General features: G+C 47.0%; 44 protein-coding genes and 1 tRNA gene (1 of these 45 cut by a window edge). 15 read left to right on the top strand and 30 right to left on the bottom strand.

Translation table 11 applies throughout. The features are described from left to right. Positions 1–65: 65 nt before the first annotated feature. A protein-coding gene (locus tag OEU88_RS09695) for an IS3 family transposase (protein WP_262694959.1) occupies positions 66–1,219 on the top strand; the annotation gives its coding sequence in 2 pieces (ribosomal slippage) (positions 66–306 and positions 306–1,219; 1,155 coding nt in all). Positions 1,220–1,239: 20 nt separating this feature from the next. Further along, on the top strand, positions 1,240–1,395 hold the full coding sequence (locus tag OEU88_RS17685; protein ID WP_394805237.1) for a hypothetical protein: 156 nt from the start codon (positions 1,240–1,242) through the stop codon (positions 1,393–1,395). Here the strand turns inward: OEU88_RS17685 and OEU88_RS09690 are convergent. Continuing rightward, positions 1,392–1,775, bottom strand: coding sequence for a holo-ACP synthase (locus OEU88_RS09690; RefSeq protein ID WP_262694958.1), 384 nt, complete (start codon positions 1,773–1,775; stop codon positions 1,392–1,394). The genes OEU88_RS17685 and OEU88_RS09690 overlap by 4 nt on opposite strands. 293 nt (positions 1,776–2,068) lie before the next feature. Between OEU88_RS09690 and OEU88_RS09685 the strand changes: the two genes are divergently transcribed. Continuing rightward, positions 2,069–2,218 (top strand): hypothetical protein, encoded by a 150-nt coding sequence (locus tag OEU88_RS09685; protein ID WP_262694957.1) that lies wholly within the window; start codon positions 2,069–2,071, stop codon positions 2,216–2,218. Positions 2,219–3,321: 1,103 nt separating this feature from the next. Here OEU88_RS09685 and OEU88_RS09680 read toward each other — a convergent pair. From OEU88_RS09680 to OEU88_RS09660, 5 genes are all read right to left on the bottom strand, one after another. Next, complete coding sequence (locus OEU88_RS09680) at positions 3,322–4,650, bottom strand: DUF6538 domain-containing protein (RefSeq protein WP_262694956.1); 1,329 nt, start codon at positions 4,648–4,650, stop codon at positions 3,322–3,324. Between the two features lie 194 nt (positions 4,651–4,844). Continuing rightward, a tRNA-Gln gene (locus tag OEU88_RS09675) sits at positions 4,845–4,919 on the bottom strand. A gap of 173 nt (positions 4,920–5,092) precedes the next feature. After that, positions 5,093–6,016, bottom strand: a complete 924-nt coding sequence (locus tag OEU88_RS09670; protein ID WP_262694955.1) for a 4-(cytidine 5'-diphospho)-2-C-methyl-D-erythritol kinase — start codon at positions 6,014–6,016, stop codon at positions 5,093–5,095. A 2-nt stretch (positions 6,017–6,018) separates the two neighbouring features. Continuing rightward, entirely contained in the window at positions 6,019–7,746 is a 1,728-nt protein-coding gene (locus tag OEU88_RS09665) for a tetratricopeptide repeat protein (protein WP_262694954.1), read from the bottom strand. Between the two features lie 45 nt (positions 7,747–7,791). Further along, positions 7,792–9,450 (bottom strand): electron transfer flavoprotein-ubiquinone oxidoreductase, encoded by a 1,659-nt coding sequence (locus OEU88_RS09660; protein WP_262694953.1) that lies wholly within the window; start codon positions 9,448–9,450, stop codon positions 7,792–7,794. Between the two features lie 243 nt (positions 9,451–9,693). On the opposite strand from OEU88_RS09660, the gene OEU88_RS09655 reads away from it, so the two are divergent. The 5 genes from OEU88_RS09655 (at position 9,694) to OEU88_RS09635 (ending at position 14,989) form a co-directional block, all read left to right on the top strand. Next, entirely contained in the window at positions 9,694–10,551 is an 858-nt protein-coding gene (locus OEU88_RS09655) for a uracil-DNA glycosylase (protein WP_262694952.1), read from the top strand. Beyond that, positions 10,548–12,335 (top strand): lytic transglycosylase domain-containing protein, encoded by a 1,788-nt coding sequence (locus OEU88_RS09650; RefSeq protein WP_262694951.1) that lies wholly within the window; start codon positions 10,548–10,550, stop codon positions 12,333–12,335. Before OEU88_RS09655 ends, OEU88_RS09650 begins: the two co-directional genes overlap by 4 nt. Continuing rightward, on the top strand, positions 12,328–12,852 hold the full coding sequence (moaB, locus tag OEU88_RS09645; RefSeq protein ID WP_262694950.1) for a molybdenum cofactor biosynthesis protein B: 525 nt from the start codon (positions 12,328–12,330) through the stop codon (positions 12,850–12,852). The genes OEU88_RS09650 and moaB overlap by 8 nt, the downstream gene beginning before the upstream one ends. A gap of 149 nt (positions 12,853–13,001) precedes the next feature. Further along, on the top strand, positions 13,002–14,501 hold the full coding sequence (locus OEU88_RS09640) for an alanine/glycine:cation symporter family protein (RefSeq protein ID WP_394805252.1): 1,500 nt from the start codon (positions 13,002–13,004) through the stop codon (positions 14,499–14,501). 17 nt (positions 14,502–14,518) lie between these two features. Then, entirely contained in the window at positions 14,519–14,989 is a 471-nt protein-coding gene (locus OEU88_RS09635) for a nuclear transport factor 2 family protein (protein WP_262694948.1), read from the top strand. Here OEU88_RS09635 and OEU88_RS09630 read toward each other — a convergent pair whose 3' ends face one another. Further along, positions 14,990–15,793 (bottom strand): SDR family oxidoreductase, encoded by an 804-nt coding sequence (locus tag OEU88_RS09630; protein ID WP_262694947.1) that lies wholly within the window; start codon positions 15,791–15,793, stop codon positions 14,990–14,992. A gap of 132 nt (positions 15,794–15,925) precedes the next feature. Between OEU88_RS09630 and OEU88_RS09625 the strand changes: the two genes are divergently transcribed. Continuing rightward, positions 15,926–16,723 (top strand): hypothetical protein, encoded by a 798-nt coding sequence (locus OEU88_RS09625; RefSeq protein ID WP_262694946.1) that lies wholly within the window; start codon positions 15,926–15,928, stop codon positions 16,721–16,723. Here the strand turns inward: OEU88_RS09625 and OEU88_RS09620 are convergent. Together OEU88_RS09620 and OEU88_RS09615 are read right to left on the bottom strand one after the other, a co-directional pair. Next, on the bottom strand, positions 16,720–17,535 hold the full coding sequence (locus tag OEU88_RS09620; RefSeq protein WP_262694945.1) for an enoyl-CoA hydratase/isomerase family protein: 816 nt from the start codon (positions 17,533–17,535) through the stop codon (positions 16,720–16,722). The two genes, OEU88_RS09625 and OEU88_RS09620, sit on opposite strands and share 4 nt — an antisense overlap. A gap of 15 nt (positions 17,536–17,550) precedes the next feature. Further along, positions 17,551–18,243 carry an SOS response-associated peptidase gene (locus tag OEU88_RS09615; RefSeq protein ID WP_262694944.1) on the bottom strand — a complete coding sequence of 231 codons (693 nt, stop codon included), beginning with the start codon at positions 18,241–18,243 and terminating at the stop codon, positions 17,551–17,553. A gap of 120 nt (positions 18,244–18,363) precedes the next feature. Here OEU88_RS09615 and OEU88_RS09610 point away from each other — a divergent pair, with 120 nt between their 5' ends. Both OEU88_RS09610 and OEU88_RS09605 read left to right on the top strand, forming a co-directional pair. Beyond that, positions 18,364–18,804 (top strand): NUDIX hydrolase, encoded by a 441-nt coding sequence (locus tag OEU88_RS09610; protein WP_262694943.1) that lies wholly within the window; start codon positions 18,364–18,366, stop codon positions 18,802–18,804. 9 nt (positions 18,805–18,813) lie between these two features. Further along, entirely contained in the window at positions 18,814–19,032 is a 219-nt protein-coding gene (locus OEU88_RS09605; RefSeq protein WP_262694942.1) for a DUF2842 domain-containing protein, read from the top strand. Between the two features lie 58 nt (positions 19,033–19,090). Here the strand turns inward: OEU88_RS09605 and OEU88_RS09600 are convergent, their stop codons facing one another. Both OEU88_RS09600 and OEU88_RS09595 read right to left on the bottom strand, forming a co-directional pair. Further along, complete coding sequence (locus tag OEU88_RS09600; RefSeq protein ID WP_262694941.1) at positions 19,091–20,719, bottom strand: long-chain-fatty-acid--CoA ligase; 1,629 nt, start codon at positions 20,717–20,719, stop codon at positions 19,091–19,093. 117 nt (positions 20,720–20,836) lie between these two features. Further along, positions 20,837–21,226: a hypothetical protein gene (locus OEU88_RS09595; protein WP_262694940.1), complete on the bottom strand. Its 390-nt coding sequence runs from the start codon at positions 21,224–21,226 to the stop codon at positions 20,837–20,839. 9 nt (positions 21,227–21,235) lie between these two features. Here OEU88_RS09595 and OEU88_RS09590 point away from each other — a divergent pair, with 9 nt between their 5' ends. Continuing rightward, positions 21,236–22,240, top strand: coding sequence for an RluA family pseudouridine synthase (locus tag OEU88_RS09590; RefSeq protein WP_262694939.1), 1,005 nt, complete (start codon positions 21,236–21,238; stop codon positions 22,238–22,240). Positions 22,241–22,283: 43 nt separating this feature from the next. Further along, complete coding sequence (rpoH, locus tag OEU88_RS09585) at positions 22,284–23,162, top strand: RNA polymerase sigma factor RpoH (RefSeq protein WP_262694938.1); 879 nt, start codon at positions 22,284–22,286, stop codon at positions 23,160–23,162. 17 nt (positions 23,163–23,179) lie between these two features. Here the strand turns inward: rpoH and OEU88_RS09580 are convergent, their stop codons facing one another. The 6 genes from OEU88_RS09580 to OEU88_RS09555 all read right to left on the bottom strand — a co-directional run bounded on the left by OEU88_RS09580 (position 23,180) and on the right by OEU88_RS09555 (position 31,283). Next, a complete protein-coding gene (locus tag OEU88_RS09580) occupies positions 23,180–23,695 on the bottom strand; it encodes a hypothetical protein (RefSeq protein WP_262694937.1) in 516 nt (171 codons plus the stop codon). A gap of 9 nt (positions 23,696–23,704) precedes the next feature. Then, positions 23,705–25,729: a serine/threonine-protein kinase gene (locus OEU88_RS09575; protein ID WP_262694936.1), complete on the bottom strand. Its 2,025-nt coding sequence runs from the start codon at positions 25,727–25,729 to the stop codon at positions 23,705–23,707. A gap of 185 nt (positions 25,730–25,914) precedes the next feature. Then, positions 25,915–27,207, bottom strand: a complete 1,293-nt coding sequence (locus OEU88_RS09570; protein WP_262694935.1) for an adenylosuccinate synthase — start codon at positions 27,205–27,207, stop codon at positions 25,915–25,917. A 37-nt stretch (positions 27,208–27,244) separates the two neighbouring features. Beyond that, positions 27,245–28,420, bottom strand: a complete 1,176-nt coding sequence (locus OEU88_RS09565) for an ATP phosphoribosyltransferase regulatory subunit (protein ID WP_262694934.1) — start codon at positions 28,418–28,420, stop codon at positions 27,245–27,247. 35 nt (positions 28,421–28,455) lie between these two features. After that, positions 28,456–30,033: a phosphoglycerate dehydrogenase gene (gene serA / locus OEU88_RS09560; RefSeq protein WP_262694933.1), complete on the bottom strand. Its 1,578-nt coding sequence runs from the start codon at positions 30,031–30,033 to the stop codon at positions 28,456–28,458. Positions 30,034–30,122: 89 nt separating this feature from the next. Further along, on the bottom strand, positions 30,123–31,283 hold the full coding sequence (locus OEU88_RS09555; RefSeq protein WP_262694932.1) for a phosphoserine transaminase: 1,161 nt from the start codon (positions 31,281–31,283) through the stop codon (positions 30,123–30,125). A 235-nt stretch (positions 31,284–31,518) separates the two neighbouring features. Here OEU88_RS09555 and OEU88_RS09550 point away from each other — a divergent pair, with 235 nt between their 5' ends. Next, positions 31,519–32,031: an EF-hand domain-containing protein gene (locus OEU88_RS09550; protein WP_262694931.1), complete on the top strand. Its 513-nt coding sequence runs from the start codon at positions 31,519–31,521 to the stop codon at positions 32,029–32,031. 69 nt (positions 32,032–32,100) lie between these two features. Here OEU88_RS09550 and OEU88_RS09545 read toward each other — a convergent pair whose 3' ends face one another. From OEU88_RS09545 to pyrC, 10 genes are all read right to left on the bottom strand, one after another. Further along, on the bottom strand, positions 32,101–33,249 hold the full coding sequence (locus tag OEU88_RS09545) for a serine hydrolase domain-containing protein (RefSeq protein ID WP_262694930.1): 1,149 nt from the start codon (positions 33,247–33,249) through the stop codon (positions 32,101–32,103). An 8-nt stretch (positions 33,250–33,257) separates the two neighbouring features. After that, a complete protein-coding gene (locus OEU88_RS09540; RefSeq protein ID WP_262694966.1) occupies positions 33,258–34,016 on the bottom strand; it encodes an alpha/beta fold hydrolase in 759 nt (252 codons plus the stop codon). Next, on the bottom strand, positions 34,016–34,855 hold the full coding sequence (gene thiD / locus OEU88_RS09535) for a bifunctional hydroxymethylpyrimidine kinase/phosphomethylpyrimidine kinase (protein WP_262694928.1): 840 nt from the start codon (positions 34,853–34,855) through the stop codon (positions 34,016–34,018). Before thiD ends, OEU88_RS09540 begins: the two co-directional genes overlap by 1 nt. Next, the gene (gene glmM, locus OEU88_RS09530) at positions 34,855–36,198 is read right to left on the bottom strand and encodes a phosphoglucosamine mutase (protein WP_262694927.1); all 1,344 of its coding nucleotides are present in this window, start codon (positions 36,196–36,198) and stop codon (positions 34,855–34,857) included. Before glmM ends, thiD begins: the two co-directional genes overlap by 1 nt. Positions 36,199–36,259: 61 nt before the next feature. Continuing rightward, the gene (folP, locus tag OEU88_RS09525) at positions 36,260–37,396 is read right to left on the bottom strand and encodes a dihydropteroate synthase (RefSeq protein ID WP_262694926.1); all 1,137 of its coding nucleotides are present in this window, start codon (positions 37,394–37,396) and stop codon (positions 36,260–36,262) included. A 2-nt stretch (positions 37,397–37,398) separates the two neighbouring features. Further along, positions 37,399–39,309: an ATP-dependent zinc metalloprotease FtsH gene (ftsH, locus tag OEU88_RS09520; protein WP_317279131.1), complete on the bottom strand. Its 1,911-nt coding sequence runs from the start codon at positions 39,307–39,309 to the stop codon at positions 37,399–37,401. 155 nt (positions 39,310–39,464) lie between these two features. Next, positions 39,465–40,772, bottom strand: a complete 1,308-nt coding sequence (gene tilS / locus OEU88_RS09515; protein WP_262694925.1) for a tRNA lysidine(34) synthetase TilS — start codon at positions 40,770–40,772, stop codon at positions 39,465–39,467. 15 nt (positions 40,773–40,787) lie between these two features. Next, positions 40,788–41,675, bottom strand: a complete 888-nt coding sequence (locus OEU88_RS09510; RefSeq protein ID WP_262694924.1) for a tetratricopeptide repeat protein — start codon at positions 41,673–41,675, stop codon at positions 40,788–40,790. Positions 41,676–41,803: 128 nt separating this feature from the next. Then, on the bottom strand, positions 41,804–42,376 hold the full coding sequence (pal, locus tag OEU88_RS09505) for a peptidoglycan-associated lipoprotein Pal (protein ID WP_262694923.1): 573 nt from the start codon (positions 42,374–42,376) through the stop codon (positions 41,804–41,806). Positions 42,377–42,591: 215 nt separating this feature from the next. Beyond that, positions 42,592–43,692 carry a dihydroorotase gene (gene pyrC, locus OEU88_RS09500; RefSeq protein ID WP_394805236.1) on the bottom strand — a complete coding sequence of 367 codons (1,101 nt, stop codon included), beginning with the start codon at positions 43,690–43,692 and terminating at the stop codon, positions 42,592–42,594. Positions 43,693–43,861: 169 nt separating this feature from the next. Between pyrC and ygfZ the strand changes: the two genes are divergently transcribed. Further along, entirely contained in the window at positions 43,862–44,656 is a 795-nt protein-coding gene (ygfZ, locus tag OEU88_RS09495) for a CAF17-like 4Fe-4S cluster assembly/insertion protein YgfZ (RefSeq protein ID WP_262694921.1), read from the top strand. 195 nt (positions 44,657–44,851) lie between these two features. Here ygfZ and OEU88_RS09490 read toward each other — a convergent pair whose 3' ends face one another. From OEU88_RS09490 to glyS, 3 genes are all read right to left on the bottom strand, one after another. Continuing rightward, entirely contained in the window at positions 44,852–45,334 is a 483-nt protein-coding gene (locus tag OEU88_RS09490; protein ID WP_262694920.1) for a PAS domain-containing protein, read from the bottom strand. A 112-nt stretch (positions 45,335–45,446) separates the two neighbouring features. Continuing rightward, the gene (gene ppdK / locus OEU88_RS09485) at positions 45,447–48,110 is read right to left on the bottom strand and encodes a pyruvate, phosphate dikinase (protein ID WP_262694919.1); all 2,664 of its coding nucleotides are present in this window, start codon (positions 48,108–48,110) and stop codon (positions 45,447–45,449) included. A 101-nt stretch (positions 48,111–48,211) separates the two neighbouring features. Continuing rightward, positions 48,212–50,282, bottom strand: partial view of a glycine--tRNA ligase subunit beta gene (glyS, locus tag OEU88_RS09480; protein ID WP_262694918.1) — the 3' portion only. The gene runs 152 nt beyond the window's last position; 2,071 of the gene's 2,223 nt are visible here — the last part of the coding sequence; its start codon lies beyond the right edge, outside the window — the gene reads right to left on this strand; the stop codon is at positions 48,212–48,214.

Here is a 50,282-nt window from a genome sequence, read left to right as displayed (position 1 = left end):
TGAGATGCCCCTAGATTTGTAGACACCTTGTTCATTATAAAATGGAAGCAAGGAGTTTATAGATTATGCCGATAGGTGTTCGTTATACAGAAGAATTCAAGCGCGATGCGGTCGCTCAGATCACAGACCGAGGGTACAGCGTCAAAGAGGTGGCTGAACGGCTTGGTGTTTGTACAAAGTCCCTTTATGATTGGAAGAAGCTTTTTTCAAAGCCAAGCAAGGAACGCAAGCAGGAAGCTGCTGACAGCGCTGAGATCAGGCGGTTAAAAGCTGAGTTGCTTCGAGTCACCGAAGAAAGAGATATCCTAAAAAAGGCAACGGCGTACTTCGCAAGGGATGCGTAGTGAAGTACGCCTTCATTCAGGCGCACCAAACTGTGTTTCGTGTGCGGGTGATGTGCCGCGTCCTGAAGGTTCATCACAGTGGTTTCTATGGCTGGGTCAAGAAGCCTCTCAGTAAGCGGGCCAGAGATGACAACCGGCTTATCGGGCTCATCAAACAAGCCTGGCTTGAGAGTGGTTGTGTTTATGGATACCGCAAACTTCATGACGACCTGCGGTCGCTCGGTGAGACCTGCTGCCCGAACCGTGTGGCACGACTGGCAAGCATTGCGGGCGTCAAAGCACAAATAGGCTACCGGCGCAAAGCTGGTTTTTACGGTGGCAAACCTGCGATTGTTGCAGCCAACAGATTACAGCAAGACTTCAAAGTGGCCCTGCCAGATCATGCCTGGGTCACGGACATTACGTATATTCGCACGCATCAGGGGTGGCTATATCTGGCCGTTGTCATTGATCTTTATTCCCGCCGCGTGGTGGGTTGGTCTATGCAACCCCGTATGCAGATGGATTTGGTGTTGAGTGCCTTGCTGATGGCTGTCTGGCGTCGCAAACCAAAGCAAAAGGTGATCATTCATTCTGATCAGGGCAGCCAGTTTACAGGCCATGAGTGGCAGAAGTTCCTCGGCGCTCACAATTTGGAAGCCAGCATGAGCAGGCGCGGCAACTGCCATGATAATGCTGTTGCTGAGAGCTTTTTCCACCTGTTAAAGCGCGAACGCGTCAGGCGCAAAACCTACGCAACCCGCAAGGATGCTCGCCAAGACGTCTTCGATTACATCGAAATGTTTTACAATCCAAAAAGAAAGCATGGTAACAACGGGTTGTTGTCTCCCGTCGATTTTGAACAACAAACTAAAATGAAATCGCAAGGTGTCTAACAAACTAGGGGCATCTCAAAATGACAGGTCATTTGGAAGTATCTTGCCGTTCGCCGGCCGATTGGCAGAAGGCAATTATCGATGGCTGCAATATTTGGAACAGTCTCCAAAAAAACAATGGCGGCATAGTTCGTGTGGACCGGCAGCAAAGGCTTATTGAGCACATCGGAGTCTAACCGCTTACCGCAATAACGCTTGCATGCGCTTTGCCATCACAATAGCTGACACTCGCAAGAAAATTTTCTACACCAAGTGTCTCGGCACGATCTTTGACTTTATCCAGCAATAGAATTCTGATGCCGCCGTTGCGCTGACGTGATATGCTAACTTGATTAAAAGATACACCGTTGCCGAGGCCTAGCTCCAAGCTTTTTAGTACAGCCTCTTTAACGGCGATTTTTCCACTTAAGCTTCTGTAATTATTAGAATTAGTGTCGAATGCCGCGATCTCGTCCGCGGTGTAGTAATTTGTGCGGACAAGTGCCCACATTGTTTCAAATATCTTTGTCATCCTGCATTCATCAACGACATCAACACCGTGACCTATTATATTCACTAAATTTCCTTCAATTTTTATTTCAGTTACCCATACTAGCGCATTAAACAACGCACAAAGTTGATATTTCAATAGAAAATAAAAATGGCTGCGTGGCAACGCGGCCCATTTATTACTGCGCAGCGACCAACCGAAAGCTGATAGATTTGTGACACTGTTAACGGTTGAATTAGGTGGGCTAATAATTTCCACGATATGTTAGAGAAACTTAAACAGAAGTATATTTTTTAGTCGTTTTTTGTTAATATCGAGATTGGTTGCGAATCTAGAATGTTAACGTACAGGAGTGAATGATGGCTGTTAAGCACAAACCAACAAATGAGGTACATCAGGGAACAAAAGGTGGTGTTACAGGATGTGGCTTTGACACAAGGAAAAACGCCGATCATTGGGTGGCCTCGTCTGAAAAAATCACCTGTGAAAAAAATGGCTGTAAGAATTAAGTAAAGTTCGCATTGGTAAACTTGACTTAGGGATTGCAGAGGGGAGTGTGAAGGCGACAATTGTGGCCCGTTTAGTATTGCCCTGATTGCAGTTCTGAGGTTCTTTTATCTCCAAGCTCGCTTACCAGCTAGCTGGTAAGCTGTATTGCATTCTCCTATAAGGCGGAAACGATATCCATTTCATTTTTTGCTAAAACTGCCTCATCGATCCCCAACTGTTTGCATGTACTTTTCTGTTGTTTCAGTTTTTTTCTCCGGGCCACTATCTTTGCGCCGAGCATCTTTGATTCAGAAAATGGGCAGTGATTAAGGTTTTGCTAACGCCGGAGCGGCTTGTTCAAATCCGTAATGTTATTTTCCAAAAAGTACGGGTTCGGTGTCCGCTTGGGTCGTTCTCTGCCTTTCAGTTTCGGTAGTCAGCTTCCGAACGAAAGTCCCCTCTTGGCGACTAGCCGACGATATTTTCTTCCTGTTCAGTGACTGGAAACGCTCTAAATGCGGACATACATGTTCCTCTAGAGAGAAATATCCATTGCCAAAGTATGATACTTTATTGTGGTGTTACACTAATAACCACTGATGCTATTCTTATTGTCCGCAACCATGTGCCTATGGTTTGCGCCGCGATGACCAGACCTCTTTACCGCCTAACAAAATACACCAGCTGGTTTGGAGGATTAAATCCAATTTGAAGATAGGCGAGACCAGACCGTCATAAGCCATTATAGAGGGTATCTTTTTTGGGTTTGAATTGGCTTTTCTGAACAAAGGCAAATTGAAACTCAACCAGCCCTATTGTCAAATTACGTTTTTTATGGCTTAATAAAAAGGCTCGAAAAGAATAGTTGGACCTTCTGCAGAAGGACAACAGTTGAGCGCTCACAACATTAAACGGCCTCCAAACTGGACCCCCCCGGAACGTCTTTCAGGCGAGGACCGGACCTGCGAAGATCTAGATCGTGCTCTTAGGATTGCAGCCGAAATCACTTGTGATTACGGCGACAGGTTTCTCGGGTTTTTCCAACTGATTGAACGACGGCATGCAGCACACATTACAAAATCTATTGAACAACAAAAAGCGCGCAATCTGGCAGCCAGTATAGCTAATCGCCGCCGGGTAAATCCTGCGAAAGCATTAGCTTCTGCATCCAGCGCTGCTTCACCTTCAACGCAGGTCCAGCGCCGTACTTTGGTCGCCCAAGCGCGTGGCCAAACAACTCGACCTGCATTCGTTCAGGCGTCTCGACTTCGTTCAACCGGTCCTGAAATCCGTGACGAAGGCTATAAAGAGTAGCACCAGGAACAAGTATTTTGTTTTCCCGGAAAAATTTACCAATGGCATTCACGCAGCTAACGTGCCTTTCCACGTATCGTGGAAACCCGCCCGGAAATTTCTGAAAAGCCTTCAGAGCCGATCCAACCAGAGGAATATCGCGCCTGCTAACTTTGGTTTTCAGCATGCCGAATTTGTTTTCCCGTATCTTGAAATGCGGCACGTCCGCGTCCAGCACAATATCATTTGGCGCGCGGGTGATGACCTCAACGGGCCGAGCACCGGTTTCAGCACATATATAGACGATATGGCGCGCCTGCTCATTGAGACCTGCAAGAGGGTTATTATTATAAAGGCAATGCAAAATCTCTTTCTTGGTCATCGATACCCGTTCTTCGCTATAGCCTTTCTGTAACCTCAGTCCGCCTGAAAACGGGCTTTTAAGATTGATACCCTGAACATCGAACACTTTTTGGATAATGCCGCTTAACAGCTCCATATCTTTGTTGGCCGTGTCGGCTTTCACTTCATCCGCTTCGACCAGATCCAGCCACCAGTTACGGTATTCAATCGCATCCGGCCGGGTTATTTGATAAATATCCTTATCGCCGATCACCTTGATAAACTTGCGCACACACCGCTTGCGCGCATGGGTCCAAATTCTTGTCTGGGAATCATTTTTCCCCCTGATTTTGTCTCGTGTGTTCTCCCAATAAATTTCGAGCGCTTCCGACAAGGGCAACTCAGGTTTCTCAACGGTGCCAAGCAAGGCTTCGGCTGCTTCGATCTTTTGTGCCGGACTTTTGATTTCATCGACAACATTCAATCGCTCTACCAGTTCACTCACAGGAGCGGCATCCAACTCGGGTAGAGTTTTATAGTCGAACCCATACTGCCGGGCATTGGCAACGGCGGCTTCAAACCGGTTCCGCGCCGCTGGATCGCATCCGGTTTTGCGGAATTTTTCCCATGTTTCCTCTATCGCTTCGTTGATGCTGTCGCGGCGGAGGAGCGCTTGCAGTAAATTACTGGTGTCCAGCGACTGCTGAATGAAAGGACGACCGCCATATAAAGACAATAGGTCCTTGGGAACCCGCCGATAATAATAGGCATGTCCTTTAATCCATTTCAGGTATTTGTCTTTGCAGTTAACACCCACTTTTTAGTCCTTCCATTTGGCGGCAATTGGAAGCGATGTAATAAAAAAAGTAATAAAAATTGTAATAAAAAATGTAATAAAAATCAAGGGTTTACAGTGATTCGAGTCTGCATATTGAGTGCTTGTATTGCAGGTACCCCATTGTATTTGCTTGATTTTTTGGCTGATACTGCCGTCTTCAGTTCCAAGGGAACTGGCTGGGGCGGCAGGATTCGAACCTGCGAATACCGCTACCAAAAAGCGGTGCCTTACCACTTGGCGACGCCCCACCATAGTGTGCCGCGGTTTGTAAAGAAACTGACCCATGCTGTAAAGCTATTTTTCAGCCTTTTGTCGCAATTTTTTTTCAATATTAAAATACTGGATAGCACATGTAGTTCTGCCGGGTTTTTACATACTTGTTATACCGACTTAGTATTAGTCAAGTCGGCGCCTGAAACACTTATGATGCAATCTCGTCAGCCATCACCCACCAATGCGGCGCATGTTCGCGAACCCTGCTTGCAACAGCATTAGCTGCCTCTTTATTATGGTATAGAGCTACAACACTTGCACCGCTGCCAGTCATCCGCACAAAATCCGTTTGGCTATTCTGTTTTATGAAGCGCGTAACCTCCATAATTTCCGGGCAAATCGTACAGGCAGCATCCTGAAGACTGTTAGAGGTTAACAAATTTAATGCGTTTATATCAGTTGTTACCGCTCGCACATCTCGCAATGCAATATCAAAAGGCGGTAAGTTACGTTTTTCTCGATACTCCCTGAAACCTTTAAATATCATTGGTGTGGATACAGCAACGTTAGGGTTTACAATAACGACACCAGCATCCCACGGTAACGTTAGCGGCGTAATTTTTTCACCTATACCACGTGCCATTAACGATTCGCTATATAAGCAAGCCGGAACATCTGCACCAAGTTCTAGCGCTATCGACAACAGATCATCAACTGATATATCTAGATTCCAAAACCTGCTGAGACCCACCAAGGCCGCAGCGGCATCAGCTGAACCGCCGCCAAGGCCAGATGCTATAGGCAGGTTTTTCTCAAGCTCAATATCGGCACGACAATCAACACCTGCAAACGCGGCCAATTTATGTGCTGCCGCAAAAACAAGATTTTTGGAAGGATCAGTATCTTCAAGCACATGCGCAAACGGGCCTGACACACTTAACTCAAGGCAATCTGCGGGCTTTATCCGCAACAAATCACCCCGTTTCGTGTAAACGAATAAACTCTCTAGAGTATGATACCCGTCATCTCTACGTCCTGTTACATGCAAAAACAGATTGATTTTAGCAGGCGCTCGCACATATATGCTGCCATCTGGGCCTAACTCTGGTTTTGGTCTTTTGTCGAAGCCCACGATCAGGATTCCTTAGGCAGCCCTAAATCTAATTTACGCTGTAACTGAGCTAATTCATCAGCTTTTGGATTACTGTCTATTGCATGCTGCCATTGAAAACGGGCTTCGATTTCTCGCCCAACTTGCCAGTACGCATCACCTAAATGATGATTAATGGTTACATCAGTTGGTTCAATCCTTACAGCTTGCTCCAATAACTTAACTGCTTCTTCATAATCACCAGTGAGGTAATTTACCCACCCTAAACTATCAATAATAAAACCATCATTAGGGCGTTCTTCAACAGCCTTCTCAATATAGCCTTTCGCTTTCTCGATATAGAGGCCGCGATCAATCCAGCTGTACCCAAGATAGTTTAAAACACTAGGTTCGTTGGGACTGAGGCTAAGTGCTCGTGTCAGGTCATATTCGGCTTTTTCCCAATCACCAGCCTGCTCATATGATACACCGCGTGCAAAATAAACAAACCATTCTTCTTTGCCTGCAGCTTTCATAATATCAATAGCTGTTGAGTACCTTAGAATTGCCTCATCAAAATCCTCTTTCCCTCTCAGTAAATCACCAAGGGATGTGAGGTAATTAGCATCTTCCGGATTATCCCGCAGGGCATTTCTTAGACTGTCTTCAGCTTGTTGTATTTGCCCAATACGCCTTAATGCGTTGATTTTGCGCTCTTGGGCTGCTCGGTGCAAGATACTTGACGCTGGCACTGTGTCGTATACGGTAGCAGCAGCACGCGGGTTATCAAGCTGATCCATCAAATTACCAAGCATAAAGTATATATCGGCAACTTCAGGTGTGAGGTATGATGCCATGCGCAAATAAACGACTGCGGCTTGCGGCGAACTACCTTGTGAAAACTCAGAAGCTAACCTGAAGAACATTGAGCCCAAAGCACCGTCAGGGTTTGCAGTGCGCTGGCTCGGAGGCCTTCCTGCCGCAATCAACATACCTTCGCGTAGTAAAAAACGGTTATTGTTATACTGCGCAGCAACTTTGCCCATGAAAGAACGAGCCTCATCACGCTTGCCATTTCTTGCCAACATATCTGCATACGCTACAAATGGCTGCAATGAAGCAGGCTGGGTTGCGTCTGCTAGCTGTAAGTATTCGGCTTCTGCGCTTTCAAAATCCTGCAGATGGTCAAACATATAGGCTAAATGCTCATCAGCAATCGGTTTCAAACGTTGGTCTTCCAGCATAGGAAAAAGTGCTAAGCGAGCCCTTTCAATATCACCTTCAGCAACGAAAGACCAAGCTCTGATAATCGGCGAAACTAGCCCACCAAAACCTGCCATCTTGGAACCATCAAGCCGCTGCCTTACAGTTGGCCAATCCCGACGCTTGTACGCTTCAAGCACATATAGAATAGAAACCAAATCATCGTTTTCAACACCGGCTTCACTTTGAGCGAGCGTAACAGCCACCTTCCCGGCTTCTTCCATGCGGCCAGCATACAAAAGCTGAAAAAATGCACGGTCGGCTACGAAACGACTGTCTGGGTCAACCTCAAGTGCCCGCATGTAATATTCAGCCGCGTCTGCAAACGCGCTATCATGTTGCGCGAGCGTTGCAGCAACAAATGGGCCATACATGCTCTGATCTGTATCACTTACAGCAAATTCACTGCGCAGTGAATTTGGAACATTTGAGAACTCGGGCACGCTGGGCGCAGTAGCGCAGCCAGCTAACCCAAGAGCCATAAGTACATATTTAAAGCGTAATACCATCAAAACTTGCCTTGGATACTAAAGTACTAACTTTAGACTAGCCTATTACATATTTGGGTAGTTAGGGCCACCGCCACCTTCAGGAACAACCCAGTTAATATTTTGCGTCACATCTTTAATATCACATGTTTTACAGTGTACGCAGTTCTGAGCATTGATCTGCAGGCGTTTTTCCTCACCTGTTTCACCAACAAACTCGTATACGCCAGCCGGACAAAAGCGCTGTTCCGGTCCGGCATATTCTGACAGGTTAACACTCACCGGCACTGCCTCGTCCTTCAACGTCAAATGAATGGGCTGATCTTCTTCATGATTTGTGTTCGATAAAAAGACAGAAGTCAGCTTATCAAAAGAGATAACGCCGTCAGGTTTTGGATAATCAATCGGCTTGGCGTTTGCTGCCTTTTTAGTGGCTTCATTATCCTTGTGTTGATGCTTCAAAGTAGGCATCAACCCGCCCAGTCCAATTGTATTCATCCACATATCAAAACCAGCATAGAATGTGCCGAGCTTGATACCAAACTTACTTAAAGCCGGACGTGAATTTCTTACCTTGTAAAGGTCCTTGTATATCCAACTGTCTTTAAATGCTTGTTCATAGCCCGCCAATTCAACGTCACCATTTGAACCTGCTGCAATTGCATCAAATGCACTTTCTGCCGCCAGCATGCCTGACTTCATCGCATTGTGACTTCCCTTAATGCGCGGCACATTAACAAAACCTGCAGCACACCCAATGAGAGCCCCGCCCGGGAAATACAGTTTTGGGACAGATTGCAAACCACCTTCGTTAATAGCCCGCGCACCGTATGATACGCGGCGCCCACCTTCCAGTATTTCACGAACAGCAGGATGGTTCTTATATCGCTGCATTTCATCAAACGGTGACAAATAAGGGTTTTCGTAATCAAGTGTAACAACGAAGCCGATAGCTATCTGATTGTTTTCCTGATGATAGATGAACCCACCACCAGCCGTACCATTATCCAGCGGCCAGCCTTGCGAGTGAATAACCCTGCCTGGCACATGTTTTGCCGGATCTATATCCCACAGCTCTTTAATGCCGATCCCGTATGTTTGAAATTGGCAGTTTGCGCGCAAATCAAACTTCTCTTCAAGCTGCTTGGAAAGCGACCCTCTGCAACCCTCAGCAAATAAAGTATATTTTGCATGTAATTCCATACCGGGTTCGTGGCTAGCCTTCGGTTTACCGTCACGACCAATGCCCATATCGCCGGTGGCAACACCTTTGACGCGACCATCTTCATGAAACAATACTTCAGAACCCGCAAAGCCAGGGTATATCTCAACACCCATCGCTTCCGCTTGCTCGCCAAGCCAGCGGGTAAAGTTACCAAGTGACGTCGTATACATACCTTTGTTAGACAGCAGAGGCGGCATAAAGAAATGAGGTAGAGACGTTTTGCCTTTTTCCGTCAAAACCCAGTGTTGATTATCAACAACAGGTGTATTGAGCGGAGCACCCTTCTCTTTCCAATCAGGAATAAGCTCGTTAATCGCTAACGGATCAACGACAGCGCCGGACAAAATGTGCGCACCAATTTCTGAACCTTTTTCAATGACGCATACCATCAACTCCTGGCCTTTTTCTTCAGCCAATTGCATCAGGCGAATTGCTGCAGATAAACCAGATGGTCCACCGCCAACAATAACAACATCAAATTCCATGGATTCTCTTTCCATGCCAGGCTCCTTCATACTAAAATCACAATTTACTCATGGTTTAAATCAAGTCGTAAACTGGGCCAAATGCCTTCTTTTTCAAGTCTTATGCATTGCAGCAAGGCAAACGTCAAACACTTGCCTGCCCTCTAGGCCTGTCTATATATAGAGTTCACAGGAATATGCGATGAAAATGCCAAAATTTTGATGCATTTTGACCCAAAGGTCTTCTATGATTAGATCAGTGACAACTTAAGGAACAGCATGTCAGCTCACGCACCTGATATAGAAGACCCCGCAACGTTACTTGCCTGGCAGGTCGCGATGGGCGCAGACGAAGCAATTGAAAGCGATTTTGTTGATAGATTTTCTGCTGTAACTTCAAAACCTGACAATGCTACCGCATCGCACTCTGGCTCTTCCGTACAGCAAAATTCTGGCAACCAAATCGCAACAAACCAAAGCACTGGAGCAAGAGTTGTAACGGCCAAACCAGTTCAGTCAATTGATGGTCACGGCGCAGAAAGTGCACAAACCGCAGCAAACAACGCTGATTCATTAGAAGAATTACGCACCGCAATGTCGAGCTTCGACGGAGGACTTTTAAAGAGATCAGCAAAAAACCTTGTATTTGCTGACGGCGTAGCGGGCTCCTCTCTCATGATTGTTGGTGAAGCGCCCGGCGCAGACGAAGACCGGGAAGGCAGACCTTTTGTTGGTGTTTCAGGCCAATTACTTGACCGCATGCTGAATGCAGCAGGGCTTGACCGCACAAAAAATGTCTACATCTCGAATATCTTACCGTGGCGTCCACTCGGGAACCGAACACCAGACACTGCTGTTACTGAAATGTGCCTTCCCTTTATCCGGCGTCATATAGAATTAGCAAACCCTAAAGTTATTCTGATGCTTGGCGGTGTTTCGGCAAAAGCGTTACTCGGCACCAGTGATGGCATCACGAAGCTACGCGGTAAATGGAAGCCATTAACGATCGGGAGCACGTCATTTACAGCACTACCAGCTTACCATCCAGCATACCTATTGCGGCAACCACATTTAAAAGGCATGGCTTGGCGTGATTTACTAGCTGTGAAAGCAAAACTTTCGGAGCTTGATGCATGACAAGGAATATACTAACCGCAATATGCGCCGCGGCTCTGTCCTTCAGCCTCACTTTGGCTGGCACAGCACAAGTTGAAGTGCCTGAAGTCCTGAGCGAACAGGATATTGCGCGTTATCAGCAAGTATTTGAACTCCAGCAAGGTGCCAACTGGAAACGCGCCGAAAAAGTCATCAAGCAAATCGACAACCCTGTTTTGATGGGGCACGTAAAATTTCAGAAACTTATGCACCCAACAGGATATCGCAGTAAGTTCAGCGAACTGTCTGCATGGATGACAGCATACTCTGATCACCCTAACGCATGGCAAGTTTACAGATTGGCGAAACGTCGGCAGGGAAAAGCACGCGCGCCGCGTTCACCGCAGAAAACACGCTATCCGGGCGTTACCGGGCAGTCAGCTCTTCCTAAACCTCCCCTGCCAAGACGGTCTCGGCTTGAAGCAAAATCAGTGCGAACATTCCTTGCAAATGTACGCCGGTATGTAAGGCGTGGCACACCGGAACGAGCGGAAAAACGTTACTGGGCGATAGAAGCCCGCGACCTGCTGGTACCGCATGAAAAAGCAGAAGCGTTGGAGCGCATTGCTTCCAGTTACTATTATGAAGGCGACAACGAGCGCGCCATGAAGTTTGCGAAACTCGGTGCCAATTTCTCCAGAGAGATAGTACCGCAAACAGATTGGATTGCAGGCTTGGCCTTCTGGCAAAACAATAACTTCGAGGCTGCTTACAGCCATTTTGAAGCACTGGCGGCATCAGAGCGCGCAGGTAGCTGGCTGCTGTCAGCCGGTAGCTTTTGGGCTGGACGTACCGCACTCCGTCTTGGCAATCCAGAAGACGGTATTAAGCATCTAAAAAGTGCAGCAACATATTCTGAGACTTTTTACGGCCTTATTGCCGCAAAACAGCTTGGTATTACACCAGATATTGACTGGTCCTTACCTCCTTTGAAACAAGAATCGGTAGACAACCTGATAAAGCATCCGGCGACAATTCGTGCACTTGCACTAAAAGAAATTGGCAGGGATGATGTAGCAGACGAAGAACTACGTCTTCTATGGGGCCGCGAAGGTGTGAGCGTTCAGGATGACATGCTCGCTTTTTCAACTGCCCTTAATCTGCCAGCAATACAAATTCGCTTAAGTCGCGTTGGCGGCACAGGTGACCTTGCCCCCACAGCAACACGTTACCCAATGCCTGATTGGCAACCGGCAGGCGGATTTAGCGTTGATCGGGCGTTAATTTTTGCGATGGTCCGCAAAGAAAGTGATTTTCGCAGCCGCGCTAAAAGCCGCGTTGGTGCAGGCGGCCTTATGCAAGTGATGCCAGCAACTGCCAGTTATATAACCAACAATCGCGCGCTGCTGCGCCGCAACAGAAACAGGCTGTACGAACCGGAGTTCAATATCGCACTTGGTCAACAATACATCGAGTATCTGCTCGATTTTGACTATGTTGAAGGTAATCTTTTAATGGCGCTTGCAGCATACAACGGTGGCCCCGGTAGCCTGCTGACATGGCGACGCGAAGTAGACTACGGTGCAGACCCTCTATTGTTTATCGAGTCCATCGGCTTCTATGAAACACGAAATTACATAGAACGCGTCATGGCAAATCTTTGGCTATATCGTTTGCGCCTTGGTCAGCCTACACCAAGCCTTGATGCTTTAGCATCTGGTGCGTGGCCTTCGCTTGAATACCTTGACACTGATGAAACACCGGATGCAATGCAACGCGCCATAAGATTAACAAGCTTTCAAGCGGATACCGACAGCGATGATTGATGAAACCCGAGATTTTATCCCAGTAAAATTTGGGATTGCGACTATTTCAGATACACGCACTTTTGCCGATGATAAATCCGGGGACACGTTGGCCGCCCGCATAGAAACGGCTGGTCACATCATTCAGGAACGGAAAATCATTAAAGATGATAAACCGTCAATAACTGCTCAATTAAATGCTTGGATTAACTCTGATGAAATTCAAGTCATCGTTTCCACGGGTGGCACCGGCATAACAGGCCGGGATGTCACCCCTGAATGCTTTGAAGCACTATATACAAAATCAATCCCAGGGTTTGGTGAGCTGTTCCGCATGCTATCATATGACTTGATAGGCACCAGCACCATTCAAAGCAGAGCAACAGGTGGTATAGCAGGCACAACACTCATGTTTGCTTTGCCGGGTTCTACAGGGGCCGTAAAAGATGGCTGGGATAAGATCTTGGTTACACAGCTTGATAGCCGTTTTCGACCCTGTAATTTTGTGGAGCTTATGCCGCGCTTTGGTGAGAAATAACACCATTAGAGTCTAGGTCCTTAACCACGTCTTTGTGAGCATGTAAGTTTCCACTTCCCTCAAAAGCATAGCTATTCTAGGGTATTATCCAAAATTAGAGAAGATGAACTGCCACATGTCAGTTCATAACGTGGGGGAATAGCGTGCTTCTGTTGAAACGTTTTGCGATGATTCTATTTAGTATTGTCATTATCGGCAATACAGCTTCCGCTCAATCTGGCGGCGAAGAACGCGTTGGCTTTGTTACCTTGTTGGCCAACATTATAAATACACTGAATGACTTTGTCTTTAAAACTGTCTCCATTTTCGGTTTAGAAGTTGAATGGATTGTTGCCTTTCTTGCACTGCCAATGATTTTGCTCACGCTTTATTTTGGCTTTGTTAACCTAACCAGCTTCAAACGCGCATATCGTATTGTTCGCGGTGACTACCACGATGAGACTGCAGACGGTGAGGTTACGCAGTTTCAAGCATTATCAACTGCCCTTTCCGGTACTGTTGGCCTTGGTAATATCGCAGGTGTGGCTGTTGCCATTAGCGTTGGCGGGCCTGGCGCTACATTCTGGATGGTACTTATTGGCTTTTGTGCAATGTCCCTTAAGTTCGCCGAGTGTACGCTCGGTGTAAAATACCGGGATGTTCGCGCTGACGGCACCATCGCCGGTGGCCCTATGTATTATCTGGAACGCGGTCTTAAAGCGCGCGGCTGGAGCAAAACAGGCAAAACCCTGGCATGGATCTATGCGATACTCGCAGTGCCAACGCTTTTGCAAGTTGCTCAGGTAAATCAATCATACGAAGCTGTCGCGGTTGTAACTGGGTTCGACAGTCAAGCAGCTAAATGGATATTTGGTTTAATCATGGCTGTTCTTACAGCGGTTGTAATCATCGGCGGCATCAAGTCTATCGCTAAAGTTACCTCACGTTTGGTTCCTGCGATGGCTGGCATTTATCTACTCGGCGCACTTGTTATTATTGTTGGGCATATCACTGAAGTACCTGCTGCAGTTGCTACAATATTCGGTGCAGCTTTCAATTTCGATGCCGGAGTAGGTGCTATGATCGGCACAATTATTATTGCTATGCAGCGCGCAGTTTATTCGACAGAAGCTGGACTTGGTTCCGCTACAATGGCTCATGCGGCAGCCAAAACTAAAGAGCCTGTTTCTGAAGGCATGGTCGCATTGATGGAACCATTCATCGATACAGTAGTAGTATCAACCATGACCGCACTTGTGATTGTAATTACAGGCGTTTACCAAAGCGGCGAAGGTGCTGCAGGTATTTCACTTACGTCCACTGCATTTGGCAGCGTTATTAGCTGGTTCCCTTGGATTCTTGCTGTCGCAGCATTTCTGTTTGCCTATTCTACAATTATCAGTTGGGGCTATTACTCTGGTAAAGTGTGGGAATTTGTATTCGGCGGCAGCAATTTCTCAATGAACATTTTCAAGTTTATTTTCTGTGCGGCTCTTGTACCCGGTGCCGTATTCTCTGTCACAGAAGTATATAATCTGATGGATAGTATGTTCTTCTTGATGGCTATACCTAATGTAATTGGTATTTATTTGATGGCGCCGGAATTGCGCGCTGATCTGAAAAGCTACCTACATCGCCTAAAGGTAGGCGAAATCAAATCAAATCACTAAGCTACGGGAGTATTAGTATGTTTCAGAAACTATTCGGTATTATGCTCGTTATTGCAGCTTTTACATTGCCAACATCAGCAAATGATCGCGCCGATGTCAGCGAAGTGCTGGATCAACTCCATACGCACGCAGGAAACGCAGCTTGGGATCAGTATTTTGCACTATACACTAGCGACTCTACTTTCCTTGGTACGGACGTTAGCGAACGTTGGGACAAAGCGACATTTCAGGCTTATGCAAAGCAAACTAATGGCTGGATATATAAAATGCGTGAACGTCATATTGACTTCACACCCGATGGCAACACAGCGTGGTTCGACGAAGTCCTGGATAGCCTGAACTATGGCACCAGTCGCGGAACTGGCGTATTAGTGCGCACTGATAATGGATGGAAAATAACGCAATACCATTTGGTGTTTCCGATCCCAAATGACATTGCCGGCAGCGTTACGCAGCAAATTCAGGCTTATGAAGCGCGGCTCAAATAATTAGCTATTTGAGGCCTTAGCTACCATTTTGAAAAGCATGTTAGGGAAAAAGCGTTTAATAGTAAGCGCTTTCATTTCTATACCTTTGCCAACAGGTATTTCCTGTTTTCCCTTTTTAAATCCACGCATAATAACAGACGCACATTCCTTTACATCCATACCACCCGCAATGTTGGCGTCTACTTTGCCAAACTTGGAACCATCACCTTTCAAAGCATGCTCGGAAATGGCTGTGCGAATAAAGCCAGGTGTAATAGTTGTTACACGAATTCCATCTTTCGATACCTCGGAGCGAAGCGCGTCAAAGAAGCCCATCATAGCGTGTTTGGCTGCACAGTAACCCGTGCGTTGGGACACACCAATTTTACCTGCAACCGAAGCCGTTACAGCCATGTGTCCGCTACCTTGCTTGAGCATGATTGGAAGTACTTCTTTGGTTAATGCGATTTTACCAAATACATCAACCTCGAACAAACGGCGATAAGTCGCCATATCTGTATCAATACACAGTGAACGCTGTGATATGCCTGCGTTATTTATCAACATATCAATACGCCCCCACAAAGCTTGAGCATCAGCCACTTTGCTCGGCAAAGCTGCTTCATCGGTCACATCAAGTAACACAATACTGATACTGTCGGCAGCAGCTCCATTTTGAACACAGCTTTGCATAACTCTGGTGAGTTCATCTTCACGTCGGGCTGAAAGAATAAGCCGTGCGCCGCATTTCGCAAATTCATAGGCCAAAGCTTCACCAATACCTGAAGAAGCTCCAGTTATCCAAACAACCTGATTTTCAAACATGGTCAATATTCCCCTATTCTATTGCAGACAGACACGCTAGTAACTGTAGATAGCTTTAAATATAATTGCTTCAACAAAGTGATCCGACATGTCACTTTCAAGAAACGACGAAAGACCACTGTGAAACCTTCGATGAAATTAAGCGTACCTACATTACCGCAACTTGTAAAAAGTGGCGTCCAGCGTGCACAATTACGCTTATCATTACTGTTAATGTTGTCGCTTCTTTATGGCTTGCTGTCATCTATTGCAGTAGGCCCTTCACAAGCTGTAATGACTGCGTTTCTGGAAAATATAACGACAGATACAGCATCTGACACAAGCGCGTCTTCTATCCTGCTTGATGGTGCTGATGCGGTGCTGTTCGGACAAGCCTTATCGCTCTTGGTGCATGCTGTATTGCTTGTGTTTTGGTCGCGTGCTGTAGCCAAGGGAAACCTTGTACCAAACGACGGCGGCCCTTCAGCGCTTGTCACTCGAAGCATAAGAAGTTTTGTTCATTTTCTTACAGCTACAATACTTTCAATCATCGTAGTGTTAGGTTTAGCAACAGCATTGTACGCAGCTACATCATTACTTGGCCAGTTGGCAGTGGTGTTATCATTTGCCGGCATTGTTGTAGGAATATGGTTCATTATACTTGCAAATGCCGTTGCTCAATTCGCAGTTTTTTATGAAGCACAGGACATTCGGTCATCTTTTGCCAATGTCTGGTTGCTAATTAAACCAAACGCGATGCCGATTGCAGCAACATTTGCCCTCTATTCATTCGTGGCATTGTTTGTAAATTTACTTATTAGCGGCATACTTGGCCAAGCAGTCATCGATGCCGCCCCTTACATTACGCTTTCAATCAGCGGGGGCCTTAGCTTTGCAGCAAGTGCCGCTTATGTAGCCGCAATCAGTGGTTTAGCCAAAATAAGCAATTAATCTTTTGCTGGATGCGTCCAACGGAAATTGGGTTTGCGTTTCTCAAGAAATGCATTCATGCCTTCAATCGCATCTTCGCCTTCATGTGCCGCGCAAAACATTGCTGCTGTTTCGTCGTCATCATCAATCTGTCCGTCCAGTATCTGTTGTATTGTCCATTTCATACCGCGAATGGAATACTGTGATACTGCGGTCATTTGCGCAGCAAACGCTTCAGTTACATCATGCAGCATCTCAGGAGATACAAGTTGATCAATCAAACCAATCTCTAGCGCCTGCGCACCATTAATATGTTGAGCTGTAAACAACAGCTTCTTCGTGTTTGACACACCGACCAAATCCATCAATTCCTTGGTATCATTAAGCGGGTAAATGATACCGAGCTTAGCAGGCGTAACGCCAAACTTTGCATTGGTGGAAGCGATACGGAAATCACAGTGTATGGCAAGACCACACCCTCCCCCCATACAGGGGCCTGCTATTTCAGCGATTACGGGCTTCGGTGAACGCGCCAGCGCACGCTGAGCGTCGCGCAGCGCAACACGATTACTCTCGCAGCGCGCAGGATCCTTTGAAATCTCCTGAAGTTCTTTCAGATCAGCTCCTGCTGCAAAAGCGCTGTCGCTTGATGAACATAAGATAATCACACTTACGTCAGGCATATCATTCAAGACTGACACAGCATCAGGGATCGCATTCCACATAGCCTGCGTTAATGCATTTTTACGTGCCAGCCGGTTTAAAACAATACGACCAAGCTTGCCTTCCGTTTTAATATACACATGTGCATTGGCATCAAAAATATCAGGCATACCGGTTTCTTTCAGTTAAAATAGCGAATGTTGTGCTTCTGGCATTGCTGGCTCAAGGCAACTTGGGTCATCAAACCGAACATTGCTCACACGCGAACCAACAGCTCGGTATTGAAACGTTGTTTCAGGGATCCAATCAAAAGCATTCAAGAACCCGCGCGGCAAAGGGTCATGAGGCTGCAACCACTCATCAAACTGATCTGGTCTCACAACGAGCGGCCTTCTGTGATGAACATTCTTAAAATGACCTATCGCAGGGGCGGTTAAAATGGCCATGGTTTCAAGCCAGTGATCGCCGCCAGGGCCATGCCACGTGGACCAGATACCTGCAAACGCCTGCACACCGCTTTCTGATGGTTCAAACACGTATGGTTGCTTGCGCCCCGCCTCCGGTTTCCATTCATACCAAGCATCAAAAGGTACAAGACACCGCTTACGCTTAATGCTGGAACGAAACGATGGCTTTACTTCAACAGTTTCAACGCGGGCATTAATAAGCGGCTTATCACCTATTTCTTTCTTCCATTCCGGAACCAAGCCCCATTCAACAGCAGCTAACTCACGCTGTTTTTGCTGGTTATTGCGTACAATCAGGACAGGTTGACGCGGAGCTATATTGTAGCGTGCGGGAATACCCACGCTGCCTTTAATAGCAAACAGGTGTTCAATTTCCTCAAGGAGAGCCCGTAACGCATACCTGCCGCACATAACCTATTGCACCAACTGAGTGTTCAAACCAATAATGTTGTGTCAGTTGTTTCATATTCGCCTCGACAAGACAAGCCGCGACATACTCGTTAGGGACGGAGAAAAACCCAAAGGAAAACAATGCAAAACAATAGAGAAAATCCAAGCAGGCCTATCGTTGGTGTTGGTGCCGTTGTGATGAAAGAAAATAAAGTGTTGTTAATTAAACGAGGTAAGTCACCACGCAAGGGCGAATGGAGTTTACCAGGCGGTGCCATTGAACTGGGCGAAACCGTAACAGCAGCCATGAGCCGTGAAATCAGGGAAGAAACAGGTCTATCAGTAACCTTTAGTGAAATAATCGATATTATCGACTTTATAGAGCACACACCTGATGAAAAAACTAAATTCCACTATGTGCTGATTGATTATCTGGCATATTATAAAGAAGGTACGCTAAAAGCAGGTTCGGACGCTGACGACGCACGCTTTTTCAATATTGATGACGCTGTTGAAGCCGTAAGCTGGGGCGAGACAAAGCGTATCATACGTAAAGCCTGGGACATGGCACAGACCAAATAGGAGACTATCATGCAACATGAACGCCCTGCCCTGCGCAGCTTAACAGGTATGATAGTCATGATTGTCGGCATTACGATTTATGCTTTTCTTGCTGCAGGGGTTGGTAATTTACTATCTGAACTGCACCTCTCAATTCAAATGTTCTATTACCTTGTAGTTGGCTTAATTTGGATCATTCCTGCCAAAAAACTGATCTATTGGATGGGCGAAAAACCTAAAACTGATTAACTCAATAAAAAACGGCCCTATGAAGAGCCGTTTTAATCCATTTTCTGTTACCTAAGCATCAAGCGTCAGGAAAGTTGTAATCCTTAAATCTGTCACGTAGGTCTTTCTTGGAAATTTTCCCGGTCGCAGTATGCGGTATATCCTCAACAACAACCATGTCATTTGGCAGCCACCATTTAGCAACCTTAGTTGTCAAAAACGTATTCATCTCTTCAAATGAAACAGTTTGCCCTTCCTCAAGAATCACCAGCAATAGCGGGCGTTCATCCCATTTAGGATGCGGCAAACCGATGACCGCGGCTTCTAGCACCGCCGGATGAGAAACCGCCGCGTTTTCAAGATCAATCGAACTAATCCATTCACCACCAGACTTGATCACATCTTTTGCACGGTCTGTGATTTGCATATAGCCAAATTCATCAATGCAAGCGACGTCGCCAGTATCAAACCAATTATCCTCATCAAGAACACGACCAGCATCACCTTTGAAATAGCTTTCGATAACCCACGGTCCGCGCACCATTACGCGCCCAGATGTTTCACCATCGCGCGGAAGCATATTACCATCATCATCTTTAATGGCCATCTCAACGCCGAGAACTGAACGTCCCTGCTTACATTGAACATCAAGTTTTTCTTCTTCACTCAAATGCTGAATAGCTGCGTTTTCACTACCTAGGCTGCCCAGTGGACTAGTTTCAGTCATGCCCCAAGCATGATTAACACGCACACCGTATTTCTCCTGAAATGCCTGAATCATACTGCGCGGCGCAGCAGAGCCACCAATTGTAACAATTTCCATCTTGCCAGTATCTTTGCCTGTTGCTTCTAGATACTTAAGCATTCCCAGCCAAACAGTTGGCACAGCAGCCGTCACTGTAATGCCGTGTTCCATCATGAGGCGGTGCAATACATCTGGCTCGTGGTGTGGTCCGTTTAGGACCAGTTTTGCACCTGAACCAGAAGCCGCATACGGGATGCCCCACGCATTAGCATGGAACATGGGAACAACTGGTAGAATAACTGACTTAGCACCAACACCAAGTGTATCACCAGCCAGAGCAACTAGAGTGTGCAAGAAGTTAGAACGATGGGAATATAAAACCCCCTTAGGATTACCGGTTGTACCTGACGTATAGCAAAGTGCGCATGCCGAATTTTCGTCAAAAGTCGGCCATGCATAATCGCCGTCTTCCCCGCCGATAAAGTCTTCGTAATTAACGGCATTCGGTAAAGTTGTCTCCGGCATATGGTCAGGGCCAACCATCACAATATATTTTTCAATTGTTGTTAGCGCACTGGCAATTTTCTCAATAAGCGGCACAAATGTAATATCAAGGAAGAGGACACGATCCTCAGCATGATTAATAATGTAAATTAGCTGCTCAGGAAAAAGACGCGGATTGATCGTGTGTGTAACCGCGCCCATACCAGATGCACCGTACCAAACCTCTACATGACGGTGTGTATTCCAAGCAAGTGTACCGGCACGATCGCCGTGCTTTATGCCATGCCGTGCAAGTGCCTGTGCACATTTGCGAGCACGTGCAGCCATCCGCTCATTGTCATAACTAAACTCGCCGCCTTCCGGCAGCATGGAAAAGATTTCACGCTTTGGATGATTAACCTCTGCATGAGTAAGGAATTTAGAAACCAGTAATGGCCAATCCTGCATCTGTCCAAGCACTATAAATCTCCCCTCTGGCAAACAGCAAAGCTGCAACGAACAATAAAACTCTATTGAGATATAACCTGTTCAAATCAGAATTCAAACCGCGCAGTAATGCAAGTGATTAATGCATATTCATTGAATAATGATAGTCGACACCGCACCCGTTTGACGATTTAGAATAGTAATCCTCTCTGCTCCATCTTCAGTCTTGAAGTGCATATACACCTCAACCCCAGACGGTGTAACAGACACAAGCGCTGCACCATTGGGCCTTGATATCTCAAAATCACCTGTAGGCAACTCACCAGACGGGAATACTGTCACAGCAGGACTGGAAGCAGGCAACGCGCCGATAGGTTCATCAGGTTTCTGATGATCACCGTTGGCAATTTTGAAAACGATCAACAACAACATACCGACAATTCCAACACCAAGAATGACCACCAGTGCCTTCAACCAACCGGGTGCTTTTGATGTTTCTTCTTCATTCTGTTGCGTGACATTTTGATCTGTTGCGTTCATAAGAACTCCATGAATGAGATCATTAATATTATCGTACCGGATGACGCTGCCGGAGCACGCCTAGACAAAACACTATCTGGCCATCTGCCTGACATGTCGCGTGCGCGCATACAAGCGTTGATAAAAGAAAACTGTCTTACTTTGTGCGCTTCCACCGGCGATCGCATTATAAACAGCCCGTCTCATAGCGTCAAATTCGGCGAACATTACCGGCTTGAGGTCCCGCAGCCGGAAGAACCTATTCCGCAGCCCGAAGATATCCCGTTAACCGTAGTGTTTGAAGATGAGCACCTGATCGTCATTGATAAACCAGCGGGCATGGTGGTGCACCCAGCCCCCGGCAACACCAGTGGTACACTTGTAAACGCACTTTTACACCATTGTGGCAACAGCCTAAGCGGTATCGGTGGTGTAAAGCGCCCAGGAATTGTACACCGAATTGATAAAGACACGAGTGGCTTACTTGTTGTTGCTAAAAATGACAAAGCACATCACGGGCTGGCTGACCAGTTTGCTTCACATTCAATTGAGCGGAAGTATCATGCCGTGTGCAAAGGCCACCCGCGCCCATATCATGGTCGGATTGAAGGCAACATTGGGCGCAACCCCCATGATCGCAAAAAGATGACTGTGGTAAAAGCCGGAGGTAAGCATGCGGTTACCCATTATCGCACTCTAAACCTGTATCAGCAGTCAGGCACTGCGCTTGCTGCACATATTGAATGTCAGCTTGAAACGGGCCGTACTCATCAGGTTCGCGTACACATGATGCACACAGGTCATGCTCTTATAGGTGACCCACTATACGCCAAGGCTTCAATTGGAAATTCGATCAAAGGTGAAGCGCGTACAGCTATCCAATCGTTTAAACGGCAAGCTCTTCACGCAAAATCACTTGGATTTGAACATCCAATTTCAGGAGAATGCTTTAAATTTGAAAGCGAATTACCATATGATCTATCTCGTTTACTAGATGACCTAAGCGGTTATATAGTAGCAGGATCAAATAATTGAAACGAAGCGGTCGCTAAACAGGCTGCTCTCTTGGGAAACAAACATGGTTTACAAATCTAATCTTCCGACACTATCACCTGATGGAAGCCTGAGCCAATACTTGCAAGACATTCGCAAGTTTCCCATGCTTGAAAACGATCAGGAATACATGCTTGCAAAAGCATGGGTAGAGCACGAAGACAGGGAAGCTGCACATCAACTAGTGACCAGTCATCTGCGATTAGTAGCCAAGATTGCCATGGGTTACCGTGGGTATGGGCTACCAGTTGCTGATCTGATTTCAGAAGGCAATGTTGGTATGATGCAAGCAGTGAAACGCTTCGACCCTGAAAAAGGCTTTCGCCTTGCTACATATGCGATGTGGTGGATCAGAGCTGCCATTCAAGAATATATTTTACGCAGCTGGAGCCTGGTTAAAATCGGTACAACAGCCGCGCAAAAGAAGCTGTTTTTCAATCTTCGCCGCATTAAAGGCCAAATTGAAGCTATTGAAGAAGGTGACTTGCTGCCAGAGCATGTGACATCTATTGCAGAAAAGCTATCTGTTTCCGAAGATGATGTTGTGAGCATGAACCGCCGCATGACAGCCCATGATCACTCATTGAATGCGCCCTTGCGTGCTGACGCCGAAGGCGAATGGCAAGACTGGTTGGTTGACGAAACACCTGATCAAGAAGTTGTTGCTGCTGACAATGAAGAAAAATCCATTCGCATGACAATGCTTCAAGAAGCAATGAAAGAGCTAAACGAACGTGAACAACACATACTAACGCAGCGCCGTCTTGTTGAACCTCCTAAAACTCTTGAGGAACTGTCACAAGAATACGGCGTTAGCCGGGAACGTGTGCGTCAAATTGAAGTACGAGCTTTTGAAAAGGTACAAAAACACATGCGTTTGGCTGCAAGCAGCGCCGCACAGTAACGAAGTACTATTAAAACTTAGGACTTTTTAAGCCTGATATGATTGGGCGCGGGCTCTTGTTCTTTATCGCCTAAAACGTCAGGCCCCCATGCTTCAACAAGGGTCTGCCGTTGCTGCGCAATTTGTTTAATCTTATCTTGCGCCATACCTTGAAGAATATGGGTCGCAACAATAGGACCAACATAAATCAACATATAACCGATTGAAGCAGAGCCCCACATCATCACAAGATTGATCGGGTCAGTCATAATTGCTTCCAGTTGGCTTGGCCGAGACCAAACTTGCGGAATAAAAGCAATTACCCCGCTCAGATTGGCAAATGTAACACATTGCAGCCGCAGCGACTTATTTGAGCCTTTTCCTGTGAATGCAAGAACGATGGTTGGCACAAGGCCAAAGGCCACTAAAACGGCAACTTGCCAACTAATAAAGCCAACGGCCGCAAGACCCGTAAAAAATAGCGGACCAAATGCCGACACTTCCTGGCGTTGACGACGCTTTCTAACTAAAGGAGCCTTATTTTTCTTAGCCATCAATTACTCCTAGAAAAATGTCAGAAACGAGATAAGTAAACCGCTCACAAAAGCCACAAGACGAGCGCCTTTCATACCCTTTAACTGAGCGTCAGGGTCTGACGGTGAAATTTTGCGCGATAACTTTGTCCGCTCTCTCTCAAGACGAGCGATAAGCGTGCGTGCCTGCGCAAATTCACGAGCATCTTCCACTTGAGCACGTACCATATTAACTTCAGAAGTTAGTTTGGTTATGTCCCCACCCTTTTTGCCTTTTTCGAGCAATCCCTGCACACGCTCACGACGCTTCTTGTTTTTAAGTTCCTTAACCGCAGAAGAAAGGCCATCAACCAACTTGCCGGTAAGGTGAGGCAGCGGCTCCATATTGCACCGCTTCTGTAGGATACCAAAGAAATCCATAGACAAGCTATTGAATTTAGAAGGGTTGTGCTGCGCTGTCGCGAGTGCGTTAAACTCTCGCTCAAGGTCTGTACCATGCGTAGCGCAGAAAGCAGCCAAATGCCTATCAAGAAGAATGTTGCGCGTAGCACCAATTATTGCAATACGCTCAAGTGCTCGCATGAGCTGAATAATAGAACCGATCCATACATTCGAGAAACGCTGTGACAAACACGGCAAAATACTGTTCATCTCGTAAAGAACGCGCTCCATACCACGCCCCAACTGCTTGCTTGATGCGTGTTCAATGAACTTTCTTAAATATGGAATTTGCTGGTCAATTACTTTGCTATGCGGGTCACAGATATCGTTCAACGTTTGCAGAAACTTAATATCCATTACTTCAACGATCGCAGATATCGCCTCGCGATCATCTCTGGAAAATGCTTCAGCAATCATAGAAGACAGGCCATCAAGATAGAACGAATAACCTTTATAGTTAACAGGGCCATGCGGGTGCAGGAACATGCAAACGCGGGCAACCATTTTGTAGTCGTCGGCACGAACGCCGCCGAAACCACTGTCAGGTTTCACATTAATCATATTCTCCAGGCGCTCAGATAATACTTCATCACGAAACGAAAGTTGAACCCATGACGAAAAATCAATTGATTTCAAAAAAGCAGCAGCTTCTTTCGGGTCACGAGCAAAAGCATCAGCGAGCAACCGACGGTCTACAACAGCCACACCTTTAAAGGTTGTTGGCCTGCTCATTGCCCACGTGCGCATTGTCGTACGCTTAGGCTTTCCTACACCTTCAAACCAGTCCAATACTTCTTCTGCGCCCCAGCGCTCGTCAACTTCGTCAGCCATAACACCGCGAATAAGTGCTCCAAGTGCACCTGGCACTTCCCTACCGCCACTCAAAGCCCAGAACGACCCCTGGTTCACCCTAGCCATTAACGTGCTGCCACGGTCACGACCATTCCACAGCTGCTCACCAAAGTATAGCGCTTGCAAAGCAGCACCCATTTGGAAGTAATCTGCACTTGCATCACCTGCGCCACGAGATGTCGGATCAGCAAGTGCAAGAGGCAATGCCTCCATAGCAAATGGCTGCATATAACCGGGCGGCATGCTGTAGCATTCTCCCAGAACAACTTCATCGCTATTAGGGCTGGCAAAATAAATGTTAGTCGGCATGATAGAACGATGCACAAACCCACGTTTGTGCAACGACGTAATAGATTTCAATACTGATAATGTGACATTTTGCCGGAGGTGGCTCGCAGTGATGCGCGGGTTCAAATTCCCCGAATTATCCATTAGCGCACCGCCCGATGGTCGGGAAAAAATGGTAACGAGGCGTTGTCGCTTGCGGCCATCGAAAACCAAATTCATCAAGCCTCGATCAACAGGACAAACTAAATTTGCGATCGGTTTTCCGGTTAGTGATTTATATATTTCATTACGAACCGGAACGGTAGGATTGTGCACAAGAGCATAATATTCACCGCCTGACTTCTCTTTGTCATTGACAGTGTAAGCATCTCCACCATATGTGGAAAACTCAGCAAGAGGCTGGCTGGTGACAACTTCAAACCTGTCACCAAACGCGCTCTGACTGTCAGGAACGGGGGCGTTTTCACCACTCATTCCAATTTCCCCTTAGTGCTTATCAATTCATAGTTCTCCACAATCGTGAAGCTAACAGTCATTTTGAGGCAAGAAAGTTAATAAAATACCAGCAAAATTATACTTTTTAGAGAAAAATCACAAAAAAACGCTGCTAACTCGCTTGAGTAGCAACGTTTTTCATTTTCAATACGATAACGTAACGATTAATCAAGGAAAGGATCTCTTACCAAAATTGTATCATCCCGCTCCGGACTAGTCGACAAAAGTGCCACAGGAACGCCGATCAGCTCTTCAATACGACGAATATACTTCACTGCAGTTGCAGGTAAATCTGCCCAGCTACGTGCTCCAAAGGTCGTCTCAGACCAACCTTCCAGTGTTTCATAAACAGCTTCAACATTCGCTTGATCTTCCATGCCGTACGGCAGGTAATCAACAACTTCACCGTTATGCTTGTATCCCACACAGACCCTAAGCTCCTCAAGACCATCCAGCACATCCAGTTTTGTCAGTGCAATACCATCAACACCGCCGACGGTAAGGCTTTGGCGTACAAGAACAGCGTCAAACCAACCACAGCGGCGAGAGCGGCCAGTTACAGTGCCAAACTCATGGCCTTTTTCGCCCAGATATTGACCAACTTCGTTCAGTTGTTCCGTAGGGAACGGGCCAGAACCAACGCGGGTCGTATACGCTTTGGTAATACCAAGCACATAGTCAAGGCTGCGTGGGCCTGTTCCAGAACCGCCAGCCGCTTGGCCAGCTATGGTATTGGACGATGTTACAAATGGATAAGTCCCGTGATCCACATCCAGAAGAGTGCCTTGCGCGCCTTCAAATAGAACTCGTTTGCCTGTATTATTGGCATCATCCAGCGTGCGCCAAACATTTGTTACATACGGCAGAATTTTATCTGCCATCTCCATCAATTCATCAGCAATAGCATTACCATCAATAGGTTCATGCCCAAGACCTAAGCGCAGTGCATTATGATGAGTTAGAGCAACCGCTAGGCGAGCCTCAACAATTTTCCGAGACTGCAGGTCACACACACGAACAGCACGCCTACCAACCTTATCCTCGTACGCAGGGCCAATACCTCTGCGTGTTGTGCCAATCTTAACACCCTTGGTAGCGTCTTCGCGCAATGCATCCAATTCACGATGGTACGGCATAATCATAGTTGCATTAGCGGCAATTTGAAGAGATTGAGGATTAATATCCACTCCCTGCCCGCGCAAAGCTTCTATTTCTGTCAATAATGCCCACGGATCAACAACGACACCATTGCCAATAACACTTATTTTACCGCCACGTACAATACCTGATGGCAACAAGGAGAGCTTATAAACCTCACCATCAATTACTAGCGTATGGCCTGCATTATGGCCACCTTGAAAGCGTACAACAACATCAGCTCGTTCCGATAGCCAATCAACAATTTTGCCTTTGCCTTCGTCGCCCCATTGAGAGCCGACAACAACAACGTTGCCCATTTCAAGTCCCCTTACCGGATAAAAAGAATATCAGTGCCTACAAAGCTATAATTTGCCCATCGATCAGTACGTGGCTACAGCCTAATCTTTGTGCTTCATTGGAAGCATCTGCGACATCTGTCAAGCCTTGAATCGTTCGCCATCCCTCGCTGCGCAATTGCTGACCCAACTGTTGTTCCGAACCCACAGGTAAAAACAAGCGTTTAGCTGTTGCAGGCGCGGAAACAGCATCAAGTACACTATCAAGATAAACAGAAAAACCAGCAGCTTCTTCATTGTTACCGTCAGCATGATCTACAATGTATCGACCACCGCGACCAAGCTCACTGTGCGAACCTTTTGCAAACAACGCGAAGCCGATGCCGCTTTTGTATTCAAAGCCATGATTTTCACATGGATCAACGGTTACTTGAATGTCAGGCAACTGAGCTTTCACCATATCAATCAAACGGCCAAGTCGCGCAATCAATTGCCCAGCGCTTCCTTTTAGAGACAGTGTTCTCAAAGCATCCATTGCTGTATCAGCATGCCCTGCAGCGCCGAGCAACACATCAAAATCAGCACGTGCAGCGGCTGCAATAGCACGCAGAGCACCACTATCTTTGGCATCAAGCGCTTCCAAAACAAGATCGCAGTCACGCCCGGTAAGCTTATGTTGTTCGCACAACATTCGCACAAGCGGTGCTAGTGTAAAATCAAGAGAAAGCGCTTTCACGCCAACATTTGTAAGCGCTTCCACCGCAACAGACACAATTTCAAATTCTGCTTCAAGGTTTGTTGCCCCTACCAGTTCTATACCAGCTTGAACAAACTGACGTGTTGGGCGTATCTGGCTACCCTTAGTGCGAAGAACATTGCCTGTATAGCTAAGGCGTAGTGGTCGCTCGGCATCAGAAAGGCGCGTTGCTGCCAACCGCGACATCTGGATTGTCATATCTGCACGAACGGCCATCATGCGCTGTGTATCAGGGTCCATAAGGCGGAACATCTGTTCGCCGCGCGTCGCTCCGGCTCCCACCAACAAGCTGTCTTCATATTCAACGACAGGCGGTGCCACCCGGTCATACCCATATGCCGCAAAGGTATCCATCAATCCACGTACCAAACTTGCTTCAAACTCAGCAATTGGTGCCAACTGATCCCGAAAGCCTTCTGGCAAAAGCGCGTGACGGGCATAAGATATGCCCGTTTGTTTTTTTGATGGACCACTCATAAGGTCCGCTCCCATTCTTTGTTCGTCAAAGATAATTAGAACGACAGTTTTTTCGCCTGACGTACATGGGCCAGCGCAGCCAGTTGGTCAAGCACAATATCCTTCACAGGTTCATCAACTGCAATCAATGCAACCGCTTCCTCACCTTGGCTTCGACGCCCCAGTGCAAAAGTTGCAACATTGACACCATTGTGGCCAATCAATGTACCAAGCGCACCAATAAAGCCGGGCTTATCATCATTAACAACGTAAAGCATACTTTCGGCTAATTCTGCTTCAAGATATACACCATCTACCTCAACGATTCTTGGGTGTTGATTAGCAAACAAAGTTCCAGACACCGTTCTTGAACCACGCTCTGATTCAACCGTCAACTTAACTAGCGTATGATAGTCACCTTCGCGATCATGTTTAACTTCAGTAATTTGAATATTGCGTTTTTTTGCAATAACTGGTGCATTCACCATATTCACACTGCTCATCAGCGGCGACAGCAAACCCTCCAGCACAACTGCGGTTAGTGGATTAGTATTTAAAGTGCCAACGTGCCCTTCATATTCAATCACTACCCGCTTCAAACCTGTTTCGGTGATTTGTCCTGCAAATCCGCCAATCTGTTTGGCCAAAGCCATGTATGGCTTCAATTTTGGTGCCTCTTCTGCGCTGAGTGACGGCATATTGAGCGCATTGGTCACACCGCCTGTGAGCAAATAATCAGACATTTGTTCAGCCACCTGCAATGCGACATTCACCTGAGCTTCACTGGTAGATGCACCTAAGTGCGGCGTACAAATAACATTTTCATGACCAAACAAAGGGTTTTCCTGAGCGGGCTCAACTTCAAAAACATCCAGTGCCGCACCTGCCACTTTGCCACTGTCAAGTGCCACCTTCAAAGCGGCTTCATCAATCAGGCCACCACGTGCACAGTTGATGATTCGCACACCGTCTTTCATTTGTGCAAATGCATCTGCATCAATAATGCCCCGCGTCTGATCAGTCAGGGGTGTGTGCAAAGATATAAAATCAGCACGCTTGAAAAAGTCTTCAAGCTCAACTTTTTGAATACCAATATCTGCTGCTCGTTCTACGGAAAGAAATGGATCAAATGCAATAACTTTCATACGCAAACCCAAGGCGCGTTCCGCGACAACAGAACCGATATTACCGCAACCGATCAGTGCCAATGTTTTACCTGTCAGTTCAGTACCCATAAACTTGGACTTTTCCCATTTTCCTGCATGGGTAGAAGCATTGGCTTGCGGGATTTGCCGCGCTAGCGCCATCATCATCGCAATCGCGTGCTCGGCTGTTGTAATGGAGTTACCAAACGGCGTATTCATTACAACCACACCGCCGTCCGTTGCTGCTGGGACATCAATATTATCAACACCAATACCTGCTCGTCCAATAACCTTGAGGTTGGTGGCTGCTTTTAAAACATTCGGCGTAACTTTGGTTGAAGAACGAATTGCTAGCCCATCGTAGTCACCTATAATTGCAATAAGCTCTTCTTTGGTAAGACCTGGCTTAAAATCAACGTCAACACCTCGCTCTTTAAACGTTTGCTCAGCAAGCGGGCTCATTTTATCTGAAATCAATACCTTTGGCATGATCCATCCTTTTTAATCTTTTGACATATCGTCACATATTCAGGGAATAAGCCGACCATCGAGAGTTAACGGCCAGCTCTAAAATTTTATTATGCTGTGTGTGATGCTTTTACTTCACCGTAAGCCCAATCGAGCCAATCGGTGAGTATGGCCAGATCACTTGCTTCAACTGTTGCACCCGCCCAGATACGAAGCCCAGACGGTGCATCGCGGTATGCACCTATATCAAAAGCAACACCTTCAGCCTCCAAGAGAGAAGCCAGTGCTTTCGGAACTGATGCTTGCGCTTGCTCGCTCAAGTCATTGAACCACGGGTCTATAACCTTTAGGCAAACAGAGGTGTTGGAGATAGTTGCAGGATCTTCAGCTAAAAAAGCTGCCCAAGGCGATGCATTAACCCAGTCCGATAGCACTTTCAGATTTGCGTACGATTTGGCAACCAATCCAGACAATCCACCAAGGCTTGCTGCCCATTCAAGCGCATCAATATAATCTTCAACACACAACATTGATGGCGTATTGATTGTTGCACCCTTAAAAATGCCATCGATTAACTTACCACCTTTGGTCAGGCGGAAAATTTTTGGCAAAGGCCATGGCGGTGTATAACTTTCCAAGCGTTCAACAGCGCGCGGTGATAATATGAGCATGCCGTGTGCAGCTTCGCCTCCTAGCACTTTCTGCCAGCTATATGTCACAACATCCAGTTTTTCGAATGGCAGTTCCATAGCAAAGGCTGCGGAAGTGGCGTCGCAAATGGTTAGCCCTTTTCGGTCAGCGTTAATCCAGTCAGCATTCGGCACCTTCACACCGGATGTTGTTCCATTCCATGTGAAAACCACATCGCGGTCACAATCAACGGCAGCGAGGTCAGGCAGCTTGCCATAGTCACCTTTATAGATATTTACGTCTTCAAGCTTAAGCTGTTTGGCAACATCAGTAACCCAACCTGCACCAAAGCTTTCCCAAGCCAACACATCAACGCCGCGCGCACCGAGCATTGACCATAACGCCATCTCAACCGCGCCAGTATCTGAGCCCGGCACGATACCGATTAGATAATCATCCGGCACACCTAACACTTCACGCGTTTTATCAATGGCGTACTGTAGTTTTTCTTTTCCAGGTTTGGATCTATGTGAACGCCCAAGCAGAGCGTTATTTAATGCGTCCGGTGTCCAACCCGGACGTTTAGCGCAAGGCCCAGAGCTAAACTCTGGACGCAAAGGCGCCTTAAGTGGCTTCGTCATATAGCTATCCTTCCAGATAGTTGCGCCCCGTTGGGGAGGCGTGTCCCAATAAAAAATACTGACCTTTCAGACAGTCGCTTCCCGTTTGGGGGAAGTACCAAGGCCGGAAAGTAATGGAAGCAGGCAAAGAGTCAATGAAGGAATTTCAGGCTACTCATTTAAATTTGCAGCATCAAAAGGATATTTAAGGTACTAATCGTATATGAAGTGTATTGAAACAAAGGTTCTCTGATTTATGCGGCAATCAACACTCAAGCTTGGAGCGTTTATTATTATCGGATTATGCGTATCTGGGTGTGCATCAAACAGGCGTGATGGCCCGCCTGAATTGCCACCAGAGCGTAAACAAGCATTATATGACCGCTTAGTAACACAATGGGATTACAATCAAGACGACACTATCACATGTGCCGACGTGACAACTGTACGCACACGTTTATTCGACACTCTCGACACCAACAAAGATGGTTTTCTGTATCCCGCTGAATACCGGTTCGCACAGTTCGACGATAAGAGCTTTCTCTTCTTCCCGTTTGCAAAAGTAGATAGCGACGAATCTTCTTCTATATCCTTCACAGAATTCAAGGACATTCCGCATAGCGAATTTGGCGGATATGACAGTAATCGAGATTGCATCGTAACCATCGACGAAGCCGCAGCCGCACTTAGACGTTTTAGTCAGCGCCCAAGCAGAGACAAACAAGCGGACAGAAAAGACGTGGAAGTTCTCGACCTGCCGGATTATTGAATTTGAATGCCTACTTATAGCCAAAGCAAATGTTTAAAACCACAACGTATCTATACAGCAAACCCAAAATCAACGTGCTGCAACGGCTCCTGATTTCAAATCAGCAAACAATCCGTCCCAAAATTGTGCTGTAAGATCATCAATAACTCGGCTTTCAGCATTCATCATCATAACATGCCCAATACCCAATTCTTTCGAGTAGCTCACAATACTGCGAAAACCAGCAACACCACCTGCATGCATTACAACTTCATGTCCATCAAAGTTATAAATGCGCCAACCTAAACCATAATGTGCATTGCTCAGGTACGCTCGCCATTGGCGTTTATACAATTCACGTTTGGTTCTGACCTGTTTGTCCGATACGAGGTTGATAACCGTGTTGCTGACAACATCCGGGTTATTGCCCATATGAGCTGCGACCCACTTGATCATATCGTTCAGGCTGGCATTCACACCCGCCGCAGGGGCAAGATTATAATAATTAGGTTTTACTTTGGTATGGTACCAGCCGCGCCGCGTATTAATATGCGGATCAGCGCGGTCTTCTTGTTCAAAGTAACCTTCAAGCCCTACTGTTGCTTGTTGCATATTAAGCGGATCAAATATCCGCTCTTGGACAAGCGCAGCATAAGGACGATTTGTACGCTGCTCAATGACCGGCTCAATTAAACTGAAGACAATGTTTTGATAGCCGTAACATTTGCCCGGCGCACATATAGGATTGAGGCGACGAAATCGAGGTAGGATTTTTTGCATATCCCAACCATCTTCAATCATGTTGTCATAGGCATTTGGTGTTAATCCGATTGTATGACTTAACAAGTGGCGTACACGCAGCTTTTCAACGTGATCATTTTTCTTGAGGCGAAAGTTAGGAACATAGTCTTTCACACCGGCATCTAGGTCTAATACACCGTCTTCAACGAGCATGGCAGCAAGGCTAGCCGCAAATGTTTTTGAGACAGAAGCCATACGAAAAACTGTTTTTGGCGTTACGGGTAATTTTTGACCTTTAACACGTGTACCATAAACGTGAGAGGAAACCGGCTCGCCATCCTCAATAATTGCATAGGCAGCTCCCGGTATTTTCTTTTCCGCCATTCCTGCCAAAAACTGACTGTGATAATCCGTATAATCATCGGCACCAACAGGCAGCAAAGCGGCAAGCCAAAAACCGGACATACCTGCTATTAAAAAAGAAAATACTCTAAACATTTTGTTATTCAGTCCCCCAAGAAACGATTAATCATTCGTGCAACTAAATCAGGCTTTTCTGCATGTAGCCAATGCCCTGTACCTTCAACAGTTTTAACAGCAGCGTTTGGAAACAACGCCAAAATTTCTTCACGGTGCTGAGCCTGAATATAGTTGGATTGTCCACCGCGTATAAAAAGAGTTGGGCCATTATAGGGCGTTCCCAGCGGAGCGGCAGCAATATCGTTGTAACGAGTATATATTGCGTCCAAATTAACCCGCCATCCCCATTCGCCGCCGTCCAGTCGACGCCAATTGGTCATGAGGAAACTCAGTACATCAATTTCATCAACATATTCAGCCAGGCACTTTTGCGCACCCTCGCGGGATTGAGGTGCCTGTTTTTCAACAGCCAACATGCCTTCAAGAATACGGTCATGGTTTGGTCCGTACTGGACAGGTGAGATATCAGCAATCACAAGTTTTGAAACCATAGCCGAGTTACTTAATGCCATCTGCATAGCAACTTTGCCGCCCATTGAATGCCCAAAAACATGTACTTGGGCAATGCCTAAACTCTCCATTGCTGAAGCAACATCAGCAGCCATGTCGGCATATGTCATGGAATCAGCGTGAGGGCTTCGCCCATGATTACGCAAGTCCATCGAAAGCGTATTGTAACTTTGCTCTAGCAAACGCACGACACCACCAAGGTTGTCACCTGAACCAAAAAGCCCGTGCAATAAAACTAGAGGCGCTCCGGAACCACGCTGTTTGACATGTAGCATTACCACGGTAAAGCATCCCTGACATTTGCATGCCCAAGTGGGCCGTGCCCTCTACCCAATTCTGGCGCTTTGAGAATTGCCTCACGAACAAACGCATGCGCCGCATGAAAAGCCTCTTCGATATTCATACCGCCCGCAAGCATTGCCGCACAGGCACTGGCTAGGGTGCACCCTGTTCCATGTGTATGTGGGGTTGTTATTTTCTCTGAACTAATTTCGAAAGTACCGTCATGCGTGACTAATAGATCTGTGAGCATTGCTGCGTTCAAGTGTCCACCTTTGAGCAAAACAGCCTTTGGCCCAAGCGATAGCAACTTGTCAGCCACGCGTTTCATATCATCAACAGAGCTAACAGACTCCCCTGTAAGCACACATGCCTCGGGCAAGTTGGGAGTAACAAGGCTTGCGCGCGGCAATAACTCGCTGCGAATAATATCAAGCGCCTCATCATCAACCAAACGGTCACCTGAGGTTGCCACCATAACAGGATCAACAACTAGAGGGCCTGCCCAAGAAGAGTCTTCAATCGCTGATATAACCACTTTCACTATATCTGCTGAATGCAGCATACCTGTTTTTACAGCATCTGCGCCTATATCGTTCAATACCGCCTTTATTTGTGCAGCAACAAGCGCTGGCTCAAGCCCTAGCACATCAGAAACGCCGCATGTGTCTTGCACAGTAATCGCAGTAACTGCTGTTGCAGCATATTGCCTCAACATTGTCACCGTTTTAATATCAGCCTGTATACCAGCACCGCCAGAAGGGTCTGAACCAGCAATAATTAAAACACGCCCCATCTGCAACCGGGTTGCTTTTTGCGAGCTTTCAGTTGCCATCAGGCTGCCGTCTCCACCTCATGACAAATTGCTTCTACATGCTTTGTAACCAAATCTGCATCGTCACCTTCAGCCATTACACGCATCAAAGGTTCAGTACCGGATTTACGAATAACTAGCCGGCCTGAACCAGCAAGCGCTTTTTCGGCGGTTTCAATAGCCAACTTAACACTGGGCATATCAAGTGGGTCTGCTGCGGTATACTTAACACTTTTTAATAGTTGCGGAACGGGCTCAAACTGATTGCATGCTTCAGATGCTGTAATGCCAGACTGTGTAATTTCAGTCATAACCTGTAAGGCTGAAACCAAACCATCACCGGTTGTCGAGAAGTCAGTTAAGACAATATGGCCCGACTGTTCACCACCGACATTCATGCCTGTCTCACGCATACGCGCAACCACATAGCGGTCACCGACCTGCGTACGCTCCAACTTCAGGTTTTCACTGTGCAACAAGCGCTCCAGACCAAGATTGGACATAACGGTGGTAACCAGGCCACCTCCAGCAAGGATATCCCGCTTAGCCCAATTGCGAGTGATCAATGCCATAATCTGATCACCGTCAACGATTTCACCTTTTTCATTACAAAGAATTAAACGGTCAGCATCACCGTCAAGTGCCACACCCAAATCGGCGCCTTCACGCACGACCCGCTCACACATTTCTTGAGGGTAAGTAGACCCGCACTTGTCATTAATGTTAAAGCCGTTCGGCTCAACTGACATTGGGATAACATCTGCGCCGAGTTCCCATAACACATCAGGTGCTACCTTATAAGCTGCGCCGTTTGCGCAATCGACAACCACCTTCAAACCCTCAAAGGACACGCCTGATGGCACAGTTGCTTTTGCAAATTCAACATACCGGCCACGCGCGCTTTCAAGACGTGATGCCTTGCCTAAGCTAGTGGCTTCAACCAATACATCGTTGCAACCATTATCAAGCAAGCCTTCAATTTCGATTTCGGTTTCGTCAGAAAGCTTATAACCATCTGGTCCAAAAAACTTTAAACCATTATCATAATGCGGGTTATGGCTTGCCGAGATCATTACACCCAAATCGGCACGCAAAGACTTAACAAGCATAGCAACTGCCGGTGTTGGCATAGGGCCAACCATAATGACGTCCATACCTGCCGCAACAAAACCTGACGCCAGTGCGGGTTCATACATATAACCAGACCGCCGTGTGTCTTTACCTATGACGACACGGTGTACATGATCACCGCGTTTGAAAACACGCCCTGCGGCAAGACCTAAACGCATTGCAACATCGGGTGTCATATGCTTTTTATTGACTTGCCCCCTAATGCCATCAGTGCCGAAGTATTTTCGGTTCATGACTATGTCTCCCCTAAACTCAAGACCCCAATTTATGCAACGATCAAGTACCTTAACCTGCTTAAGCTATGCCGTCCATGCTCTCACCGTCACGAAATGCTTGCATAAGCTTCAATGCTTCTACCGTTTCCACAACATCATGTACACGCACAATATCAGCACCGTTTTCACAGGCTTTAACCGCCGCAACAACCGATCCGATCATACGCTCTGAGGCATCATCAATGCCGGTTACAGCACCGATAAAACGTTTGCGCGAGGCACCAACCAAAAGCGGACACCCTAAAGTCTGGAATAGAGATAATCCGTTCAATAAAGAAATATTATCTTTCACAACGCGTTTACCAAAGCCAATGCCCGGATCGACAATAATACGCGACTGATCGATACCCGATTTAACACAAGCGTCTATTCGTTCTGCCAAATAGTCATACACATCAAACAAAACATTCGCATAGTCAGGGTTATCCTGCATGGTTTGTGGATCACCCTGCGCATGCATTAAAATTACAGGCATTTCAGTGCGCTTCGCAACCTCCATACTATCCGGATCGAATGTCAACGCAGATACATCGTTTATAATATGGGCACCTGCCTCAAATGCTTGCTGCATGACCGATGCATGCCGCGTGTCTACAGAAATAAGAACACCTTCATCTCGCAAGCCTTCAATAACAGGAATGATACGTTCTGCTTCATCGCCTTCCCAAACCGGTGTGGCGCCCGGGCGTGTCGACTCGCCACCAATATCAATAATAGTGGCACCTTCAGCAATCATCTGGCGTCCACGTTTTATGGCGATCAGTGGGTTTGTGTAATTTCCGCCATCAGAAAAGCTATCAGGCGTAACATTCAAAACACCCATGACTACTGACTTGGAGAAATTCAATCTCTGCGTATTGGAGATATTTAATCCAGCAGGTCTGTGCTCAATTCTATGGATATGCTGCTCAATCTGTTCACGAACTGTGCTGGGTATTGTAGGCAACTCAGACTTAAGTATTGACGCAGGCACATAAGAACTCACAGCAAGTTCACCGCCTTTACGATAGCTGACAATGGCGCCATTGTAATACAACCCAGTATACGCAGACTTAATCGAGTCATACTCACCTACGTGAGCAGGTCCAGTTGCACCAACGGGCCGAAAATAAGTTTTCGACCCGTCAGAAATGGTTTTTAAAAAAGAAGTACTCACTTCTAACCTTCAGGCTGAGGCTCACCTTGCGCAATACCAGACGTTGGCACAGCACTGGCTCGGCTTGGTGGCTTAGGAGACGTATCCGTAGGCTTCTTAGGTTTTACCTTAATTGGCTCACCACGCAATAATGCATCAATTTCATCGCCTGATAACGTTTCATATTCAAGCAGAGCCTTGGCCAGCGTATGCAGATCATCAATATTATCATTTAGAATATTGGTAGCACGATCATTTGCACCATTAACAAACGACTTAATTTCCTGATCAATTAGCTTCGATGTTTCATCAGACATATTCTGCGTTTTCGCAACCGAATGGCCAAGAAACACCTCTTCTTCATTCGCTGCATATTGCAGTGGCCCAAGTGTATCTGACATGCCCCACTGAGTAACCATGCTACGTGCTAGACTTGTTGCATACTGGATATCACTTGCTGCACCAGACGTGACAGCATCATGACCGAAGATTATTTCCTCAGCCACACGACCGCCCATGGCAACAGCTAGGTTGTCATGCATTTTCTGGCGGCTTTGTGAATACTGATCGCGCTCAGGCAGGCGCATAACCATACCAAGTGCGCGGCCTCGCGGAATAATCGTTGCTTTATGGATAGGATCTGATGTCGGACAATGTAGCGCCACAAGTGCGTGACCACCTTCATGATAAGCCGTCAATTTCTTCTCATCATCAGTCATCACCATTGAACGACGCTCAGCGCCCATCATCACCTTGTCTTTGGCATCCTCAAATTCCTGCATCGCAACAATTTTCTTGCCGCGGCGTGCAGCCAAAAGCGCCGCTTCATTCACAAGATTCATCAGATCAGCGCCTGAGAAGCCCGGTGTACCACGGGCAATAGTATTAATCTCAACATCCGGTGCCAATGGTACTTTACGGACGTGCACACCTAGAATTTTCTCACGGCCTTCAATATCTGGATTTGGCACAACAACCTGACGGTCAAAGCGTCCCGGGCGTAAAAGAGCCGGATCAAGCACGTCAGGACGGTTGGTCGCTGCTATGATGATGATACTTTCGTTCTCGGAAAATCCATCCATCTCAACAAGCAATTGGTTCAATGTCTGTTCGCGTTCATCATTACCTCCACCAAGGCCTGCGCCGCGATGGCGACCAACTGCGTCGATCTCATCAATGAAGATAATGCATGGCGCGTTTTTCTTACCTTGTTCAAACATATCGCGAACACGGCTTGCACCGACACCAACAAACATTTCAACGAAGTCAGAACCGGAAATCGTGAAGAAAGGCACATTGGCTTCGCCTGCAATGGCGCGAGCAAGCAACGTCTTACCTGTACCCGGAGGCCCAACCAACAATGCACCTCTAGGAATACGGCCACCAAGACGTTGAAATCTTTGAGGGTCTTTAAGGAAATCTACAATTTCCTCAAGCTCTTCCTTAGCTTCTTCAATGCCTGCCACATCTTCAAAAGTGACACGGTCTTGTTTCTCTGTCAGCAATTTTGCACGCGACTTGCCAAAACCCATGGCACCACCGCCGCCACCTTTACCTTGCATCTGGCGCATGAAGAAAATCCATATGCCTATGATCAAAATGATCGGCAACCACGAGAATAGAGCTGCAAGAAAGACGTTGCTTTCTTCTTTAACCAATTTGTAATCCACACCTTGGTTTTTCAGTATTTCATACAAATCAGGATGAAAGTTCGGCATAACTGTACGGCTGATCGCGCCGCTTGTGTATATAACACGAATATCCTGACCTGATATCTCTGCCGAAGCCACTCTGTTTTGCTCAACTTCTTCCAGAAACTGAGAATAACTTACTTCAGGTTCGCGCCCAGCGCCGCCTTGAAACATGTTAAAGAGTGCGATGAGCATGATCACTATCACGACCCAAACAAACGCGTTACGCATAATACCGTTCACTACATTGCCTTTCGAGGCGATCTCTTTGGCTGTATATCTTTGCCTGATCGCTTATTACTACCCAAAATATTTAGCTGTCTTACCTATTCAGATAAGCTCAAAGCTACAAGGTACAAGGGTTTATCACACTAGCTTATTCACTTTTTTAGCAAATCTTATCCAGATTTCGATAAAGAGAGCCATCGATGCGTCAAAAGCGGCAAGTTAATACCTCCCGGGTTATAGCCTAAATAAGGGACTGCTATCAATCTTTCAGTATTAAAGAATGCTGGCAACACTCTAAGTACTTCAGCTGGCGGCAAATCAACATTCAGTGTGTTTTCTGCCTGCTGTTTTAACTCTGCATTATATGGATATAGTTGCATCTGACCAAGCATGCCAAAAGAAAATGTTTCTTCATTTTCATTCAGGTCAATTGAATGCGAAACATCAAAACGTTTATCCCAGAAAACATTATGCTGAATTTGAACGGGTGCTTCAGCCGCTGCAATTTCCCGCACAATTAATATGACATTGCCCTTGGATCGAACAAAACGAACACCGCCTAACGTGTGTCCGGTAAACTCTGGTGACAAAAGTGCAGAGAGTAAACGCTCCAATTTCTCAAATCGTGGACCATAATCGCCGCCACCTGCAAACCGCAGCAAACTTGTTAAACCGCGCAAGACAACTTCAACGGGAGCCGACTTAAGGTGCTCTTTATTAAGTTCTGCATATCCTGCATCATAAAAAATTGCCGCTTTACCCAACCATTCATTCTCATAGAACTGCATCGCTTCTCTGGTGCGGCGCAATCTTCTAGCTGTAGCAGCTAATCGCTCTGTCGTAAGGCCTTCAAGAGGCTGACTTTCCAGCATTTTCCGCGCTTTCACACGTTCAAACGCATCACTTTGATTGCTCGGGTCTTCAATCCAGGAAATGTTGCGCGCCTTAAGTGCTGCAACAATCTGGTCTTTGCCAACGTCCAGTAGTGGACGAACAATTTTTACGCGCGGTGATATAGCTCTAACTGCTTCCATTGCAGCCAAACCATATATACCGCTACCGCGGGCAAGCCTTAATAACAGTGTTTCAGCTTGATCATTTTCATGATGCGCTGTCAGCAAATAAGAGATGTCTTCACTCTCGCACCAATCTGCCATTAGGCCATAACGTGCTTCCCGTGCTTGCGCCTGAACATTTGCTTTGGGTATTTCACCGTGGTGCAGCCAGCGCAACGTGTGATGCTTGACACCTAGTCCAGTCAAACTTTTATGGACGCATTCCGCTTCAGCTGCTGCATCTTCACGCAGCCCATGATCAACCGTCAACGCAACGACGTCAAAATGAGCCTTCAGCAGAAGGGTGAGAGCAAGGCTATCTGCACCACCAGACACAGCAACCGCAATCCGCGAGGCAAGAGGCACACCCAAGGCACTTGTTTTAGCGGCGACAGCTTCAGGTGAAAGTAGTTCTGCGGCCACGTCTTACTTGACCTTCTAAAATACGTTACAGGATTGCGCTTCAGAAACTCTGCGCGCACGAGCAATCAACCGATCGGAAGCTTTGTCTTCGTCACGGCGAAATTCTGCAAGAGCATTACAAGCATCCTGTGGTGCATTCATATCAACCAATACGTCCGCCAAGTCCACAAGCGCATCCACACGCCTGTTATGATTCGGATGGTCTTCAACCAAACTCAGAAAAAGACGCGCAGCATCAGCATTATTTCCTTGTTGCATATTAATGCGTCCCAACCAGAAAATAGCGTTTGGCACACGCGCGTCATCACTGTTAGCAGACATAAACTGCTCCATTGCTATGCGCCCACTAGCGAGGTCATTTCTTTGAATAAAGCCAAATGCATATTGATACTGTACTGCAGCGTCGCCATTCGGTAATTCAATAGCAACAGGAGCATCGGTTACTGGCGCAGTCTCATTCTGGGAATTAATTGTATTATCCGCAGAAGATGCCGGAGGTGTAACCGGCTGCGAAGGTTCCGCAGCATTAAGTGTCAGCATTTGTTCACGTTGAAGAGCCATCTGGTTACGCAACTGCTCAACAGCTTCACTCATTTGGTTTTGTCTATACTCATACTCTTCAAGGCGACCATTTAACTGGCGCAACTGTCGCTCCATGGTGCCAAGCTGGGCAGACAAATCAGCTAGCAGGCGCCGATCACCAACCTCAACAGGCGTTGCTGATTGCACAGCAGCAGGCGCCCCTGTTCTGGCAGAGTAGTTGTTTTGCTGAAGTGCTCTTAATTGGCGCTCCAAGGCTTCAATTTTTGCAGCCATAACAGCAGGGCTTGTCTGCGCCTGCACTGCGCTGATGCTTGTTACAATCACAAAAGCAAAACCCAGAAGACTTACGAACCCACGCATTATCATCGCTCCAGTCATAGATAATCAAAACAATATAGATCAACCTGAATACTCTACCATTCAGGCACAAAAAAGACAGCCCCACGTCTATAATGACGCAGGGCTGCCTGTTTAAACTTCAGATATACTTAGTTTACAGTCATTACACCGCGACGGTTTTGGCTCCATGAGCTTTGCCCGTTGCCAACAACTGCCGGGCGCTCTTTGCCGTAACTGATTGTTGACATGCGACTTGCTGGCAAACCAAGTGCCATCAAGTAACTTTTCACAGCATTAGCACGGCGTTCACCAAGTGCGAGGTTATATTCCCGCGTACCACGCTCATCACAGTGACCTTCAATCGTCACACGTGCGCGGTTATGGTACTGAAGCCACTCATACTGCTTAGCCAGAATTGAACGCGCTTCGCTTGTTAATTCAGAACTATCGTAACCAAAGAAGACACGATCGCCTGAGAAGGCATCGAGGCTAGATTGATTCGCGCTACCAAAAGCATCTCTACGAGCAGCTTCCAGACGCTCTTCTTCAAGACGTTGCATTTCAACAGCTGATGGCTGACCGTTATTACGGTTGCTTTCAGTGGCTGTTTCTTCCGGAGCGGAAACAGTTTCCGTTGGTGCCGGATCTTTTGAACATGCCGCCAACAACAAAGCCGCAGCCGTTACAAATACAAATTTCTTACCCAAGTGCACGGATGTCATTCTCGCTCCCTCCAATGAGATGGGGTACCCCAGCTAAATAAAATTAGGTCTTCCGCGTACATGACAAACCGCAGAACACAAACTCTGCGAGACTATAGAACGCGTTTCCCCGATGATCAAGCCGTCAAAACAAGGCAAATCTTTGGCCTCACGTCAATTTTATCAAACTATTTGATGATAATCTTAATTTTTAGGGCGAAATGAACACAGTGTAACTAAGCTACAGTCGCTTCAGGGCCTTTAAATTGCCAACGCAGTACTTCATTTGCACGGTACGGAATCACTTGTGCACCAGCAGCATCCATATCACTTGGTACATTCGTGTCCTGGCGTTCAAGCACAATATGTTCACTGTTCATTGGCAAACCATAGAATTTTGGGCCATTTTCAGAAGCAAACGCCTCAAAGTTCTCTAACTTACCTTCTTCCTCAAACACCTGAACATAGCTCTCAAGCGCATACGGTGCGTTGAATATACCCGCGCAGCCACAAGCTGACTCTTTAGCGCCGACAGTATGCGGAGCCGAATCAGTACCGAGGAAAAATTTAGCAGAACCAGAAGTCACGGCCCTGCGTAGGGCAAGCCTGTGCACTTCCCGTTTGGCAACCGGCAAACAGTAATAATGTGGTTTTATACCGCCCTGAAACATCGCATTTCGGTTAAAATCCAAATGATGCGGCGTAATGGTCGCACCGACCAAAGGTCCACTTTCCTCAACAAAGGCAACAGCATCAGCTGTGGTTATATGTTCAAAAACCACCTTCAATGCCGGAAAATTAGCAGTAATTTTTGACATGGTGCGTTCAATAAAAACCGCTTCTCGGTCAAAAATATCAATATCACTGTCCGTAACTTCGCCGTGCACAAGAAGCGGCATGCCGATTCGCTGCATCACTTCTAGTACTGGATATATTTTTTTAATGTCAGTTACGCCGTGGCTGGAATTGGTTGTGGCATTCGCTGGATAAAGTTTACAGGCACTAAAAATGCCTTTGTCAAAACCCAACGCCACCTCGTTGGCGTCTATGGCATCGGTCAGGTAGCAGGTCATTAACGGCTGAAAATCAATATCGGAAGCAACGGCCTTAACAATGCGAGCCCGATATTCTTCTGCAGCCTTCGCAGTTGTAATTGGACTGGGCAAGTTTGGCATAACAATCGCGCGAGCAAACTGACGAGCAGTATAATTGACAACGCTTTTCAGCATGTCGCCATCACGCAAGTGCACATGCCAGTCATCAGGGCGGCGAATCACTAGCCGATCCGTTAAGGAATGCGTTTTTATAGTATTATGTTTGACGCCAGCCTGGTTCATTGAGCAGCCTATAATATTGTACAATATTTATTTTCGAGACACTAACGCCGTGCTGATGGTGAAACAACTCCTATTGGATATATTTCTATACTCACAGCTCGTTCCTCTTGTAAGACAAAACAAATTAGTTATCTGATGCATGTAAACTATTCAGTACAGGACAAAATCATTGGCTCGCATTTTAAAACTAGAAAATCGTGCAGTAATTCGCCTTGCCGGAACAGATGGACGAGAGCTTCTACAAGGGCTTATCACCAACGACATTAATATACTGGCAGAAAACATGCCCGTTTATGCTGGCTTGCTAACGCCCCAAGGCAAATTCATGTTCGACATGATCATTGTCGCTGACGGCGAAGATATTTTGCTCGATGTTGAAGCCGAGCGTAAAGCCGATTTAAGCCGCCGCCTGATGATGTATAAGTTGCGTGCAGACGTTGATATCATTGATGAAACGCTCAGTGTGTGGGCATTGTTCGATGGCCTTACCGAGACAGGCATTGCATATAATGATCCCCGCAGCACAGCACTGCAAACACGTGTTATCGCAGCAGAAAATCCGGCGCCTTCTGCTGAACAACTGCCCCTGGATGAGTATGAAAACCTGCGCATTAGGCTATGTGTTCCTGATGGTAGTCGTGACATTGCCATTGAAAAGTATTTCTGGCTTGAAACGGGCGCAGAAACCCTAAACGGCGTTTCTTTCACCAAGGGTTGCTATGTTGGTCAAGAATTAACCGCTCGCATGAAGCACCGTACCAGCGTTAAAAAACAATTACGCACCGTAGAAGCAACCGAAGGTATGTTGATGGAAGGCGACACCATCATGAATGATGCTGGCCGAGCCATTGGTGAAATCAAGACAACCGCTGCAGCACATGCTATCGCATACCTTCGTCTTGACCTTGTTTCGCCGCTTATGAAAACTGAGAATGCCGCACTCTCATTATACAACTCAGATTAGAAAAAGCTTGAGACATGCCTTGCACTGGCTCACTCTATAGCATGGGCATTCGAGGGAGCGTGAAATGACAAAGTCGAAAAAGCACCGTACATCAGAAACAATGAAAGCAGATGAGAAGAAAAAACTTATCGTTTTGGGTATTGTCGTCGCGATGATTCTATTTGTTGTATTTCTGTAAACTTGGGCATTTAAACCTTACGCTAAAGATAAAAGACGCTTGCGATCAATGGGTGCAACAATAGCCATAATCCGGTCAATCTCTGTTCCTGAAGCAGAAAACCCGTAAACAGCGCGATTCATTTCAATGTATTCCCGATCATCAATAGGCAGCTTCCCTTTTGAGTAGAACGGCCCCTTACCTTCTCTTATCTGCGTAAATTCACGTTTGCTTTTATGCGCCCATGTCTTTTTAACAACAGCGCCAAACATCTTTCCAGTTAGGTTTACCCCTAACAAGTTTTCGCAGCCAGTTCCGCACAAGCGGTATTGATACTCATCATCTGGAAGACAATCGAGTAACATAACCCAGGGCAAAACTGTCGGCATCGTCATAGGATCAAAACTACGCCAAGCTACAAGGTCAGCCTTGGCGTGTTCCGCATGCCAGAAACGATCAAAGATACTAATCGGATGCTCATCCGGCACATCAATTTTGGTAATGCTGTCAAACCTGTCCATTTTTACCTCACACGACAACAATCCAATAACTTACTTAAAATTTAGTAAGCTTGAATTCTCAGTGCTGCATGTGCGGGCTTGCTAACGAAAAGGCATGCGTAAAACCAGGTAATTATTTGTGATTAATAGCTGCCTGAGCTGCCGCAAGGCGTGCAATAGGCACCCTGAACGGTGAGCAGGAAACATAATCGAGCCCGGCGATATGACAAAACTCAACTGATGCCGGATCACCGCCGTGTTCACCGCAGATACCAAGCTTAAGGTCAGCCTTTGTTGACCGGCCACGCTCAACACCCAGTTTAACAAGCTCGCCAACACCGTCTTGATCGATGGAGACAAACGGATCCTGCGCAAAGATATCATCACGGACGTACTGATCAAGGAACCGCGCGGCATCATCGCGGCTAATACCGATTGCAGTTTGTGTAAGATCATTGGTGCCAAAGGAGAAAAAGTCTGCTGCATTGGCGATTTGATGTGCACAAATAGCAGCACGCGGCAGCTCAATCATGGTGCCAATCATATAGTCAACCTGCTTACCGGTTTCAGCAAACACCGCTTCAGCCATCGCTTCAATGCGCACACGAAGAATTGCCAGTTCTTTTTCTGTTGCAACAAGTGGCACCATAATTTCGGGCACCACAGTTTCACCAGTTTCAGCTTCCACCGCGATTGCAGCTTCGAAAATGGACCGCGCCTGCATCTCGTATATTTCAGGGTACGTAATACCCAAACGGCACCCCCTGTGGCCAAGCATCGGGTTAAATTCATGCAAGTCCGCAGCACGACGCTTCAAGGTTGCAGCGTCTGCACCAATGGCAGCAGCCACATCCTCAAACTCAGACTCTTCACGCGGCAAAAACTCATGCAGCGGTGGGTCCAACAACCTTATCGTCACCGGCAAACCGCGCATAATTTTGAAAATCTCGACAAAATCACTGCGCTGCATTGGCAACAACTTCTCAAGTGCGGCTTTGCGCCCTGCCAAGTCTTCCGCCAAAATCATCTGACGTACGGCTATAATGCGCTCACCTTCAAAGAACATATGTTCTGTGCGGCACAGGCCAATACCTTCAGCGCCAAACTCCCGCGCTACTTCTGTATCCATCGGCGTGTCAGCGTTCGTGCGAACGCGCAGTTTGCGGTACCGGTCCGCCCATGTCATCAGCTTGGCAAAATCACCCGAAAGTTCTGGCTGCAATGTGCGCACAGCACCCACCATTACTTCACCTGTTGCACCGTCGATAGTGATCAGGTCACCTTTATTAATTTCGCGGCCCATGCAAGTCATGACACCCGCTTTGCCGTCAATACGCAGTTGCCCAGCGCCAGACACACAAGGACGTCCCATGCCTCTCGCCACAACGGCTGCGTGGCTGGTCATACCACCGCGTGCGGTCAAAACACCGCGCGCAGCGTGCATGCCGTGAATATCTTCAGGTGATGTTTCAACCCGGCACAAGATCACATCCTTGCCGTCTTTGGCCCATGCCTCAGCTTCATCCGCGTCAAAAACCGCAGCACCTGCAGCAGCGCCTGGTGAAGCAGGCAAACCGCGCGTGTATATATCGCGCGGTGCATCAGGGTCCAGTGTTGGGTGCAAAAGTTGATCGAGCGCACCCGGTTCAACACGCAGCACAGCAGTTTTCTCATCAATCAGGCCGTTTTCAGCCATATCAACCGCAATTTTGAGCGCCGCCTTCGCTGTACGCTTGCCTGCACGCGTTTGCAGCATCCAAAGCTTGCCGCGCTGAACGGTAAATTCAATGTCCTGCATGTCGCGGTAGTGTTTTTCAAGCTTGGCAAACACATCAGCCAGCTGCCCGTACACTTCAGGCATGCTTTCTTCCATTGACGGTGCCGTTGCACCGGCGGCTTCACGCGCACGTTTGGTCAGGTTCTGCGGCGTGCGAATACCAGCAACCACATCTTCACCTTGCGCATCAATCAGATATTCGCCGTAAAATTCGTTTTCACCAGTGGACGGGTCACGTGTGAAGGCAACACCAGTAGCTGACGTGTCGCCCATATTACCAAACACCATCGCCTGCACGTTAACGGCTGTACCCCAAGCTTCAGGAATGTTGTTCAACTTGCGGTAAACACGTGCGCGTTCAATACGCCAACTGCCGAACACAGCACCAATGGCGCCCCATAGTTGCTCGCGTGCATCTTGCGGAAACGGCTGGCCTAATTCTTCTTCGGTTTTCGCCTTGAACTTGCCTGAGAGCACACGCCAATCGTCTGCACCAAGTTCAGTGTCCAGATCAACGCCTAGCTCTTCCTTATGAATTTCGATTAGTTCTTCAAAATGATAATGATCAACGCCGAGCACTACATCAGAATACATCTGGATAAAGCGGCGGTAACTATCCCACGCGAAGCGTGCATTGCCGCTGTTTGCCGCTAAGCCCAGTACCGTTTCGTCGTTAAGACCAAGGTTTAGAACCGTGTCCATCATGCCCGGCATGGACACTCGTGCACCTGAACGCACAGAAACCAAAAGCGGGTTCGACTTGTCACCAAACACAGCGCCAAGGCTTTTCTCAATCGCGGTAATAGCCGCATCAACCTGTGCGGTTAATTCAGTGGGGTACTGATGCTTGTTGTCGTAATAATGAGTACAAACTTCGGTGGTAATCGTCAGGCCCGGTGGGACCGGCAGACCAAGCGAGGCCATTTCCGCAAGGTTTGCGCCCTTACCACCCAGAAGATTTTTCATATCAGCCCGGCCATCTGCCGCACCGTCACCGAAGGTGTAAACCCATTTGGTCATTTATTCAGTCCCCGTTTTGTGCGCAACCGCACGCATTTAACTTCGCCCAAAGTGCCATGACCACCCAAGTCAACACTGTCGATTGAGATAGGGCATCCGCCCTAGCCTTCAATCAAACTAAAATCAGCCACCGTATTAACGGCAGATCGTATCGCAGACAACAGCGCCAAACGGTTTACACGCACCGCAGGATTGTCATCGTTTACTTTAACTTTTTCAAAGAAAGCATCAATCGGAGCACGCAGCGTCGAGAGTGCAGCCATCGCCGCTTCAAAGTCTTCACTCTGAAGCGCCTTTGATGCGTCATCCTGAGCAGTGATCAAGGCGTTTGCAAGTGTAACCGCCTCATCAGCACCAAGACTGTCAGCATCAACAGCTTGGTCATATGCCTTGCCGTCTTTCTTTTCTTCAATTTTCAGAATGTTTGCTGCGCGTTTGTAACCCGCAAGCAAGTTTGTACCATCATCAGTATCAAGGAATGCAGACAGCGCAGAAACGCGGTTCAAAATGCGTACGAGATCATCATCACCTTTGGCAAACACAGCATCGATTAGATCATGCCGAACGCCTTTGTCACGCTGCTGTACTTTGAGACGATCACCAAAAAATGAAACTAACTCAGAGAGAACTTTATGCCGTTCCTTATCAAATGACTGATACTTTTCCCAATTATCATCTTCTTCATATTCAATAGAAAAAAGTGGTCGTTCGTTCTGTAGTACACGTAATGACCCTTCCGCTCTCTGAACGATTACATCCGGAGAGCTGATAGGGAAATTCTTTAGTTCGGTTCCTAAAAGTATCGAATTTGCAAAAGTTATATGATGTTTATCAAACACCTCAGCCATGGATATCCGAATACTGTTCTCAGTAATAAACCTGATCACACCAAGCGCGGCGCGGCGTAGCGCGAAGGGATCTTTCGATCCTGTTGGTTTTTGGTCAATACCAAAGAAGCCAACAAGTGTGTCTAATTTTTCAGCCAGCGCTACCGCAACTGAAACCGGCGCAGATGGACAGGCATCATTAGGGCCAAGCGGCGCGTAATGATCGCGAATAGCATCTGCTACCGCATCACTCTCGCCTTGTGCTTTGGCATAATAACGACCCATAACGCCCTGCACTTCAGGGAATTCGTATACCATACCTGAAACAAGGTCGGCTTTACACAGTTCCGCCGCACGCTCTGCCTCACCAGCATCGCAGCCCGGAATAAATTCAGCCAGATAACGCGACAGTTTCTTGATGCGCTCAACACGCTCAGCAACCGTGCCAAGGTCTTTATGGAATACAATATCGTTCAGCGCGGCTAAGTTATCTTCAAGCTTGCCCTTCAGGTCTTGATCGTAAAAGAACTTGGCATCTGAAAGACGTGCAGCCAGTACACGCTCGTTACCGCCTGTCACAGCACTACCATCATCTGATGGTTCGATATTTGCCGTGAAGATAAACTTGTTCGCAAGCTTTCCTGTTGCAGGGTCACGCGTGACAAAATACTTCTGATCCTTTTTCATGGTCAGGATCAGTACTTCTTCCGGCACCTCGAGAAAGTCGGCATCAAATGAGCCGATCATCGGCACTGGCCATTCAACCAAACCGGCTACTTCCGCAATCAGACCTTTATCTTCAACAAGCTCAAGTCCAGCGGCACTTGCCAATGTTTGCGCCGTATCATGGATCAGCGTTTCACGGCGACTAGGGTCAAGAATGACCTTATGATCCAGCAGCTTTTGTTTGTAGTCAACAAAGTCAGTAACCGTGAAGGCATCAGGTGCCATAAAGCGATGACCGCGTGTTGCGTTACCCGCAGGCACACCGTCCACATCAAAGCTGATTGCCACGCCATCAAACACACACAAAATTGAATGCAGTGGGCGCACCCACTTCAAGCTGCCCTCGCCCCAGCGCTGTGATTTCGGCCACGGGAAGTTACGCACAGTGGTTTGGATAGCATCTGCAATCACATCAGTAGCAGCTTGGCCTTTCTTCTCGATAATCGCGTATAGGAATGTGCCTTTTTTGTCTTCACGCTCGACTAAGTCTTCGCGTTCAACACCCGCACCGCGTAAAAAGCCTGCTATCGCTTGATCAGGTGCATCGGCGCGCGGACCGCGACGTTCTTCCGAAATATCAGGCGTTGTAGTAGGCACGCCTGTTACATGAAGCGCAAGA

This window comes from Kordiimonas aquimaris, from assembly GCF_025574485.1.
GTDB classification, from domain to species: domain Bacteria; phylum Pseudomonadota; class Alphaproteobacteria; order Sphingomonadales; family Kordiimonadaceae; genus Kordiimonas; species Kordiimonas aquimaris.
Note: the sequence above shows the minus strand (reverse complement) of the source record. Positions and strands in the feature narration are given on the sequence as shown.

Bases quoted from the DNA above. Each gene is read 5' to 3' on its own strand.
- OEU88_RS09685 (WP_262694957.1), top strand. From the start codon at position 2,069: ATGGCTGTTAAGCACAAACCAACAAATGAGGTACATCAGGGAACAAAA.
- OEU88_RS09580 (WP_262694937.1), bottom strand. From the start codon at position 23,695: ATGGCTAAGAAAAATAAGGCTCCTTTAGTTAGAAAGCGTCGTCAACGC.
- OEU88_RS09570 (WP_262694935.1), bottom strand. From the start codon at position 27,207: ATGGGCAACGTTGTTGTTGTCGGCTCTCAATGGGGCGACGAAGGCAAA.
- OEU88_RS09605 (WP_262694942.1), top strand. From the start codon at position 18,814: ATGCAACATGAACGCCCTGCCCTGCGCAGCTTAACAGGTATGATAGTC.
- moaB (WP_262694950.1), top strand. From the start codon at position 12,328: ATGATTGATGAAACCCGAGATTTTATCCCAGTAAAATTTGGGATTGCG.
- ppdK (WP_262694919.1), bottom strand. From the start codon at position 48,110: ATGACCAAATGGGTTTACACCTTCGGTGACGGTGCGGCAGATGGCCGG.
- OEU88_RS09490 (WP_262694920.1), bottom strand. From the start codon at position 45,334: ATGGACAGGTTTGACAGCATTACCAAAATTGATGTGCCGGATGAGCAT.
- OEU88_RS09555 (WP_262694932.1), bottom strand. From the start codon at position 31,283: ATGACGAAGCCACTTAAGGCGCCTTTGCGTCCAGAGTTTAGCTCTGGG.
- pal (WP_262694923.1), bottom strand. From the start codon at position 42,376: ATGACATCCGTGCACTTGGGTAAGAAATTTGTATTTGTAACGGCTGCG.
- thiD (WP_262694928.1), bottom strand. From the start codon at position 34,855: ATGGCAACTGAAAGCTCGCAAAAAGCAACCCGGTTGCAGATGGGGCGT.
- OEU88_RS09540 (WP_262694966.1), bottom strand. From the start codon at position 34,016: ATGCTACATGTCAAACAGCGTGGTTCCGGAGCGCCTCTAGTTTTATTG.
- OEU88_RS09610 (WP_262694943.1), top strand. From the start codon at position 18,364: ATGCAAAACAATAGAGAAAATCCAAGCAGGCCTATCGTTGGTGTTGGT.
- OEU88_RS09630 (WP_262694947.1), bottom strand. From the start codon at position 15,793: ATGTTTGAAAATCAGGTTGTTTGGATAACTGGAGCTTCTTCAGGTATT.
- OEU88_RS09655 (WP_262694952.1), top strand. From the start codon at position 9,694: ATGTCAGCTCACGCACCTGATATAGAAGACCCCGCAACGTTACTTGCC.
- OEU88_RS09620 (WP_262694945.1), bottom strand. From the start codon at position 17,535: ATGCCTGATATTTTTGATGCCAATGCACATGTGTATATTAAAACGGAA.
- OEU88_RS09635 (WP_262694948.1), top strand. From the start codon at position 14,519: ATGTTTCAGAAACTATTCGGTATTATGCTCGTTATTGCAGCTTTTACA.
- OEU88_RS09550 (WP_262694931.1), top strand. From the start codon at position 31,519: ATGCGGCAATCAACACTCAAGCTTGGAGCGTTTATTATTATCGGATTA.
- OEU88_RS09625 (WP_262694946.1), top strand. From the start codon at position 15,926: ATGAAATTAAGCGTACCTACATTACCGCAACTTGTAAAAAGTGGCGTC.
- OEU88_RS09545 (WP_262694930.1), bottom strand. From the start codon at position 33,249: ATGTTTAGAGTATTTTCTTTTTTAATAGCAGGTATGTCCGGTTTTTGG.
- OEU88_RS09615 (WP_262694944.1), bottom strand. From the start codon at position 18,243: ATGTGCGGCAGGTATGCGTTACGGGCTCTCCTTGAGGAAATTGAACAC.
- rpoH (WP_262694938.1), top strand. From the start codon at position 22,284: ATGGTTTACAAATCTAATCTTCCGACACTATCACCTGATGGAAGCCTG.
- OEU88_RS09665 (WP_262694954.1), bottom strand. From the start codon at position 7,746: ATGGTATTACGCTTTAAATATGTACTTATGGCTCTTGGGTTAGCTGGC.
- OEU88_RS09565 (WP_262694934.1), bottom strand. From the start codon at position 28,420: ATGAGTGGTCCATCAAAAAAACAAACGGGCATATCTTATGCCCGTCAC.
- OEU88_RS09595 (WP_262694940.1), bottom strand. From the start codon at position 21,226: ATGAACGCAACAGATCAAAATGTCACGCAACAGAATGAAGAAGAAACA.
- pyrC (WP_394805236.1), bottom strand. From the start codon at position 43,692: ATGAACCAGGCTGGCGTCAAACATAATACTATAAAAACGCATTCCTTA.
- serA (WP_262694933.1), bottom strand. From the start codon at position 30,033: ATGCCAAAGGTATTGATTTCAGATAAAATGAGCCCGCTTGCTGAGCAA.
- OEU88_RS09660 (WP_262694953.1), bottom strand. From the start codon at position 9,450: ATGGAAAGAGAATCCATGGAATTTGATGTTGTTATTGTTGGCGGTGGA.
- OEU88_RS09575 (WP_262694936.1), bottom strand. From the start codon at position 25,729: ATGAGTGGTGAAAACGCCCCCGTTCCTGACAGTCAGAGCGCGTTTGGT.
- OEU88_RS17685 (WP_394805237.1), top strand. From the start codon at position 1,240: ATGACAGGTCATTTGGAAGTATCTTGCCGTTCGCCGGCCGATTGGCAG.
- OEU88_RS09590 (WP_262694939.1), top strand. From the start codon at position 21,236: ATGAATGAGATCATTAATATTATCGTACCGGATGACGCTGCCGGAGCA.
- glmM (WP_262694927.1), bottom strand. From the start codon at position 36,198: ATGAACCGAAAATACTTCGGCACTGATGGCATTAGGGGGCAAGTCAAT.
- OEU88_RS09650 (WP_262694951.1), top strand. From the start codon at position 10,548: ATGACAAGGAATATACTAACCGCAATATGCGCCGCGGCTCTGTCCTTC.
- OEU88_RS09510 (WP_262694924.1), bottom strand. From the start codon at position 41,675: ATGCGTGGGTTCGTAAGTCTTCTGGGTTTTGCTTTTGTGATTGTAACA.